Annotated in this window: 48 protein-coding genes and 5 tRNA genes (1 of these 53 only partly in view); 32 read left to right on the forward strand and 21 right to left on the reverse strand. The window is 62.6% G+C overall.

What is annotated here, in order from left to right; all coding sequences use genetic code 11:
• Positions 1-21 precede the first annotated feature (21 nt).
• From VXM67_RS10240 to VXM67_RS10250, 3 genes are all read right to left on the reverse strand, one after another.
• Positions 22-783: a carbon-nitrogen hydrolase family protein gene (locus tag VXM67_RS10240; protein WP_186598783.1), complete on the reverse strand. Its 762-nt coding sequence runs from the start codon at positions 781-783 to the stop codon at positions 22-24.
• A 211-nt stretch (positions 784-994) separates the two neighbouring features.
• Positions 995-1951 (reverse strand): DMT family transporter, encoded by a 957-nt coding sequence (locus VXM67_RS10245; RefSeq protein ID WP_027906777.1) that lies wholly within the window; start codon positions 1949-1951, stop codon positions 995-997.
• Positions 1948-2520, reverse strand: a complete 573-nt coding sequence (locus tag VXM67_RS10250) for a TetR/AcrR family transcriptional regulator (RefSeq protein ID WP_023379605.1) — start codon at positions 2518-2520, stop codon at positions 1948-1950. The genes VXM67_RS10245 and VXM67_RS10250 overlap by 4 nt, the downstream gene beginning before the upstream one ends.
• 561 nt (positions 2521-3081) lie before the next feature.
• Between VXM67_RS10250 and VXM67_RS10255 the strand changes: the two genes are divergently transcribed.
• The 5 genes from VXM67_RS10255 to VXM67_RS10275 all read left to right on the forward strand — a co-directional run bounded on the left by VXM67_RS10255 (position 3082) and on the right by VXM67_RS10275 (position 10168).
• Positions 3082-3564 carry a formate dehydrogenase subunit gamma gene (locus VXM67_RS10255; protein ID WP_023379606.1) on the forward strand — a complete coding sequence of 161 codons (483 nt, stop codon included), beginning with the start codon at positions 3082-3084 and terminating at the stop codon, positions 3562-3564.
• Positions 3558-5117 (forward strand): formate dehydrogenase beta subunit, encoded by a 1560-nt coding sequence (locus VXM67_RS10260; RefSeq protein ID WP_367237653.1) that lies wholly within the window; start codon positions 3558-3560, stop codon positions 5115-5117. Before VXM67_RS10255 ends, VXM67_RS10260 begins: the two co-directional genes overlap by 7 nt.
• Positions 5114-7993, forward strand: a complete 2880-nt coding sequence (gene fdhF, locus VXM67_RS10265) for a formate dehydrogenase subunit alpha (RefSeq protein ID WP_023379608.1) — start codon at positions 5114-5116, stop codon at positions 7991-7993. The genes VXM67_RS10260 and fdhF overlap by 4 nt, the downstream gene beginning before the upstream one ends.
• Positions 7990-8193: a formate dehydrogenase subunit delta gene (locus VXM67_RS10270; protein ID WP_023379609.1), complete on the forward strand. Its 204-nt coding sequence runs from the start codon at positions 7990-7992 to the stop codon at positions 8191-8193. Before fdhF ends, VXM67_RS10270 begins: the two co-directional genes overlap by 4 nt.
• 163 nt (positions 8194-8356) lie before the next feature.
• Complete coding sequence (locus VXM67_RS10275) at positions 8357-10168, forward strand: ABC transporter ATP-binding protein/permease (protein WP_367237655.1); 1812 nt, start codon at positions 8357-8359, stop codon at positions 10166-10168.
• Positions 10169-10201: 33 nt separating this feature from the next.
• Here the strand turns inward: VXM67_RS10275 and VXM67_RS10280 are convergent, their stop codons facing one another.
• The gene (locus VXM67_RS10280; protein WP_023379611.1) at positions 10202-10831 is read right to left on the reverse strand and encodes an SOS response-associated peptidase family protein; all 630 of its coding nucleotides are present in this window, start codon (positions 10829-10831) and stop codon (positions 10202-10204) included.
• Positions 10832-10933: 102 nt separating this feature from the next.
• Positions 10934-12163: an MFS transporter gene (locus tag VXM67_RS10285; RefSeq protein WP_104882700.1), complete on the reverse strand. Its 1230-nt coding sequence runs from the start codon at positions 12161-12163 to the stop codon at positions 10934-10936.
• A 364-nt stretch (positions 12164-12527) separates the two neighbouring features.
• Here VXM67_RS10285 and VXM67_RS10290 point away from each other — a divergent pair, with 364 nt between their 5' ends.
• From VXM67_RS10290 to VXM67_RS10310, 5 genes are all read left to right on the forward strand, one after another.
• Entirely contained in the window at positions 12528-14768 is a 2241-nt protein-coding gene (locus VXM67_RS10290; RefSeq protein WP_023379613.1) for a TonB-dependent siderophore receptor, read from the forward strand.
• A gap of 115 nt (positions 14769-14883) precedes the next feature.
• Entirely contained in the window at positions 14884-15171 is a 288-nt protein-coding gene (locus VXM67_RS10295; protein ID WP_023379614.1) for a hypothetical protein, read from the forward strand.
• Complete coding sequence (locus VXM67_RS10300; RefSeq protein WP_367237656.1) at positions 15168-16688, forward strand: PepSY-associated TM helix domain-containing protein; 1521 nt, start codon at positions 15168-15170, stop codon at positions 16686-16688. Before VXM67_RS10295 ends, VXM67_RS10300 begins: the two co-directional genes overlap by 4 nt.
• Entirely contained in the window at positions 16685-17017 is a 333-nt protein-coding gene (locus tag VXM67_RS10305; RefSeq protein ID WP_023379616.1) for a DUF3325 domain-containing protein, read from the forward strand. The genes VXM67_RS10300 and VXM67_RS10305 overlap by 4 nt, the downstream gene beginning before the upstream one ends.
• A 128-nt stretch (positions 17018-17145) precedes the next feature.
• Complete coding sequence (locus VXM67_RS10310) at positions 17146-17685, forward strand: histidine phosphatase family protein (protein WP_027906782.1); 540 nt, start codon at positions 17146-17148, stop codon at positions 17683-17685.
• A 15-nt stretch (positions 17686-17700) separates the two neighbouring features.
• Here the strand turns inward: VXM67_RS10310 and VXM67_RS10315 are convergent, their stop codons facing one another.
• The 3 genes from VXM67_RS10315 to VXM67_RS10325 form a co-directional block, all read right to left on the reverse strand.
• Positions 17701-18486, reverse strand: coding sequence for a sulfite exporter TauE/SafE family protein (locus tag VXM67_RS10315; RefSeq protein WP_023379618.1), 786 nt, complete (start codon positions 18484-18486; stop codon positions 17701-17703).
• A gap of 190 nt (positions 18487-18676) precedes the next feature.
• Positions 18677-20563, reverse strand: a complete 1887-nt coding sequence (mcpA, locus tag VXM67_RS10320) for a methyl-accepting chemotaxis protein McpA (RefSeq protein ID WP_023379619.1) — start codon at positions 20561-20563, stop codon at positions 18677-18679.
• 143 nt (positions 20564-20706) lie between these two features.
• The gene (locus VXM67_RS10325) at positions 20707-21585 is read right to left on the reverse strand and encodes a LysR family transcriptional regulator (protein ID WP_023379620.1); all 879 of its coding nucleotides are present in this window, start codon (positions 21583-21585) and stop codon (positions 20707-20709) included.
• 102 nt (positions 21586-21687) lie between these two features.
• On the opposite strand from VXM67_RS10325, the gene VXM67_RS10330 reads away from it, so the two are divergent.
• Complete coding sequence (locus VXM67_RS10330) at positions 21688-22116, forward strand: PACE efflux transporter (protein WP_023379621.1); 429 nt, start codon at positions 21688-21690, stop codon at positions 22114-22116.
• A gap of 16 nt (positions 22117-22132) precedes the next feature.
• On the opposite strand, the gene VXM67_RS10335 is transcribed toward VXM67_RS10330, so the two are convergent.
• The 5 genes from VXM67_RS10335 to VXM67_RS10355 all read right to left on the reverse strand — a co-directional run bounded on the left by VXM67_RS10335 (position 22133) and on the right by VXM67_RS10355 (position 26630).
• Entirely contained in the window at positions 22133-23182 is a 1050-nt protein-coding gene (locus VXM67_RS10335; protein WP_023379622.1) for a hypothetical protein, read from the reverse strand.
• Between the two features lie 129 nt (positions 23183-23311).
• The gene (locus VXM67_RS10340; RefSeq protein ID WP_023379623.1) at positions 23312-23992 is read right to left on the reverse strand and encodes a GntR family transcriptional regulator; all 681 of its coding nucleotides are present in this window, start codon (positions 23990-23992) and stop codon (positions 23312-23314) included.
• A 16-nt stretch (positions 23993-24008) separates the two neighbouring features.
• On the reverse strand, positions 24009-24713 hold the full coding sequence (locus VXM67_RS10345; protein ID WP_104882697.1) for a FadR/GntR family transcriptional regulator: 705 nt from the start codon (positions 24711-24713) through the stop codon (positions 24009-24011).
• Positions 24714-24757: 44 nt separating this feature from the next.
• Entirely contained in the window at positions 24758-26068 is a 1311-nt protein-coding gene (locus tag VXM67_RS10350) for a C4-dicarboxylate transporter DctA (protein WP_027906784.1), read from the reverse strand.
• A 247-nt stretch (positions 26069-26315) separates the two neighbouring features.
• Positions 26316-26630 (reverse strand): helix-turn-helix domain-containing protein, encoded by a 315-nt coding sequence (locus VXM67_RS10355; RefSeq protein ID WP_027906785.1) that lies wholly within the window; start codon positions 26628-26630, stop codon positions 26316-26318.
• A gap of 265 nt (positions 26631-26895) precedes the next feature.
• Here VXM67_RS10355 and VXM67_RS10360 point away from each other — a divergent pair, with 265 nt between their 5' ends.
• Entirely contained in the window at positions 26896-28461 is a 1566-nt protein-coding gene (locus tag VXM67_RS10360) for a PAS domain-containing methyl-accepting chemotaxis protein (RefSeq protein WP_104882696.1), read from the forward strand.
• Positions 28462-28473: 12 nt separating this feature from the next.
• Entirely contained in the window at positions 28474-30162 is a 1689-nt protein-coding gene (locus VXM67_RS10365; RefSeq protein ID WP_027906787.1) for an EAL domain-containing protein, read from the forward strand.
• Here VXM67_RS10365 and VXM67_RS10370 read toward each other — a convergent pair whose 3' ends face one another.
• From VXM67_RS10370 to folD, 4 genes are all read right to left on the reverse strand, one after another.
• Positions 30163-30648: an Lrp/AsnC family transcriptional regulator gene (locus VXM67_RS10370; RefSeq protein ID WP_027906788.1), complete on the reverse strand. Its 486-nt coding sequence runs from the start codon at positions 30646-30648 to the stop codon at positions 30163-30165.
• 100 nt (positions 30649-30748) lie between these two features.
• The gene (locus VXM67_RS10375; protein ID WP_023379630.1) at positions 30749-31813 is read right to left on the reverse strand and encodes an ornithine cyclodeaminase; all 1065 of its coding nucleotides are present in this window, start codon (positions 31811-31813) and stop codon (positions 30749-30751) included.
• 203 nt (positions 31814-32016) lie between these two features.
• Positions 32017-36849: an NEL-type E3 ubiquitin ligase domain-containing protein gene (locus VXM67_RS10380; RefSeq protein WP_367237658.1), complete on the reverse strand. Its 4833-nt coding sequence runs from the start codon at positions 36847-36849 to the stop codon at positions 32017-32019.
• A gap of 156 nt (positions 36850-37005) precedes the next feature.
• Positions 37006-37860, reverse strand: coding sequence for a bifunctional methylenetetrahydrofolate dehydrogenase/methenyltetrahydrofolate cyclohydrolase FolD (folD, locus tag VXM67_RS10385; RefSeq protein WP_023379632.1), 855 nt, complete (start codon positions 37858-37860; stop codon positions 37006-37008).
• Between the two features lie 256 nt (positions 37861-38116).
• Here folD and VXM67_RS10390 point away from each other — a divergent pair.
• The 12 genes from VXM67_RS10390 to VXM67_RS10445 all read left to right on the forward strand — a co-directional run bounded on the left by VXM67_RS10390 (position 38117) and on the right by VXM67_RS10445 (position 48131).
• Positions 38117-38193, forward strand: a tRNA-Arg gene (locus VXM67_RS10390).
• Positions 38194-38235: 42 nt separating this feature from the next.
• Positions 38236-38311, forward strand: a tRNA-His gene (locus tag VXM67_RS10395).
• 55 nt (positions 38312-38366) lie between these two features.
• Positions 38367-38451 (forward strand) — tRNA-Leu (locus VXM67_RS10400).
• A 55-nt stretch (positions 38452-38506) separates the two neighbouring features.
• Positions 38507-38582, forward strand: a tRNA-His gene (locus tag VXM67_RS10405).
• Positions 38583-38639: 57 nt separating this feature from the next.
• Positions 38640-38724 (forward strand) — tRNA-Leu (locus VXM67_RS10410).
• A 395-nt stretch (positions 38725-39119) separates the two neighbouring features.
• Positions 39120-39419, forward strand: a complete 300-nt coding sequence (locus VXM67_RS10415; protein WP_027906792.1) for a DUF6388 family protein — start codon at positions 39120-39122, stop codon at positions 39417-39419.
• Positions 39420-39666: 247 nt separating this feature from the next.
• Complete coding sequence (tig, locus tag VXM67_RS10420; protein ID WP_023379634.1) at positions 39667-40977, forward strand: trigger factor; 1311 nt, start codon at positions 39667-39669, stop codon at positions 40975-40977.
• Positions 40978-41068: 91 nt separating this feature from the next.
• A complete protein-coding gene (gene clpP / locus VXM67_RS10425) occupies positions 41069-41710 on the forward strand; it encodes an ATP-dependent Clp endopeptidase proteolytic subunit ClpP (protein WP_003259400.1) in 642 nt (213 codons plus the stop codon).
• Positions 41711-41818: 108 nt separating this feature from the next.
• The gene (clpX, locus tag VXM67_RS10430) at positions 41819-43102 is read left to right on the forward strand and encodes an ATP-dependent Clp protease ATP-binding subunit ClpX (protein ID WP_023379635.1); all 1284 of its coding nucleotides are present in this window, start codon (positions 41819-41821) and stop codon (positions 43100-43102) included.
• A 152-nt stretch (positions 43103-43254) separates the two neighbouring features.
• Positions 43255-45651 carry an endopeptidase La gene (lon, locus tag VXM67_RS10435; protein ID WP_023379636.1) on the forward strand — a complete coding sequence of 799 codons (2397 nt, stop codon included), beginning with the start codon at positions 43255-43257 and terminating at the stop codon, positions 45649-45651.
• A gap of 151 nt (positions 45652-45802) precedes the next feature.
• The gene (hupB, locus tag VXM67_RS10440) at positions 45803-46075 is read left to right on the forward strand and encodes a nucleoid-associated protein HU-beta (protein WP_011533117.1); all 273 of its coding nucleotides are present in this window, start codon (positions 45803-45805) and stop codon (positions 46073-46075) included.
• Between the two features lie 184 nt (positions 46076-46259).
• Positions 46260-48131, forward strand: a complete 1872-nt coding sequence (locus tag VXM67_RS10445; protein WP_027906794.1) for a SurA N-terminal domain-containing protein — start codon at positions 46260-46262, stop codon at positions 48129-48131.
• Positions 48132-48240: 109 nt separating this feature from the next.
• On the opposite strand, the gene VXM67_RS10450 is transcribed toward VXM67_RS10445, so the two are convergent.
• Positions 48241-49281 (reverse strand): patatin-like phospholipase family protein, encoded by a 1041-nt coding sequence (locus VXM67_RS10450; RefSeq protein ID WP_023379638.1) that lies wholly within the window; start codon positions 49279-49281, stop codon positions 48241-48243.
• Between the two features lie 166 nt (positions 49282-49447).
• Between VXM67_RS10450 and VXM67_RS10455 the strand changes: the two genes are divergently transcribed.
• From VXM67_RS10455 to VXM67_RS10465, 3 genes are all read left to right on the forward strand, one after another.
• On the forward strand, positions 49448-49726 hold the full coding sequence (locus VXM67_RS10455) for a hypothetical protein (protein WP_023379639.1): 279 nt from the start codon (positions 49448-49450) through the stop codon (positions 49724-49726).
• A 14-nt stretch (positions 49727-49740) separates the two neighbouring features.
• Positions 49741-50511, forward strand: a complete 771-nt coding sequence (locus tag VXM67_RS10460; protein WP_023379640.1) for a CHAD domain-containing protein — start codon at positions 49741-49743, stop codon at positions 50509-50511.
• 86 nt (positions 50512-50597) lie between these two features.
• The gene (locus tag VXM67_RS10465; protein ID WP_023379642.1) at positions 50598-51395 is read left to right on the forward strand and encodes a thioesterase family protein; all 798 of its coding nucleotides are present in this window, start codon (positions 50598-50600) and stop codon (positions 51393-51395) included.
• 37 nt (positions 51396-51432) lie between these two features.
• On the opposite strand, the gene VXM67_RS10470 is transcribed toward VXM67_RS10465, so the two are convergent.
• The 3 genes from VXM67_RS10470 to VXM67_RS10480 form a co-directional block, all read right to left on the reverse strand.
• Positions 51433-51801 (reverse strand): Mpo1-like protein, encoded by a 369-nt coding sequence (locus tag VXM67_RS10470; RefSeq protein WP_023379643.1) that lies wholly within the window; start codon positions 51799-51801, stop codon positions 51433-51435.
• A gap of 75 nt (positions 51802-51876) precedes the next feature.
• Complete coding sequence (locus VXM67_RS10475; RefSeq protein ID WP_367237662.1) at positions 51877-53355, reverse strand: methyl-accepting chemotaxis protein; 1479 nt, start codon at positions 53353-53355, stop codon at positions 51877-51879.
• Between the two features lie 88 nt (positions 53356-53443).
• The gene (locus VXM67_RS10480) at positions 53444-54241 is read right to left on the reverse strand and encodes a TatD family hydrolase (protein ID WP_023379645.1); all 798 of its coding nucleotides are present in this window, start codon (positions 54239-54241) and stop codon (positions 53444-53446) included.
• Between the two features lie 159 nt (positions 54242-54400).
• Here VXM67_RS10480 and VXM67_RS10485 point away from each other — a divergent pair, with 159 nt between their 5' ends.
• From VXM67_RS10485 to greB, 4 genes are all read left to right on the forward strand, one after another.
• Positions 54401-55807, forward strand: coding sequence for a transglycosylase SLT domain-containing protein (locus VXM67_RS10485; protein WP_023379646.1), 1407 nt, complete (start codon positions 54401-54403; stop codon positions 55805-55807).
• A gap of 112 nt (positions 55808-55919) precedes the next feature.
• Positions 55920-56357, forward strand: coding sequence for a DoxX family protein (locus tag VXM67_RS10490; protein WP_023379647.1), 438 nt, complete (start codon positions 55920-55922; stop codon positions 56355-56357).
• Between the two features lie 203 nt (positions 56358-56560).
• A complete protein-coding gene (locus VXM67_RS10495) occupies positions 56561-56869 on the forward strand; it encodes a hypothetical protein (RefSeq protein ID WP_023379649.1) in 309 nt (102 codons plus the stop codon).
• A 78-nt stretch (positions 56870-56947) separates the two neighbouring features.
• Positions 56948-57070: the 5' portion of a transcription elongation factor GreB gene (greB, locus tag VXM67_RS10500; protein ID WP_023379651.1), read on the forward strand. 354 nt of this gene lie beyond the right edge of the window; 123 of the gene's 477 nt are visible here — the first part of the coding sequence; the start codon lies at positions 56948-56950; its stop codon lies off the right edge, out of view.

A 57070-nucleotide genomic window follows, 5' to 3' on the forward strand; every position in this document is an offset into this window, starting at 1 on the left:
TGGCAAAACGCATTAACGAATTTAGCGTGTAAAGGATACTTGCGTTTCAAAACCCTGCCAGCGATCGAGACATTTCGAGACGACCAGTAAGCGATTCCCTGTACCACCGGTGGACGCAACGCAGTGACCCTGCTCATCCCAAAACGCGCTCAGGCCCGCGGCGGCCCACCCGCCAGTCGGGCCGCCATGATTGGCCATCAGTACCGCCATGCCGTGTTGCTCGGCGTATGCCTGCAGAAGCGAGCTATCGTGCGGATAGCCAGCTTCCCCGATGAGTACGCTTGTGGCATACAGGTGTGCGCCCTGCTTCGCTGCATGTGATGGGTGTTCCGCTCGGCTGAAGTCAGCACACACTGACAAGGCTATGGATACGTCCGCGATAGACAACAATTCACCGCCATTACCCGCACTGAAATATTGCTCTTCGCCAACGTGTAAATGCTGCTTGGTATAGGCAGTCACTGAACCGTCTCTGTGCAGTACGAAGGACGCAATTAAAGGCTTTTCATGGCCCGCTAGGCGTAACGGCAAACCGACTACAGTGGTCATGCAGGTTTCCCGTGCAACGTTTCGCAAGGGAGAAATTAGCGGGGTATCGATATTTTGCGCCAAGCCATCAGCCAAGGAGGGTTCGTATCCCGTAAGCGATAACTCGGGGAACAGTAGAAACCTCACCCCATGCTCGTGTGCTTGTCGCATGAACGCCATGTGCATGGCTAGGTTGCCATTGAGATCGCCAGCTTGAACGGCGCACTGAGCTGCTGCAAAGATTGGCGACGACATAGATATCTCCCAGACGAGCAAAACCCTAATTGGCCGCCGTTCAGGCGCCATAAGCTTCTTTAAAGTGTATTAGCCACACGGTACGGTGATGCAATCGAGCCCAGTTTTCCTCAACTTGCGTCGCTTTCCAGTCCGGGTCATTCAATCTTAGGAAGAGGAAAGGGCAATCGGTAAGGTCCGCTTCCGACTCTTACCGCGAGATCCTGAAGGTTTACCTGCTGCCTTGGCGATGACGTTGATCAGCACGATAGAACTGCCCGATCGCCACGGTAACCCCGAGGAATAGGGTTGCCGTCCCCAGCGCTTCCAATGGCGATGGCCAACGCTGCTGGATGAGAAGACCGAACGTAGTGGCGTAAAGCGTTTCGCTGGCAATCAATTGCCCGCCTAACGCCAGAGGAATGCTTCGCGTTGCGATGGACCAAGCCCAGGCACCGCCGAGGGTTGCTGCCAACCCCTGTACCAGTCCGCAGAGAAGCACCGCCGAGGTTCCGTCGAGAGCGCCGCCGTGGCTTACGAAACTGGACAGTTTCAGGTAGAGCCCCACGGGTAGGAATGCGACCATTTCGATGCTGCACGTCAGGATAAGCAGTGCCGACCAGAACAGCGGATCCATGCCCGGTCTTGTCCGGAGCGCGCGCTCGTTCAGCAAGCCGAAGGCAGTCCAGAATCCAATCGCCAGCAGGGAAAGCAAGATGCCCGCCAGCACCATGACAGCGGGCTGCGAGGCTTGCCCATTGGCGCGCTCGAAACTGCTGGCATTGACCATGATGATACCCAACGCGCCCAGCAGCAGTGGGGCGGCGATGCTACGCCAAGGAATCACTTGGCTGTGCAGGTTTCCGGCGATGGCCAGGACGATGGGCACGCAACCTAGCATCACCGGTGGAATCACCGGCCCAGCTGCGATAACGGCACTGGTGATCAGGAAGAAATAGCCGATGTAGCCCAGAAAGCCGAGCAGGCCGACCGTCAGCCAATCGCCAAGTGTCAGCGTCGTCACTTGTCGACGGAACCGAACCAGCACAATGAGCGCCCCCAGGCCGGCAAACGCGTAACTCACCACCGCTAGGTCAAAGGTGCTGTACTCCCCGATCAGGCTCGGCAACAAATAGAGCAACGACCAGGAAAAAGTGGCTGCGATGGCCGCGATCAATCCAACTTTCATGTGCACTGCTCTGTGTGAGGTTGGCAATGCAGCCATTGTCTGGCCATTTGTCGTGCCGTATTGAAAACCGCCGCGCAATTGCCGTGCGCGGCACTCACAAAGCTGCCCTCCAGCAGCAGAAACAGGCTATCGGCGATTTGCTGTGGGGCGTTGAACTTCGCCAGCCTGGCCAGCGAAACCAATTGCTCGCGCACCCCCGCTTTGTGCCGCTCCGCAGCAAGGAATACCGGGTGACTGAATGAGGAAAACTCGGCAGCACTGTTGACGAACAGGCAGCCGCGATGACTGTCGCGCTCGACGTAGCCCTGATAGAGATCGAAGAACGCCAGAAGCGCCTCCAGGGGATCGGGCAAGTCGTTGCGCAGTTGCTCGACTCTCGCTCGCCAGATGCGATCACGCTCCTCCAGGCATGCAACGATCAGCGAATCCTTGGATGGAAAGTGGCCGTAAAGCGTCATCTTGGTGACACCGGCCCGCGCAGCGATGGCCGCTACGCCGGTGACATGTAGTCCTTGGCTCAGAAATAGCTCCAGGGCGGCGTGGATAAGTCGCTGGCGAGTTTCTTCCATGGCGGTTGGCCTTCGCATATGGGGCGGTGATTCGACTATACCGACCGGTAAGGATTGATTGGGCGCAGAAGCGACCACTCTCGATGTACCAGCGACACCGGCCTGCGAACTGATCTTGATGAGGCTGTCACCTGCGCCCGCGTCTGCAGGAAGCGCTAGCTTCGCCGACTGAATCGCGCACTGAAGACAGCCCACCGAGGCGGACAAGGCGCTTCGCGACCCTGGCACGGTTGTGGTGCTGACGCAATAACTTGCGCCGGGGTTTATCGTTGAGCGATGGGCATCCCGGTGGGCGTGTATGGCCACTGCGACAAGCGCACGCAGCTGCCAACCCTTCACGTCGGTTTCAGGATGCGCCTGGTCGCTCCCACGCACCTTCTTGGCCCTACAAGTGCCATGCTTGTTGGATGCCCCGGAGTCCAGTGCGCGCAGACGCACGGCCTTGGGCAAGGAGGCTGCCGACAACCACGCAACCGTGACGTGGTCGGTACGCCGCAGCAGAACACGCCGGGCACTTGCCACTACAACAAAAGGCGGGCCCGTGATGCAGAGGTCCGCTGTATGCCTGATGAACTGCTTGACCTGCCGTTGATCCACAGCATTCTGGCGCGCGAAAAGGAAAACCCTGGCGCGCTGTTACCGATTCTCCATGCCATCCAGGACAGCATCGGCTACGTACCCGATGCCGCCGTCCCCGAGATTGCCCATGCCCTCAACCTCAGCCTGGCCGAGGTGCGTGGGGTCATCAGCTTCTATCACGATTTCCGCACCGCGCCGCCAGCCCGGCACACCCTACGCCTGTGCCGCGCCGAGTCGTGTCAGAGCCGTGGAGCCGAAGCCCTGGCCGCGCAACTGCGCGAGCAGCTGGCGCTGGACGATCATGGCACCAGCGCCGATGGGGCTATCGGTTTGCGACCTGTGTATTGCCTGGGAGCCTGTGCCTGTTCGCCAGCCCTGGAGCTGGACGGTCAACTGCACGCAAGGCTCACCCCTGAGCGGTTGCGGGCCTTGGTCAAGGGTTGCCTGGAGGACGCAGCATGCTGAAGCTGTTCATCCCCTGCGACTCCGTGGCCCGTGCCGTCGGTGCCGATCAGGTCGCCGATGCCCTGTTGCGCGAGGCCGAGCGTCGGCAATTGCCGCTGCAGATCCAGCGCACCAGCTCACGTGGTCTCTACTGGCTCGAACCCTTGGTGGAGTGCGACTTCGGCCGGGGGCGTCAAGGCTTCGGGCCGGTTACCCCGGAGGACGCGCCAGCCTTGCTCGATGCGCTGGTGGGCGAGCCGGGTGGCCATTCGCTGGCCTTGGGTGCCGTTGAAGACATTCCGTATCTGAAAAGCCAGCAGCGCCTGCTGTTCGCCCGCGCCGGCATCACCCGGCCCTTGTCGCTGGAGGACTACCGCGCCCATGGCGGCTTCGAAGGCTTGCGCAGCGCCGTGACGATCGGCGGTGCCGATGTGGTCGCCCAGGTGCTCGAATCCGGCCTGCGCGGCCGTGGTGGCGCAGCCTTCCCGGCGGGCATCAAGTGGCGCACCGTGCGTGAAGCCGGCGCTGGACAGAAGTACGTGGTGTGCAATGCCGACGAAGGCGACTCCGGCACCTTCGCCGACCGCATGCTGATGGAGGGCGATCCGTTCCTGCTGATCGAAGGCATGGCCATTGCCGGTCTCGCGGTGGGCGCAACCAAGGGGTACATCTATGTGCGCTCGGAGTACCCGGATGCGATCCGCGTGCTCGACCAGGCACTGCTCATCGCCCGTAACGCGGGTTATCTGGGCGACGACATAGTCGGCAGCGGCCAGGCCTTCGACCTGGAGGTGCGAGTAGGGGCGGGTGCTTATATCTGCGGCGAGGAAACCGCGTTGCTGGAGTCCATCGAGGGCAAGCGCGGAATCGTCCGTGCCAAGCCACCGCTGCCTGCCCTGCAAGGCTTGTTCGGCCTGCCGACCCTGGTGCACAACGTGCTCACCCTGGCCTCGGTGCCGACGATCCTGGCCAAGGGCGCGGCGTTCTATCGCGACTTCGGCATGGGGCGCTCGCTGGGCACCATGCCGTTCCAGCTGGCGGGCAATGTCCGCTACGGCGGCCTGGTGGAACGCGCCTTCGGTTTGACCCTGCGGGACCTGGTGGACGGCTATGGCGGCGGCACCGCCAGCGGCCGGCCGTTGAAGGCCGCGCAGGTGGGGGGGCCACTCGGCGCCTGGGTGCCTCCCAGCCACTTCGACACCCCGCTGGATTACGAAGCGTTCGCCGCCATGGGCGCGATGCTCGGCCACGGCGGCGTGGTGGTGGCCGACGACACCCTGAACATGGCCAGCATGGCGCGCTTCGCCTTGCAGTTCTGTGCCGAGGAGTCCTGCGGCAAATGCACCCCGTGCCGAATCGGCTCTACCCGTGGCATGGAGGTGGTGGACCGGCTGATCGCCACCCGTGACCTCACCGAACGCCACGACCAGGCCCTGTTGCTGCGTGACCTGTGCGACACGATGCAGTACGGCTCGCTGTGCGCCATGGGCGGGATGACCTCCTACCCGGTGGCCAGTGCACTCAAATACTTCCCCGCCGACTTCGGGTTGACCACCACGGAGGCCGCCCAATGATCAATTTCTTCGACCCCCAGACCGACCTCGGAACCCCAGCGCGCGAAAGCGACGTGCAGGTCAGCCTGACCATCGACGGGCGCGCGATCAGCGTTCCTTCGGGCACGTCCGTCATGCGTGCCGCCGCGTTGCTGGGCACCAGCATCCCCAAACTTTGCGCCACCGACAGCCTGGAAGCCTTTGGCTCGTGCCGGCTGTGCATGGTGGAAATCGAAGGCATGCGCGGCTACCCGGCTTCGTGCACCACGCCGGTCAGCGAAGGCATGGTGGTGCGCACCCAGACCCCGCGCCTGGCCGGCCTGCGCCGCAACGTGATGGAGCTGTACATCTCCGACCACCCGCTGGACTGCCTGACCTGCTCGGCCAACGGCAATTGCGAACTGCAGACCGTCGCCGGACAGGTTGGCCTGCGCGAGGTGCGCTACGGCTATGATGGCGCCAACCACCTGGCGGAACAGAAAGACCAGTCCAACCCGTATTTCGATTACGAGCCCAGCAAGTGCATCGTCTGCAGCCGCTGTGTGCGCGCCTGCGAGGATATCCAGGGGACCTTCGCCCTTACCATCACCGGACGCGGTTTCGACTCGCGGGTCGCGCCAGCCGGTGGCGACAACTTCCTCAGCTCCGAGTGCGTATCCTGCGGTGCCTGCGTGCAAGCCTGCCCGACCGCCACCCTCAGCGAGAAAAGCGTGATCGAGCTTGGCCAGCCCGAGCGAGCGGTCATCACCACGTGTGCCTACTGCGGCGTGGGCTGTTCGTTCCGCGCCGAAATGAAAGGCGACCAGTTGGTACGCATGGTCCCGGACAAGAATGGCGGCGCCAACCACGGCCATGCCTGCGTCAAGGGCCGGTTCGCCTGGGGTTATGCGACCCACCCCGACCGCATCACCAAACCGATGATCCGCAAGCGCCTGGAAGACCCTTGGCAGGAAGTCAGCTGGGACGAGGCGGTGACCTATGCGGCCAGTGAGTTCCGGCGCATCCAGCTCAAATACGGGCGCGACTCGATTGGCGGTATCACCTCCAGCCGCTGCACCAACGAGGAAGCCTACCTGGTACAGAAACTGGTGCGCACCGCGTTCGGCAACAACAACGTCGACACCTGTGCCCGGGTCTGCCACTCACCGACTGGCTATGGCCTCAAGCAAACCCTGGGGGAGTCGGCAGGCACCCAGAGCTTCGACTCGGTGATGCAGGCCGATGTGGTGCTGGTGATCGGCGCCAACCCCACCGACGCCCATCCGGTGTTCGGCTCGCAGCTCAAACGGCGCCTGCGCCAGGGCGCGCGTCTGATCGTCATCGACCCTAGGCGCATCGACCTGGTCGACTCGCCCCATGCCCGCGCCGACCTGCACCTGCAACTGCGGCCCGGCACCAACGTGGCCATGCTCAATGCCTTGGCTCATGTGATCGTCACGGAAGGGCTGCTGGCGCAGCGCTTCATCGACGCCCGCTGCGAGACCGTGGACTTCGCCCACTGGCGCGATTTCGTCAGTCAGCCGGAGAACGCCCCCGAGGTACTTGGCCCTGTGTGCGGTGTACCCGCCGAGCAGATCCGTGCCGCGGCGCGCCTGTATGCAACCGGTGGCAACGCGGCGATCTACTACGGGCTTGGCGTTACCGAGCACAGCCAAGGCAGTACGGCGGTAATGGGCATCGCCAACCTGGCCATGGCCACCGGCAACATTGGCCGGGAAGGGGTCGGGGTGAACCCATTGCGCGGGCAGAACAATGTGCAGGGCTCGTGCGACATGGGTTCGTTCCCCCACGAGTTGCCCGGTTACCGGCACATTTCCAACGAAACCGTACGTGCCGAATTCGAGCAAGCCTGGGGCGTGACCTTGCAACCCGACCCCGGGCTGCGCATTCCCAACATGTTCGAGGCCGCGCTCGACGGCAGCTTCAAGGCGCTGTACTGCCAGGGCGAGGACATTGCCCAAAGCGACCCAAACACTCAGCACGTCACCGCAGCGCTGCTTGCCATGGAGTGCGTGGTGGTGCAGGACATCTTCCTCAACGAGACGGCCAAGTTCGCCCATGTGTTCCTGCCGGGCAGTTCGTTCCTCGAGAAGGACGGTACCTTCACCAATGCCGAGCGGCGTATCTCGCGGGTGCGCAAGGTGATGGAGCCGCTGGCCGGCAAAGCCGACTGGGAGGCTACCGTGGCCCTGGCCAATGCCCTGGGCTACCCGATGAACTACCGCCACCCGTCCGAGATCATGGACGAGATCGCCCGCCTCACGCCGACCTTCCACCGCGTCAGCTACACCGAGCTCGACCGCCACGGCAGCCTGCAGTGGCCGTGCAACGAGGCAGCGCCCGACGGCACGCCGACCATGCACATCGACCAGTTCGTGCGGGGCAAGGGGCGCTTCATGCTCACTGGGTACGTGCCTACCGACGAGAAGGTCAACAACCGCTATCCGCTGCTGTTGACCACCGGCCGCATCCTCAGCCAGTACAACGTTGGCGCCCAGACCCGGCGCACCGCCAACGTCGCCTGGCATGATGCCGACCGTTTGGAAATTCACCCTACCGATGCCGAGAGCCGGGGCATCGTCGAGGGTGACTGGGTTGGCATTGGCAGTCGTGCGGGGCAGACGGTGCTGCGTGCCAAGGTCAGCACACGGGTAGCGCCCGGGGTGGTCTACACCACCTTCCACTTCCCCGAGTCTGGCGCCAACGTGATCACCACCGACAACTCCGACTGGGCCACCAACTGCCCGGAATACAAGGTTACGGCGGTGGAGGTGGTGAAGGTGTTCCAGCCGTCGCAATGGCAGAAACGCTACCAGGACTTCAGCGAGGAGCAGCGTCGTCTGCTCAAGGAGCGCCGCGCCGCGGAACAACCGGAGAAAGCCGAGGTACGTCGATGAGTAGTGAAAACCTGGTGAAGATGGCCAACCAGATTGCCCATTACTTCGACAGCGAACCGGATCACGCCCTGGCGGTACAGGGCGTGAGGCAGCATCTGAAAAGCTTCTGGACACCGGCCATGCGTCGGCAACTGAGCGAGTGGAACCAAGCCCATGGGGGAGAGGGCTTGGACCCGAAAGTGCGGGAGGCTCTGGCCTAGGGGAGGGAGTGCTGGTCCTGTCGCCGGCAACCCGGCTACTACAGAGGGTTTGCCGGGGTGGGGGTGGTGCGAAGATGAAATGTCCGTAATGTTTTTCTGTCGAGTCCTGGGGTAATGCTACGCTCGCGAAAACAACCCCATGCACTCGTTACGGAATTGCACCATGGACATGAACTGGCACCAGGCCTTGCAGGAGAGCCTGAGCTGGCTTGCAATCGCCTCGTTCATCACCCTTGCCTGTTTCACCGCTGCGGCCGCGCTGGCAGTGCGCTATACCCGTTGGGGCAGCCAGTTCTGGCAGTTGGCCGGCCCTTACTTTAGTTTCTGGCGCAGCTGGCGGCCTCTGCTTGGGTTCGCGCTGCTGCTGGTGCTGACCTTGTTCGCGGTGCGCCTGAACGTGCTCTTCTCGTTCTGGTACAACGGCTTCTACAGCGCGTTGCAGGCCCTGGACCAGACAGCGTTCTGGTACTTGCTCGGGGTATTCGCGGTGCTGGCCACCATCCATGTGCTGCGCTCGCTGTTCACTTATTATGTGACTCAGGCTTTCAACATCCATTGGCGAGTCTGGCTGACCGAGCGCCTGACCGGTGATTGGATGCATGGCGACGCCTACTACCGTGGGCAGTTCCTCGCCGAGCCGGTGGACAACCCCGACCAGCGTATCGAGTTGGACGTCAACGCCTTCGTGACCAATTCGGTGTCTCTGGCATTGGGTGCGGTCAGCGCGCTGGTTTCGCTGGTCGCCTTCACGGGCATTCTCTGGGGGCTGTCGGCGCCGCTGTCGGTGGCTGGGTACGAAATCCCGCGGGCGATGGTATTCGCCGTCTACGTGTATGTGATCGTCGCCACCTGGATCGCCTTTCGCCTCGGGCGTCCGCTGATTCGCCTCAACTTCCTCAACGAAAAACTCACGGCCAACTTCCGTTATGCATTGATGCGTCTGCGCGAAAACGCGGAGAACATCGCGTTCTACCAGGGCGCTCAGGTGGAGCGAGGCACGTTGCTCGGCCGCTTCACCGCGCTGATCGGCAACGTCTGGGCGTTGGTGTTCCGAACCTTGAAGTTCAGCGGCTTCAACCTGGGTATCAGTCAGGTGGCCGTGGTGTTTCCGTTCATCCTGCAGGCGCCGCGGTTCTTCAGCGGTGCAATCAAGCTTGGCGATGTGATGCAGACCTCCCAGGCCTTTGGCCAGGTGCAGGATTCGCTGTCGTTCTTCCGCGAGTCCTACGATACCTTCGCTCAGTACCGCGCCACCCTCGACCGTCTGACCGGTTTTCTCGATGCCAACCAGCAGGCCAGCGAACTGCCGCAGGTCACCACGCAGGACCAGGCACACGCGCTGGACATCAGCCGGCTGCAAGTGCTGCGCCCCGACGGCCACCCCTTGATCGCCGACTTGAATCTGAACCTTCAGGCCGGCCAGGCGCTGTTGATCAAGGGGCCGTCCGGCAGCGGCAAGACCACCTTGCTGCGCGCGCTGGCAGGGCTATGGCCCTATGCCGAAGGCTTGGTCCGCAGACCCCTGGGCAATCAGGCGCTGTTCCTTTCGCAGCGCCCATACCTGCCACTGGGCGACCTGCGAACCGCCATCGCCTACCCGGCGAGCAGCGCTGCGGCGGACGATGCGCGCATGCAGCAGGCGTTGCGTCAAGTCAACCTGCCCCACCTGGCCGAGCGGCTGGACGTCAGTTGCGACTGGTCGCACATACTCTCGGTTGGCGAGCAGCAGCGCCTGGCGTTCGCCCGGGTGCTGTTCAACCGGCCCCAAGTGGTGTTTCTCGACGAGTCCACTTCAGCCATGGACGAGGGGCTGGAGCATGCGCTGTATTCATTGTTGCGCAATGAGATGCCTGACACCTTGCTGGTCAGTGTCGGCCACCGCAGTACCTTGGCCAGCTTCCACTCCCACCGCCTGGAAGTGGATGGCCATGGCGGTTGGTCGTTGATCGAACAGGAGTTGCTACCCGTCGGCTAGGGCGTGCACCTGTGGGAGGCGCCTGCCTGTAGTTCAGCGCCGCACTTGCGCTGGGTCGGTTACGGCGGACCACTCGAACTGGTCTGGCGCCAGGTACTGCACCTGCTCCGCCGGCAGCTGCGAATCGAGCCACGACCGCGCGTGTTCCGGCGCCAGCACCAGGGGCAGGGCGGTGCCGGCTCGTGGATCATGGTCCTGCGTCAGGATCACGAAACCATCGTCCTCTTCTGGCGCCAGCCCTATACGAATCTGCGTCAGCGCGGCGACGAAGATCGGAGCCCCGCTTTTCAGGCGAACGAAGTGGCACCGTCGCCCGTTAGGTGCCTGTGCATCGTCCGACCAGGCGTACCATCCGTCCGCCATCACCAGCGCTCGGGTCTGTGGCCACAAGGCATGGAAGGGCAGGCAGGCGCTGATGATCTGCAGTGGCGCGCTGATCGACGCAGGCTGGCGCTTCCCCGCCCACAGCGGTGTCCACCCCCACGGACGTGGCGTCAAGCGCAGGCCGGTGTCGCTGTCGTGCAGGATCAGCATGCGAGTGCCCGGCTCGATGGTGGGGTGGCCAGGGGGCTCGTTGCTGGCGCTGTCGAGCACAGGCTGTTCGGCGCCCAGCACTCGCAGGTAGTCGGCAGGGCCCTGGTATTGGGCGAAGCACTCACACATGGGCGTTACTCCCTGAGGCGGGTGGAGCGAAGCTGGAAGGCTCCGGGGTCTGTGGCACGTTACCTCGCCGACAGTGAAGCGTTGATGATCTATGCAGCGTTTTCACTGTGAGCGCACCTGGCTGCTGAAGTGGGGCAACAGGGCCAAGCCGACCAGCGTGGCGCCGGCGAATGCGGCGCCGACCAGGAATGTGGCCCGAAAACCTGCGCCGTCCCATAACAGGCCAGCGACCACGCTGGCACCCAGCAGCGCCGCGCCGGTGAGCAGGTGGAACAGGCCAAAGGCCGTCCCACGCAGTCTGGCCGGGGCACTGTCAGCGATCAACGCACTGAATATGCCCTGCGTGAAGCCCAGGTGCAGCCCCCAGGCCACCACGCCGAGTGCCAGCCCGATCCAGCCCGGACACAGCGCCAGCAGCAGGTCGGCGATCAGCAGCAATGCCAGCCCCAGCATCAGCACCACGCGGCGGCCGCGCCGGTCGGACAGCGTACCTGCAGGGTAGGCCGAGATCGAATAGGCCAGGGCCAGGAGCACCAGCACCGCCGGTGCCCACTGCGCGGCCAGGCCCATGTCCTGAGCGCGCAGCAACAGGAAGGCTTCGCTGAAGCGGGCCAGGGTGAACAGCGTGGCCAGGATGATCAGCCGCCAGTAAGCAGACCCTAGCCGCACCAACTGGCGCAGGGCAAGCGGTGAGCGTACGGGACGCGTCTTGGGCAGGGTGTCCGGCTCGCGGACGAAGGCTATGAGGATGAACACTGCCAGGAACGCAGGCACCACCGCCACCCAGAACACCGTCTGGAAGTGACTGGAAGTCAGCCACATCACCCCGATCGCCAGCAGTGGCCCGAGCAAGGCGCCGACCGTATCCAGCGCCTGACGCAAGCCGAATGCTGCACCGCGAAGCTCTGGAGGGGTCACATCCGCCACCAGCGCGTCCCTGGGCGCCCCGCGAATACCCTTGCCGATGCGGTCGACAAAGCGCGCACCGGTCAGCCACTCAAGGCCGGTCGCCAGCGGGAATACTGGTTTGGTCAGGGCCGCGAGGGCATAGCCCAGCACCGTGAGCAGCTTGCGTTTGCCCAGCCGGTCGCTCAAGGCACCGGAGAACACCTTGGTGATCGATGCGGTGGCCTCGGCGATACCCTCGATGAAACCCACCGCAACGACCGAGGTACCAAGCACGGTCACCATGTACAGCGGCAAAAGGGCGTGGATCATCTCCGAGGAAATGTCCATGAACATCGACACGAAGCCCAGCGCCCAGACACTGCGGGGAATTTTCGGCAGTACCCGGGTGGGTCCTGAGCGTTCGGATTTTTCGGCGGCGCGCATGGTTGGCCTCGGCTTCCTACCTTCGAAACTGTAGGAGTCATTGGGCAGGTTGCAACATTGCTGGTGTGCCGGGTTGTTCATGCCAGCCGACCCGCTTTGCCGGCGCTGCGACAGTGCCCGAAAAACGTCTGGGGGCGACGCGGCGACCGTGCTCCCACTCCTGAAGCGAACATACCGAACCCCCGCTTGGCGAAGTTCCGTCACAAACATGTAAATTTCGTAAATAAGATTTAAACACATTTGAGAATCATTATATTCACCATCCCTGTTGGCCCCACACAATACTTGCCGGGCCGAAGGGCGAGGGGCCCGTCGGCGCGCAGGCCGGGCCGTGCCTTTGCCCATGACCGCAGGAGAAGTGTCGATGCAATCCAGAACCTCACCCAACAGCCTGGCCCTGGCGTTTGTCGCGCTGGCGTCGCCGGCCATGGTGGCGACTGCGGCCGAGGCCGAACAGCAACACACCGGTGAGGTGGTGGAGGTTCCGATGGCCGACCCTGCGCTGGTGATCCAGGACACCTTGGTGACCGCCGAGCGTGAGGCACGCCAGGCGCTGGGTTCGTCGATCATCACTGCTGAAGATATCCAGCGTCACCCACCAGCCAATGACCTGTCCGACATCATTCGCCGCGAGCCGGGGGTCAACCTCACCGGCAACAGTGCCAGTGGCGCGCGGGGCAACAACCGCCAGATCGACCTGCGGGGCATGGGGCCGGAAAACACCCTGATCCTCATCGATGGCAAGCCCTCCAGTGCACGCAATGCGGTGCGTTATGGCTGGAACGGCGACCGCGACACCCGTGGCGAAACCAACTGGGTGCCGGCCGAGGCTGTCGAGCGCATCGAGATTCTTCGCGGTCCGGCTGCAGCGCGCTACGGCTCCGGCGCCATGGGCGGGGTGGTCAATATCATCACCAAACGCCCCACCGAAGCGTTCAAAGGCAACGTCAACCTGTACACCCAACTGCCCCAGGACAGCGCCGAAGGGGCTAGCCAACGGACCAACTTCAACCTCAGCGGCGGGCTGACCGAAAACCTGGGGGGGCGGTTGTACGGAGGCCTGGCCAAGACCGATGCCGACGACCTGGACATCAACGCCAGCCATGCCAACAGCGCTTTGGTCGCTGGCCGTGAAGGGGTGCGCAACAAAGACATCAATGGTCTGCTGAGCTGGAAACTCAATGATGAGCATCGCCTCGAAGCCAGCGCAGGTTACAGCCGCCAGGGCAACATCTACGCTGGCGATACCATGAACAGCAACGGTGGCAGCAATGTCGAGCTGATCTCCAGCCTGTATGGCCACGAGACCAATGTCATGCAACGGAGCACCTACGACCTGACCCACCTGGGTGATTTCACCTGGGGCACCAGCAAGACCTCCCTGGCCTACGAGTACGTGCGCAACTGGCGTCTTAACGAAGGCCTGGCCGGTGGGCCTGAAGGGGCGATCAACGACACCGGGGCGGCTATGTCGCGCCTGCGCAACACCCGCCTGAGCAGCGAAGTGAACCTGCCGTTCGCCACGGGCAGCACCGAGCACGTGCTGACCCTGGGCGGTGAGTACCTCTACGAGTCGCTCAACGACCAGGGCTCGTTCCGCCCGCAGAGCTTCGACCCCAGTGGCGCGGGCAACAACGTCATCAGCGGTTTCGACCGCAGCGACTCGAAGATGACCGCCAAGAGCTATGCGCTGTTCGTCGAGGACAACATCGTTATCGGTGACACCACCGTCACCCCTGGCCTGCGTTTCGACCATCACGAGACCTTTGGCGACAACTTCAGCCCGAGCCTGAATGTGGCGCACAAGTTGACTGAGTCGTTGTCGCTCAAAGGGGGGATTGCCCGCGCCTACAAGACGCCGAACCTGTACCAGTCCAACCCTAATTACCTGCTCTACAGCCGTGGCAACGGCTGCAGCGTGCAGCAGACCAACGCCGGTGGCTGCTACCTGCAAGGCAACGCCGACCTGAAGCCGGAAATCAGCGTCAACAAGGAAGTCGGCCTGCTGTACGACCGTGGCACCTGGCGCACCAGCGCGACCTACTTTCGCAACGACTACAAGAACAAGATCATCGGCGATACCGATGTGCTCTACACCATCAACAGTGGCCGTCGTGTGACCCAATGGGAAAACGCCGGCAAGGCGCGGGTCGAGGGTATCGAGGGCAACCTGTTCGTCGAGCTGAGCCCGACGGTGGACTGGAACACCAACCTGACCTGGATGCTCGACAACGACAACCGCGAAACCGGCGAGCCGCTGTCGGTGATCCCCGAGTACACGGTCAACACCACGCTGGACTGGCGTGCCACCGACAAGCTGTCGTTCCAGGTCGCCGGCACTTACTACGGCAAGCAGAAATCGCCGACCTACAACTTCCGCACCCAGGAAGACTACGACGAACAGGCGCAGCAGGATGTCGAAGCCTACGGGTTGGTGGATGTCAGTGCCGGGTACACGTTCAACGCCAACTACAACGTGCGGGTAGGGGTGAACAACGTGTTCGACAAGCAGATCCTGCGCGGCGGCAATGCCAGCAGCTCGGGCGCCAACACCTACAACCAGCCAGGGCGCGCGTTATTCGCTTCGTTGAACATCTCGTTCTGATCATCGCCAGCAAGCCGGCCCCACACGACCCTTGTGGGAGTCGGCTTGTGGTGGTGACGAACCGCAGCGATGGGGCTGCACGCAGCCCCCTAGGAAAAACACCAAGGACCACTCGATGATCAGAGTCCCCGCCTGGCTGCAGATCCTCTCCCGCAGCTGCGCCGCGTTACTCGGCGGCTACGCCTTCAGTTACTCGGCCACCGCTTGCCTTGCCCGTCTGCTGCCGCTATCGCCCGCCGACGCGGTGATCGTCTCGACCCTGCTGGCATTCGTCCTCTACACCGGCGCCATCCTCTGGGCCTTCGCCAGCCGTGACGCCTTGCGCGCCTGGGCGCCGCTCGTCCTGGCAGCGCCGCTGGCGCTCATCGGGTTCTGGCCCCAGACACTGGAGTGGCTGGCATGAAAAACACGTTCACTCAATCCATGGCCTGGCTGCACACCTGGGCCGGGCTGATCTTCGGTTGGTTGCTGTTCGCCATTTTCGTCACCGGCACGTTGGCGGTGTTCGACGAGGAACTCAATCACTGGATGAAGCCTGAGATCCCGACCCGTAGCGTTTCCCAGGCCGATGCTGCCCGACAAGCGGTGGCCTTTTTGCAGGCGCATGAGCCGACAGCGAGCCACTGGGGTATCAGCTTGCCCACCGAGCGGGCGCCGGGGCTGCGGGTGTCCACGGGGGAGCGCCGCCATGGCGGTGGGGTGCAACTGGACCCGGCAACCGGCGAAGTCATCGAGGTCCGTGACAGCGTCGGCGGCAACTTTTTCTTCCGTTTCCACTTCACCCTCGACCTGCCGCGCAATTGGGGCATCTTCGTGGTCGGAGCCCTGGCCCTGGTGATGCTCGCCGCGCTGGTGACCGGCATCGTCATTCACAAGAAAATCTTCAAGGAGTTCTTCACCTTCAGACCGAACAAAGGCCAGCGCTCCTGGCTGGATTTTCACAACGCCAGTGCAGTGCTGTTGCTGCCGTTTCACCTGATGATCACCTACACCGGGCTGGTGATCTTCATGCTGATCTACATTCCCGCGGGCGTCGATGCGCTGTTCGATGGCAACCACCGCGCTTACTTCCAGGCCCAGGGCAATGCGCGGCTCGAACAACCCCGTGGGTTGACCAGGCAACCCGGCGAGCTGGTGGACATCGCACCCTTGCTGGCCCAGGCCGAGGCCCAGCTCGGCCCGATTGCTGGCTTGAGCATCCGTAACCCCAACACGGCCGGCGCACGTATCGAGATCCGCCCGGAGCTGGGCAACCGCATCGCCCTCAGCAAGGGCCAGGCGATGGTGTTCGATGGCGTCAGCGGCAAGCTGCTCAGCGATGTGCCTGAGCTGCGCCCTGCGCCGTTGACCCAGCGGGTGATGGTCGGCCTGCATTTCGCTCAATTCGGGGGCTACCCGATGCGCTGGCTGTACTTCGCCTGCGGGCTGGTCAGCTGCGCGATGATCGCCAGCGGCCTGGTGCTGTTCTGCGTCAAGCGCGGGCGCCAATACGCCAACAGCGGTGCCGAAGCACGCGGGCTTGGTGGGTACCGGGTTGCCGAGGTGTGCAACATCGGCTTCATCACCGGCCTGCTGCTGGCCTGCGTCGGCTTGCTGTGGGCCAGCCGCTTGCTGCCAGTCGAACTGGCACTGCGGGAGCAGTGGGAAGTACGGGCGTTCTTTGGCGTGTGGTTGCTGGCGCTGCTGCATGCGGGTGTGCGCCCGGCCAAGCGCGCTTGGGTCGAGCAACTTGGCCTGGCCGCGCTGCTGTGCGCAGGCTTGGCCTCGCTCGGGGGAGTCGGCGATGCCATCCGTCTTGGCGTGGTGGTCACGGCGCTGGTGCTGGGCGGGCTTCTGGGGGCGGCGGCGTGGCGGGTGCAGCGTAAGCCGTCGGCGCCCAGGCAGGCAAGGGCAGGGCGCCTGAGGGAGATGCAAGCATGATCATGCTGGTCACAGGCGGCGTGCTGTGCGCCTACGCTGGAATGCTCGGGCTGTGCCAGGGCCTGGAGCGCCACTACAAGCAGGTCTGGCAGCGCACCTGCCCCCGGTCGCTTCGTCTGACCCTGCGCAGCGCAGGTTGGCTGGCCTTGCTGGCGAGCCTGTGGCTCTGTGCCCAGGCCTGGGGTTGGGCCATGGGACCGGTGGCTTGGTTCGGTGCGATGTCGCTGGCCGGGATGGCACTGCTGATGCTGCTGCCATACTGGCCACGGCTGGCGGTTGCGTTGGTTGCGCTGGTGCCGGTCTGGGGGCTGCTGCAGCTGTGCTTTTGAGCCGGACGCGAGGCTGCAAGCCAGTCCCTGGCGCGCTGACGCTGCCTTCCGTCACCCTGGCGGTTGCGGTAAAACATCCACAGACGTGCTAAACCAGTCTGCTCAACTCGACCCTCAAGAGATTCCCGGTGAAAGCTGTACGCCTCACACTCATTTGTCATGCCCAGACCGCGGCTCAGCGAGCGGGGCGTTTGCATCGTGCGCAGGATGGCATTCTGGACCACGCCGATCGGCCATTGACCCCTATGCCCGATGTGCGCGTGTTGACGGCACCAGAGGCACGTACCAGGGAAACGGCGGCCTGGTTGTCGGGCGCGCCTCAGGTCGAGGTCGGCCTGGCCGATTGCGACCTGGGTCGCTGGCAGGGCATGACGCTGAAGCAGTTGCAGGCCGAGCAGCCCGAGGCGCTGGCGCAGTGGCTGGAGGACCCTCGCAGCGCACCCCATGGGGGCGAATCCTTTGCCGAGGTGTGCCAGCGGGTGGGCGGTTGGCTGGAGGCGTTCGAGGGGAAGGGGGACTGGTTGGCAGTGACGCACCCTATGGTGATCCGGGCAGTGATCGTTCACCTACTGGGGTGTCCGCTGACAGCGTACCAACGCATCGATGTGTTGCCGCTGTCGCGTCTGGCGTTGAGTTACACCGGGCAATGGCGCCTGCGTCTGGCGTGACGCAGGCGCGTCAGCTCAGAACGCCAGCTTGTAGCCGATCAACAGCAGCATGCCGGCCAGGCAAGGCCGCAGCACGCGGTCGGAGATACGCCCGGTGAGGTGGCTACCCAGGTAGATGCCTGGCAGCGAGCCGAGCAGCAGGTAACCCAGCAGCGACCAGTCCATGTTGCCCATGCCCGCATGGCCTAGGCCGGCAACCAGGGTCAGCGGCACGGCGTGGGCGATCTCGGTCCCCACCAGACGGCGGGTAACCAGGAACGGGTAGAGCAGGAACAACGCCACCGTGCCCAGGGCCCCTGCACCGATGGAAGTGAGCGTGACCATCACGCCCAGCACCACGCCGGTGAGCACGGTGAGGATATTCAGGCTGCGATCGCTCAGATGGTAGTGGTCACCGGCATGGCGATTGGCGAAAGCCTGCAGGCGCGACTTGAACAGGATCGCCAGCGCGGTCAGGATCAGCACCACCGCCAGGCCTTGTTTGATCACCGCATTGAGTGCCGAGGTGTCGGTGTGCAGGGTGCTGAGAAACCACAGCGTCAGCGCGGCGGCAGGCACGCTGCCCAGGCTGAGCAGGCCGGTGATCTTCCAGTCGATGTTCCTGTTGCGGCCATGCACCCAGACACCACTGGCCTTGGTGATGGCGGCGTACAGCAGGTCGGTACCCACGGCGGTGGCCGGATTGATGCCGAACCAAAGAAGAATGGGCGTCATCAGCGAACCGCCACCGACGCCGGTCATGCCGACGATGAAACCTACAACCAGTCCGGCAATGGTGAAACCAAAAGAACCTACATCCATACGCTACTCGACTGCCCAGCTTGCCCGTTTTCGGATGCTGCCCAGCATATAGATTTTTTTATAGCCAAATAGACTTGTTCGTTATTAGGTTATAACTGCGCTGATGCAGCGGCATCCCGATGATGCAGCAAACGCCGGCAAGCCGGACCCTCGTCGAAGGGGGAGCCGCCTTGCCAGCGATGGGGCCGAATCAGATTCGGAAGCTACCCACCAGTTGCTTCAACCGCCCGGCCTGCTGGGCCAGCGCATCGCAGTGACGCAGGGTTTCATTGAGGTTTTCCACCCCTTGCTGGTTCAGTGCGTTGATCTGGGTGATGTCCAGGTTGAGGCTCTCGACCACGGCGGTCTGTTCCTCGGTGGCGGTGGCGACGGATTGGTTCATGCCGTCGATCTCGCCGATACGCTGGGTCACGCTGGCCAGCCGCTCGCCCGCCTGGTTGGCCACCTGCACGGTCTGCTCGCTGGACACCTGGCTGGTGTTCATGGTGTGGACCGCCTCGCGGGAACCGACCTGCAGGCTGGTGATCATGCGGTGGATCTCTTCGGCCGACTCCTGGGTGCGGTGCGCAAGGTTACGCACTTCATCGGCCACCACCGCGAACCCACGTCCGGCCTCACCGGCGCGGGCGGCTTCGATGGCGGCGTTGAGTGCCAGCAGGTTGGTCTGCTGGGAGATGCCTTTGATCACATCGAGGATCTTGCCGATGTCGTCGGTACTGGCGTTGAGCGCTTCGATCTGCTCGCAGGATTCGCTGATCCGTTGCGACAGAGCGGTCATGGCGTTGATCGCTTCTTCGACCACTTCGCGACCGCCATGGGCCTGTTCGCTGGCACCGCTGGCATGCTGCGAGGCATCGGCGGCGTTGCGGGCGATTTCCTGGGTGGCGGCACCGAGCTGGTTGATCGCGGCGGCAACGCTGTTGGTGCGCATGCTTTGTTCTTCAGAACCGATGATCGAGGCGTTGGAGGCGTTGACCACCTTTTCCGACAAATCGTGTACCAGGCGAGTTGCCGAAGACACTTCGCTCATGGACGCGTGGATACGCTCGACGAAGCGGTTGAACGAGGTCGCCAATTCGCCGAATTCGTCCTTGTGTTGCACGGTCAGGCGGCGGGTCAGGTCACCTTCGCCCTCGGCGATGTCACGCATGGCGCGGCCCATGGTGGTCAGCGGGCGCATCAGCACCGGGATCAGCAGGCCCAACAGGCCGGCGATGGCCGCTACCGCGATGATCATGGCGATGACCGCCGAAGTGCGGAACTGGCCAAGCGCGGCATAGGCCTTGTCCTTGTCGATCGACAGGCCGATGTACCACTTCGCCGAGGGCAGGCCGCTGACCGGGGCGAAGGAAATCAGTCGTTGCTGACCATTGAGCGTGACATCCTGCATACCGGTGGTGACCCGCAGGCCGCTGCCGGGATAGATGTCTTTGAGGTTCTTCATCGCCTGGTCTTTGTCCGGGCTGACGATCACCTGGCCTTCGCTGTCGACGAGGAAGGCATGACCGATACCGCCGAAGTCGACCGAGTTGATGATCTGCACCAGGGTATCGAGGGTCAGGTCGCCGCCAACCACGCCCATCAGCTCGCCGTTGCCCTTGCGCTTGACCGGGGTGGCGATGGTGACCATCAGGCCACCTACGGCGCCCTGGTAGGGGGCGGTGAGGACGGTTTGCCCGGCGCTGACCGCCGCGCCGTACCAGGGGCGCTGGCGTGGGTCGTAGCCGGCAGGCATCTGTGCGTTGGGACGCTGGGTGAACGCGCCGGTAGCCTGGCCCAGGTAGGTGAAGAGGAAATTGCTCGTGTAGGACGGTTGCTCGATCAGCCCGGCCAGGTTGTCGCCAGCGCCTTGCTCGGCGATGTCCTGGGCCAGGTTCTCCAGCACCAGGATGCGCCCGCTCATCCAGTTCTGCACGCTGCTGGCAGTCAGCGCACCGGACTGTTGCACGGACGATTCGATGTTTTGGGCAATGGTGTTGCGTTGCAGGTAATCGTTGTAAAGCGTGAACAGAGCGAAGGCCAGCACCACGACGGCGCAGGCGCTGAGCAGGATCTTATGGCGGAATTTCAGGTTCATGTTTCGAGACCTTGAGCCAGTGATGGGAGGGCGCTGCGCGCTTGTGACGGGCGTGCGGACCTTTCACCTTTCATATCGGCGTGCTGGGTAAAAAATTGAAACAGTAACAGTGACTTATTGATCCTCTGTCGACGGACGGCAGGTCAGCGTGTGGCCAAGTGTTCGATCAGCATGCGAGCAGCCTGGCGCAGCGGCTGTTGCTTGCGCCAGAAGGCATGGATCGGCAGCTGCAGCTCATTGTGCGTGTTGCGAAAATTCAGGCGCACCAGGCGTCCGGCTTCGATCAGCGGGGCGACCCGGCTGAGCGGCAGATCACCCCAGCCATGGCCGGCTTCGACCATCTGCAGGGCGAGGTCGAAACTGTCGGTGTACCAATGGGTGGCACCGATCGAGGCACGCGGGTCGGCCAGCGGCAGGTCGCGGCTGCGCACCAGGATCTGGCGTACGGCAACCAGGTCCTCAAGATAATGGATGCGCTCGTCGAGCATGGCTCGATGGTTGGGAGACAGGGTCGCCACCAGTGTCTCTGTGCCGATGTGCTGGAATCCTCGTTGGGGGTCTACGTGCAGACCGGCGAAGGCCAGGCAAAGGTCCGCCCGCCCATTGTCGAGCAGCTGCAGGGCATCCTCTTGAGGGGCGCTGAGCAGGGCGATGTCCAGCAGCGGATAGCGCTCGCCCAGGTGGGCGATGGCGGCCAGCAAGGGACGGTGGTCGATGTCCGGGACCACGGCGATGCACAGGCTGCTTTCAAGCCCTTGGGACAGCTCAAGTGCATGCACCTGCAGAAGGCCTAGCTGCTCGGCAATCAGCCGGGCGTGGGGCTCGAGGGCCAAGGCACGGGGGCTGGGCCGCACTTCGCGCGGGCCGCGCTCGAACAGGGTATAGCCCAGTTCGGCTTCGAGGTTGCCGATGGCCATGCTCACCGCCGAGGGTACCCTGCCCAAGGCGCGCGCAGCGGCAGAAAACGAGCCATGGTCGAGCACGGCGAGGAACAACTGGATGTTATCGCTGGAAAAGTTCATGGGCAGCCTCCTGTCAGTCAATCTGAAAGCTGTTGACTTTGCCTGTCAATAAAAATGAATCATCCTTGCGCCCATCGCTTTTGTCATTTGAGGTAACCCCTGGTGCAGGGACTGAAACGCAAACTGGTCTATGTGACCTTCTATGAACTGATCGGCCTGTGCATGTCGACCGTGGGGCTGGCCTACCTGTCGGACACTCAGGCATCGCACACCGGGCCACTGGCGGTGATGATCACCACCATCGCCATGCTCTGGAACCTGATCTACAACAGCCTGTTCGAGTACTGGGAGAGCCGCCAGGCCAAGCGCGGTCGCAGCGTGGCGCGGCGGGTGGCGCATGCCGTGGGTTTCCAGCTGACCTTGGTGGTGTACCTGATACCGCTGATTGCCTGGTGGCTGGACATGAGCCTGGTCGAGGCGTTCCTGGTGGACCTGGCGTTCATCGTTCTGGTGCCTTGCTACACCTTCGTCTACAACTGGGCGTTCGACCGGATCTTCGGCCTGCCGACCTCGGCGATGGCCGTGGCCTGACGCCGCCCAGCCAGCCTCAGGGCGGCAGGCGTATCAATAATGGCTCCTGGCGCTGCTGCACTTCTTGCTCCCTCAGCTGTGGTGCGCTGGCCAGCAAGCTGTCCTCGACCTGGCCGGACAAGTAGTACACCCCCGCCATGGCGCCACTCTGGCGGTTCTCCATCAGCGCCTGCCATTCCTGGTTGAGCGCCACGTTCAGGATCACCCGCAACTGCTCGACCATCTGCGGATGCTCGCGGTCGTGGGTGATCATCCCGTAGCCGGCCGAGACGATCGAAATCATCGCCCCGGCCACCTTGCCCACGGCACTGGCCACGGCACTGGCTATGCCGCGTGGCGCCAGGGTGGCCCCGAGCTTCTCGCTGGCGCGGTCGGCAACCGTTGACAAGCCAATATCGGTTTGCCCAGGGCCTTTTGCTGCTTGCAGGTGCAGGTGCTGGCGCAGGGCCTGCCAGGCGGGCTGCTGTTCCAGTGGCTTGGCGCGCAGCAACTGATAGAGGCTGGCATTGCGTGCCTCGGGCGGGCCCAGGGCGATGGCCGGGATGCGATTGAGGCGCTGGCTGAACTGCTCAGGCGGCGCACGATAGCGGGCGATGATGGCTGGCAGTTGCTGGCCGAGCAGTTGCACGTACAACTCGCAAGCCCGATCACGGATGCCTTCGGGGTTGATCTGTTCGGCCACTGGTTCGATCACCCGTTCGTGATACTGCTCCTGCAGGTACAGGGCCAGGCGCTTTTCCGCAGGCTCCCGGCCTTCGCCACTGTCGAGCTTGTACCAGGCGACCTTCAGGGTCAGCCATTGCTGGGTCCAATAGCCGGTGAACCAAGGGATGAAGTCGCTCTCGGTACGCTGCTGCACTTGCTCTTTCCATACCCGCATCGACCGCCGGGCATAGTCATTGGCCGAACCGGCGGCGCCTACCGAAGCCTCGATCAGTTCCTGGTCGATGCGTTGCCAGATGGCGGGCGTGAGCGCCACGGGCGGCGGTGGCGGCGCTGGCTTGCTGGCGCAACCGCCGAGGGCCACCAGCAGGCAGATCAGCAGTGAGGGAATGCGCAGCGTCATGCGAGCGCCTCCCTGATAAGTGAAGGGGGTTCAACGAGTATAGGGGGCGCATTCGGTGCCTGCCTTGCAGCCCATCGCGACGGCGCGTCGCCGCGACGAGCAGCGGCGATGGCGCAAAGGCGGTGTGGATCACTCGAGTTCGAGCTTGTCTTCCAAACGGTCGAGGTGCTGGTGCATCAGGGTCAGCGCTGTTTCCTCGTTGCCGGCTTCCACGGCGTCGATGATCGCGGCATGTTCCTCCCAGGCGCAGTGTTCGCAGCACGGTGATTCGTAGCGCGCGATGATCAGCGAGGTCATCGGTACCAGGCCGTTGAGAAAGCGCGCCAAGGGGGCGTTGGCGGCCACTTGCGCGAGTTTAAGGTGGAACTCGCCCCCCAGTCGAATCGCCGCACAGCGCTCGCCACGCTCGTGGTGCAGGCGTTCGCGCTCCACCAGCGAGCGCAATTGGCGAATGTGCGAGGGCTTGGCGCGCTGGGTGGCCAGGGTGATCAACGTCGTCTCCGCCAGGCGTCGGGCGCTGAGCACCTGGCGTGCTTGCTCAGGGCCAGGTGCGGCCAGGTGGGCGGTGTGGCTTGGGCGCTGAACCACCACTTGCTGATCCGACAGGCGCCCCAGCACCCGGCGAATCACCGTGCGGCTGACGCCGAAGGCATTGCCCAGCGCTTGCTCGGGCAGCAGGCTGCCCGGTGGCAGGCGCTGCTCGAGAATGGCGTCGAACAGCCGGGGGTAGATCTGATCGGCCGACAGGCGCGTCTCGCCAGCGGCGAGCAGGGCAGGCAACTGAGGGGCGGCTTGGGCGCAGGCGGTCATGGTCGCTCTCCTGGGGTCATTGGCTGTGATGTTCGTCCGGGATGTTCAGCTCGATTCCCATGCGCTGGCCTTCGGCCAGGATGTGCCGGCGCATCTGGGCGCTGGCCTGGGCGCTGTTGCGATCACGGATGGCCCGCACCACGGCTTCGTTCTCCTTGAGTCGGGCGGCCAGGTGCTCGGGGGAATTGCGTAGCATGTCGGCACTTTGCTTGAGGGCATTGCTGGTCTGCTGTACCACGCTTTGGAAGATCGGGTTGGTGGTCAGGGCGAACAGCGCCTCGTGGAAGGCAATGTAGGCTTTGACACCGGCTTCGCTGTCATCGGCCTCGAGGGCTTCGCGCATGTCCATCAGGGTCAGGCGCAATTGGCCAATGTCCTGGCTGTTGGCCGATTGCGCCACCAGGCCGACGATGAAAGGTTCGAGGGTGTAGCGCAGCTCCAGCACGTCGGCCAGGCTGGCCGGTGCCGTGGAATCGGCACCGGGCTCGGTCACCATCGCCTCGGCATCGAGTACCAGAACCCCCTTGCCCGGCATGGCGCGCACAAGGCCCAGGGTTTCCAGCACGGTGACGGCTTCGCGCAGGCTAGGGCGGCTGATGCCCAGTTGCTCGGCCAGCTCGCGTTGGCCAGGCAACATGTCGCCGGAGCGCCACTGGCCCCGTGCAAGCGCCTGGCGCAGTTTTTCCACCACTGAGTTGACGACGGTCGATGAGCTGATCACGGTTCGCTCCTGGAGGGGCCGGCATCATTGCCGGCCACACTCGGTCAAAATTCCTGTTGATGGGCGTTGGGCTGCTTGCGTGGGGTGTGGGCGAAACCCGGCTTGCCATCGAGCACATTCTGCGCACGTTGCATGTCGATGTCCTTTTCCCATCGGGCGATGGCCACGGTAGCCACGCAGTTGCCGATCAGGTTGGTCAGCGCCCGGCCGATGCCCATGAACCAGTCCACCGCCAGCACCAACACCAAGCCCACTACTGGAATCGCCGGTACGGCGGTCAGGGTGGCAGCGAGGATGACCAGCGCCGAACCTGGGATGCCGTGGGCTCCCTTGGAGGTCACCAGCGACACCAACAGAATGGTCAGCAGGTCGGTCATCGCCAGCGGTGTGCCGGTAGCATTGGCAATGAACACGATGGCCAGGGTCAGGTAGATGGAGAAGCCGTCGAGGTTGAACGAGTAGCCCGTCGGAATCACCAGGCCGACGGTGGAACTGCCGATGCCCAGGTGTTCGAGCTTACGCATGATCTGTGGCAGCACGGCGTCGGAGGAGGCGGTGCCGAGTACGATGGTCAGCTCTTCGCGCAGGTACTTGATGAACGGCAGCAGCTTGAGGCCCGACAGGCGCATCACGGTGCCGAGGATGATCAGCACGAAGCCCGCGCAGGTCAGGTAGAACAAGGCGACCAGCCCGCCCAGGTGCTGCAGGGATTCCAGGCCGTACTTGCTGGTGGTGAAGGCAATGGCGCCGAACACACCGATGGGGGCCAGGCGCACGATCATGCCCATGATGCGGAACACCACATGGCTCAGCTCATTGATCAGCCGCGAGATACCCGCCGCCGAGTCGCCCACCAGGTTCAGGGCACTGCCGAACAGCACCGAGAACAGCAGCACCTGGAGGATGTTGTTATCGGCGAAGGCACCGACCACCGACGTCGGGATGAGGTCCATGAAGAACGCCGTGGCGCCATGGATGTGCTGGCCACGTTCGGCCAGGCTGCTGGCGTCGGCGCTGGACAGCTGCTCGAGGTGAATGTTGGCGCCGCTGCCGATGCCGCTGGTGAAGGCGAAGACCAGGCCGATGACCAGGGCGATGGTGGTCAGGATCTCAAAATAGATGACGGACTTCAGGCCGATTCGCCCGACTTTCTTCAGGTCGCCGGCGCCGGAGATTCCACTGACCACCACGCAGAACACGATGATGCCGATGAGCATCTTGATCAGCTTGATGAAGCCGTCGCCGAGGGGTTTGAGTTGCAGGGACAGGTCGGGGAAGCTGAGGCCGCAGGCAATGCCGAGGGCAAGGCCCAGCACCACTTGCAGAAAGATCGAACGCGAGCACCATTTGAGCATGGGAGGGGTCTCTGATCGGTGTCCTTGCTTCGATGCCGCGAGGGCGAAAGAGCGCAGGACTTAATTATTGTGGTCTTACCGGTTTGTTCAGTGCAGGGTCATAAAAGCGCGAAAAATCCGACTTTGCAAGGAAATTCGGCCTTACCGGTCTGACCAGTTATGGGGCGTTGTGGCCTCACTGGCTCTAGTTCGGTGCACATAGCGTTGCGGGCCTGGTGGGGCGCCCGCGCGGATGAGGCGAAAGAGTTCAGGATTTGGCCAATGCCTGATCCACTGCTGCAATCAGCTTGCCAAGCGCCTTGGGCGGGGCCTTGTGAATCACATCGAACAGGTACGCTCGCTGCTCGTCTTCATCGTCAGGCTCGCAGAAGAAGACCTTGGGCTTGATGCCCAGAACGTCGGCGAAGGTTAGCAGGGCGTCGATGCTGGGGGTGTAGGTGCCGGTCTCGAAGCGGCTGATGGTCTTGGGGTCGAAGCCGGTCTGCTCGCCGAATTGTGCCTGCGTCAAGCCTGCCAGCTTACGGTAGCGGCGCAGGGCAAATCCCAGAGCTGATCTCTTCATCAATTAATTCCCATTTAGAATCAGGAACTTACCGGTATAGTTTGGTGTAAGGCAACGCTGCTTTGGATCACATTTGCTTGATTTATGTGATGGTATTCGTAGAATTCGCACTTTGACCGGCCAGTCATTATCGGCTCTCGCTCTATGCTCGACCCGAGGCTGCAAGGGGCTCAGGTGCTCTGGAGCGTTGGAGCCCCACGATGTGAAGCGGTTCCGGTGTGTCCGATGAGCGCGGCGCCGGTTTTCTTGTGAATGGAGTCCCATCGTGCGTGTCAACCTGCCGGTTACACCGGTCGAGCAGCGTTTCCCCGAAGATCAGCGACTGATATCGGCCACCGATACGGCCAGCCTGATCACCTACTGCAACCCAGAATTCGCTGCCATAAGCGGCTACAGCGAAGCCGAGCTGATCGGCAGCCCGCATAACCTTGTGCGGCACCCGGACATGCCTGAGGCGGTGTACGCATTGATGTGGCGTTACCTCAAGGCTGGTAAAAGCTGGATGGGGATCGTCAAGAACCGCTGTCGCAACGGCGATTTCTACTGGGTCAATGCCTATGTCACGCCGATCCTGGAAGATGGGCGGGTGGTCGGTTACGAGTCGGTACGGGTCTGTCCGACCCGCGATCAAGTGCGTAGGGCCGAGGCGTTGTATGCGCGCTTGCGCCAAGGCAAGTCGGCGTTGTCGACCGGCCGTCGCCTGGCATTGCTGGGGCAGGCGCTGGCACTGCCGATGCTCGGTGGTGCCCTGGCAGTGGCGGCCAACCAGTGCTTGCCTGGTGCGCTGGGCAAGGGCGTGACCTTCGCGCTGTTCGTGGCCTACGGCCTATGGGGACGCAACGATTTGCGCCGGCAGTTGCAGCGTGTGATCCAGGGCGCAGACGGTACCTTCGCGGACCCGATCGCAGCCTTGACCTACAGCGACCTGCCGGGCGCTGCCGGGCAGTTGCAGTTGATCCTGGTCGGTGAGCATGCGCGACTCAAGACAGCGCTGACCCGCCTGAGCGATCTTGCCGCGCAGATGGCCGTGGCCGCCGCGCAGGCGGGGCAGTTGTCCCGTGGCACTGAAACCGCCCTGCTCAAGCAGCGCGCCGAAACCGACCTGACCGCCACCGCCATGACCGAGATGGCCGCCTCGATCGGTGAGGTTGCCAGCCATGTGCAGTTAACGGCCAGTGAAGCCCATACCGCCCATGGGCTCGCCGAGCAGGGGAACCGGGTCGCCGACTCGACCGGTACGGCTATTCGCAACCTCGCGGCCACCGTTGGGCAGATCAACCGGGCGGTCACTGACCTTGCGGACCAGACCGACGCCATCTCCGAGGCGGCCGGGATGATCCGCGCCATCGCCGAGCAGACCAACCTGCTGGCACTGAACGCGGCCATCGAAGCGGCCCGTGCCGGTGAGCAAGGGCGTGGGTTCGCGGTGGTGGCCGATGAGGTTCGGGCGTTGGCCGACAAGACCCGCCAGTCGACCCTGCACATCCAGGGCGTCATCGACACGTTGCGCGAGGGCGCCGAGCAGGCCGTGGCCATCGCCAGCCAGGGCATCGAAGGGGCCGAGCACGGTGTAGCCCAGGTGCAGGAGGCGCAACAAGCGTTGCAAGGTATACGCGAGGCGGTGCAGCGAATCAGCGACATGAGCCAGCAGATGGCGACGGCCTCGCAGCAGCAGTCTTCGGTAGCCGAAGAGGTGTCCCGGCAAATCAACGGGGTCGCTGGCATCGCGCAGCAAAGTGCCCATAGCGCCAATGCCGCCGCCTCGCGCGGCGCCGAGCTGGAACAGGTGTGCGCCGGATTGCGCGCCCTGGTGGAGCGCTTCAACCGTTAAAGGCAGGATGCTATGGACGATATCTATCGCGCGGCCGTGGACGCGGCCGCGATCTTTTCCGAGACCGACCTGCGCGGGCGAATCACCTACGTCAACCAGCAGTTCTGCAGTATCTCTGGCTATAGCCGTGAAGAACTGCTCGGTGCCAATCACCGTATTCTCAATTCAGGCCTGCACGAGCCGGAGTTTTTCCTAGGCATGTGGCGGGCCCTGGTCGCAGGGCGGGTGTGGAAAGGCGAGATCTGTAACCGGGCCAAGGATGGCTCGCTGTACTGGGTGGACAGTACCATGGTGCCGCTGATCGACCCCAAGACTGGCAAGGTGCACAGGTACGTCTCGATCCGCTTCGATGTCACTGAAAAACGCCAGTTGCTGCACACCCTGCAATGGCGTGTCGGACACGATGTGCTCACTGGGTTGCCCAACCGCGCGTACTTGTCCGAGTTGCTCAACCAGGCCCTGGCGTTTTCCCGTCGCGAGGACATTCCGTTGGCGGTGTGCATGCTCGACCTCGACGGTTTCAAGGCGGTCAACGATGGCTACGGACATGCCGCGGGCGACTTGCTTCTGGTCGAGGTGGCCCAGCGGTTGAGGAGCATCCTGCGCGGCGGTGATGCAGTGGCAAGGCTGTCGGGCGATGAATTCGTGCTGATCCTGCGTCATGTCGATGGCAGTCAACAGTTGCATGCCGCCTTGCATCGGATACTGCACGCCCTGGCTGCGCCTTATGTCATTCGCGAGCAGCGCCTGGCGCTCAGTGCCAGCGTTGGCGTGACGTTGTTCCCACAGGATGACGAAGATGCCGATACGTTGGTACGCCATGCCGATCAGGCCATGTACGTGGCCAAGCAGCGCGGGCGCAACCGGTATCACATTTTCGATGTTTCCCAGGAACTGGAACTCAAGGCGACGCACCAGACGGTCGCGCAGGTGCGCCGTGCGCTGCGCCAGGGCGAGCTGTGTCTGTATTACCAGCCCAAGGTCAACCTGCACAGCGGCCAGGTGCTGGGTTTCGAGGCCCTGCTGCGCTGGCAGTGCCCAGGCCGTGGACTGGTATTGCCAGGCGAGTTTCTGCCCTTGGTCGAACAGACCGACCTGATCGTGGAGATTGGCGAGTGGGTGATCGAGCAGGCGCTGCACCAACTGCGTCGATGGCAACGCGAAGGGCGTAACTGGTCGCTGAGTGTGAACATCGCCGCCCGACATCTGCAGCGCAATGACTTTGCCGCGCGGCTGGCGCAGTTGCTGGCCGAGCACCCAGGCATTGACCCCACTCGTTTGGACCTGGAGATCGTCGAGTCGGTGGCGCTGGATAATCTCCAGCACGTCAGCCGTTGCTTGGACGCGTGCCTGGCGCTGGGGGTACGTTTTTCGCTGGATGACTTCGGCACCGGCTATTCGTCCTTGAGCTACCTGAAGCGCCTGCCGACTCAGACCATCAAGATCGACAAGTCGTTCGTGCGCGACATCCTCCATGACCAGGATGACCTGGCGCTCACCGGGGCGGTGATCGGCCTGGCACGGGCCTTTGGCCGCGAGGTCATCGCGGAGGGGGTGGAAAGCGTCGAGCATGGGCGGGTGCTGATGGAGCTTGGTTGCGCACTGGCGCAGGGGTATGGCATCGCTGCCCCGATGCCAGTGGGCGAGGTGGCGGCATGGGCGCAGGCCTATCGACAACCGGAGCCATGGCGCTCGGCCTGATCACGGCAGTGGGGCCATGCTCTTGACCGCCGCCAGCTCCGGGTGCGCCACCAGTTTGTCGATATGCAGGGCGTCATCGTTCATCCAGTGTTCGGTAAGGACCCGGTAGTGCTCCATATCCCGACAGCGCATGCGCAGGCTGTAGTCGAAATGGCCGCTGATCAAATGACACTCGTACACTTCGGGGCAACTGCGCATGGTGGCCTCGAAGGCCTTTTGTGCAGCGCGGCCGCTCTGGTTGGAGAGTGCCACCAGTACCAGCAACGAGAGCCCAGGCGATACTTTCTGCAAGTCGATGATCGCTCCGTATCCACGTATCACCCCACGTCGCTCCAGTTTGCGCACACGCTCCAGGCAGGGGCGTGGGGTGAGGTGAACAAGGGTGGACAGCTTCTCGAAAGTGATGCGGCCATCGTGCCGTAGCACGTCGATGATCGCCTCGTCGATGCGGTCCAGGGGGTGGTGGGAATCGGCCTTGGTGTCCATGCGCAATGGCTTCATTCAGCGGGAGGCATGGACAGGTTAGGCGGTAATTCCGCAACTGTCGCTGCAGGGAAAAGAGGGGCCGTCGTACGGCCCCGCAATATCAGGCGATTGCGCAGCTGGCTGGGTGTGCCGCTCGAATGCCCACCCTGCGCGGTTGCAGCAGTGCGTATAGATCTTTTGGGTTCTCCAGGGTCGGTACCAGCTCGATGTCCTGCCCGATGTCCAGAGCTTGGGCGCAATCCAGTACGTAACGCAGGGCCGCGTAATCCTCCAGGGCAAAGCCGACCGAGTCGAACAGTGTCACCTGGCGGTCATGTTCGCGGCCAGGCACCTGGCCCGTCACCACTTTCCAGAATTCGGTGACGGGCAGGTCTGCCGCCGCCTGCTGGATCTCGCCTTCGATCCGGCTCTGTGGCTCGTACTCGACAATCACCCGCGCCGCTTCGACGATGGCCCGGTGCAACTCAGTCTTGCCCGGGCAGTCACCGCCCACCGCGTTGAGGTGCATGCCCGGTTCGATCATTTCCGGGGTAAGGATGGTGGCGTAGGCTTTGTCGGCAGTCACCGTGGTCACGATGTCGGCGCCGCGCACGGCCTCGGCGACCGAGCCTGCCACGGTCAGCTTCAGGCCGGGACGATCTGCCAGGTTGGCCACCAGCTTGGCGGTGGCGGTCGGGTCGATGTCGTACAGGCGAATCTCGTCGATACCCAACAGTGTTTTGAAGGCAATGGCCTGGAACTCGCTCTGTGCGCCGTTGCCGATCAAGGCCATGCTGCGGCTGTCCTCGCGGGCCAGGTAGCGGGCGGCCAGGGCCGAGGTGGCTGCGGTGCGCAGTGCGGTGGTCAGGGTCATTTCGCTGAGCAGCACCGGGGCGCCAGTGTCGACGCGGCTCAGGGCGCCGAACGCCATCACCGTCAGCAGGCCGTCGCGGGTGTTCTTCGGGTGGCCGTTGACGTGTTTGAAGGCATACAGGTTGTGATCGGAAACCGGCATCAGCTCGATCACTCCGTCCGGCGAGTGATTGGCCAGGCGCGCGCATTTTTCGAAGTCCTGCCAGCGCAGATAGTCCTGGCGAATGTACTCGGCCATTTCCACCAGGCAGGTCGACAGACCTTTGCGATTGACCAGGCGGGCGAGGTCTTGCACATCGATATAGCGGGTCATGGGGTTCTCCGTACAGCGGCGCACCTGAGCGTCGGGTGGGCTCTCAGGGTGGGCTGTAGGTATATTTTCCGACAGGCACTGTGCAAAAGCTGGCTGTGCGCAGGGCGGGGCTCAGCCGCAACAGCTGAAATCAAGCGCCAGGCAGCCGAATCGGCTGTGGGCGGCCCTGGCGCGAAGCTCGCCCAAGGCCTGTGCAGGGAACCTCACTGCGTGTTGAACATTGTCATCGCCAGCTGTCGATACAGGGCGTCTTGGGCGTCGCGACGGGTGCTGAGCAGCAATCGGCCAGCCCGTTCGTACAGCTCGCTTTCGCCGCTGTACCGTCCTGATACCAGGTCGATACGTTGCAAGATGCCTTCAATCCGCCACCTTAAGCCCTGTACTGCGGAGGTCTCCCGCTCCAGGGCTTCGATGAATCTCGGTGGCACGGCCGGTCCGGTGTAGGGCGCGATTGCCGAGGTCGGCTCGGTCAAGTCGGTGTAGTACTCCGAAGCCGCCTGCCACTCCCGGGCCAGTGCCTGGAAGGCCTCAGGGTAAAGCCGTTGCACCCAGGCGCGCCAAAAGGGTTGCTCGCTTGCCCAGCGCGCCAGGAAAGCCCCATCCACCTCGGCCAGTACCGCCTGGGCAAGGTGCTCCAATGTGCCCTCGCTCAGTTGCGCCAGGTAGCCGAAAGCGATCTGCGCCGGTTGATCGGGTAGGCTCAGACGTTCACGCAAAGCGATGCGTGCGACCAGGGCTATTTCGATTTCGTCGGGAGGGAGTTGAGGGTCGGTCAGTCGCTCATCGCTCATGTCATCGTCGGCCAACAGCGCTGGAGCGGCCTGGCGCGCGGCCTCGTCCTCGGCTGCGCTCAAGGCTTGGCGTCGCGCCCGGCGGGCGTTGTACAGGGCGCCGACCCGTTCATCGAGACATGCTTGGCGTGCCAGGCTGGTGACCACGGAGACAGCGACAGCCTCGTCCGATGCTCCGGTGTGGGAAGTGGCTACGCAGCGCCACACCGCGACTTGCGTTTCCACTCGCTGGAACAGCAGGCTGGCCTGATCCACGCAGGCCTCGGCGGCATCGTTGATCTCGGCGGTGACTTGTTCGAGCAATTGCGCGCGTCCCCAGCCAGTTTCCCCATCGACAAGATCTTCGGCGGTCAGGGTGCTCAGCACATGGACGATTCGCTCGCGGGTGAGGGTTGGGTTTGACTGATAGTCCGGTGTTTGGACCATGCGCTCGACCAGGCGATACAGCGCGGACCAGGCGGGGTCTTCGGCATGGGCTTGACGGTGCGCGTCGAGTTCGGCGGGAAGCTCGAGGGCCCAGGGTTCTTCTTCCAGGACGTCGAGGTCAGGGATGGCTTGGAGCCCGGCATTGACCAGCCTGAGCTGGGTCTGTTCGTCGAAGGGGTTGTCGTCGAAGTCATAGTAGGTGCCTTCCTCGCCACTGCGAATGGCTTCGGCGAAGGCTGTGTCGCGCAGTTCGGGCGCGTCAACCAGGCGGTTGCCGCTAAGGTCTAGCGAACGCAGCACCAGGGGGCGCTGATCCATCAAGCCGACGAGTCCCACGGGCCACTGCGTGATCTCGACGCGGTCGAGGTCGAGGGTGTGCAGTCGCTGCCACCCGGTCACGTCAGGCGCGAGGCGCAGCGGGTTCTCGCCCAGGCGCAACGACTGCAGGTGATTCAGGCGTGCCAGCGCGGTGCGGCTTTCCGGGGTCAGGGTGATTTCGTTCGACCCCAGGCTCAGCTCGGTCAATGCAGGCCAACCTTGCAGGGCATCGAAGTGTTCGGCCTGCAGCACCAGATTGTTGAGGTCTGCCTGTAACGAGTACAGGTGCTGCAACTGACCGAGCCGTTCCAGGGCCTGGGTGGGCAAGTCTTCTAGCGCGTCGGTGAGGTTCAGGCGTTGCAGGCGAGGAAGGTGCGCCAGAACGTCGAGGTTGCGAGGCGTGTCCAGAAGCAGGAAGTTTTCCGACAGGTCCAGGGACTCCAGCTGGGTCATCTGGGTCAAGGGTTCAGGCAGCCAGCGCAGCAGATTGCTGGAAAGATCCAGATGGCGTACGCCAGGAAACGCCTGCAGGAATCCATCCAGATTGGCAGCTTCACCGGCGCGTGAACCGACCACGATCAGCCAATTCACGTGCGTCAGGCGTACCGGCAAGGTTGGCAGAGAGCCCAGGTGTTGCGCCTCGAGCACCAATTCGACCTGATCGACTTGCGGGCTTTCCCGTCGCCATGCCTGGCGTATGCGACAGGCCGCCTCGGTGCGAGCGATGCGGCGCTGTTCGATGGCGCCCACCATAAGCCCTTCTGCGTCATTGACCCAGGTGTCGAGCGTAGTGCCAAGGCGTTGGTACTCTGTTCGCAAGCCTTCGAGCAGCCTGGTGAACGCGCCGGGTGCGTCTCCGGCCGCCTGGCGCAGGCGATAACGCAACCATTCGCGATCGCCTGGCTCGCGGCTGGGAAACAGCATGTCGAACAACGCGTCGTCATTCGCCCAGCCTTGGCCGCGGCCGCTGAGTGGATAGCCTATGCGTCCTGTTTCCAGAAGGCGCGTGGGTAATTGGTAGAGCTTGCGTACCGGAGCCATGCCCAGCAGGCGGGCAGCATTGTCGCGGTCGGCGGCGGCTTTTTCGAACAATGCATCGCGTAATGGCAGGGGGTCGTGTATCTGCAGGCTCAGCGCTGTCCGCTCGCTGTCCGGCAAGGCATCGAGCAGGGCTTGGTAAAGGGTCCTGTGACCGGACAATGATTCTGCGTGCTCGTCATAGGGTTGGTAGCTTTGTTCATGGCGCACCAGGGTCTTGACCGGTCGACCGCGCGGGCCGGCAGCGTTGATAAGCCGGCCGTGCAGACTGCCTTCGCGCAACTCGATACGTACCGCGTTGCTCCAGCCAGGTAACTGCTCCAGGCAACCCAAGGCCAGGGCATCGCGATCCTGCCAGGGGCCGCTGTCCTGGTAAAAACGCAGCAAGGCCCGGTTGATGCGAGCTTCGCGCAGGTACAGGCGAGCTGTCTGTGCAATGGCGATAGGCAGGCGGCCACTGCGTTGCAGATGGTCCAGGTCGCGGTTGCTGGCTTTGGCAAGGATCTCGGACTTGGCCCTGAGACTCAGGGAAGGAAAATCGCGTCCGAGGACGACCATGCCGGTGTTTGTCGGCCCAGGTGTTGCGGCATCCGTTGCGCCAAGTGCCTGCAGGTTGTCGAGCAGCAGGGCTGGGGCGGCTTCCTGATCGACCACCACGCGGCGCACGGCTGCATCGCTGAAACTGCTGCTGCGCAGGGCCCGTAGCAGGGTTTCGTCACTCACCGCGACGCCACTGTTGCCGATTCGGCGCATGAGCCTGGCGGTGGTCCAAGCCAGAGGTTGCTCGTGTTCGAGCAGCCAAGGACTGTGGCCGTTGCCCAGCAGGCGAGGCTGATACTGGTGGCCTCTGGCGGTTGCGAGACGCCAGCCATGGGCTGCTGTTTTTTCGAGCGGAAGGTGGTTGCCTTCCAGGGTGAGCCAGGGACGGCCCTGATGATGATGCAAGCCTTTGGTTGCCGGAGCGCCTGGTGGCCAGGGCGCTTCTCGGCTGAAAGGCAGCAGGTCTGCATGCCAGAGGCGTTGGCCAGAGGGGCCTGGAATGCGTGTCCAGTTCTCCAGCGGGCCAGTCAGACCGATTGCCGCATGAGCGGCGCCCAGTACGGCAATCTGCACCAGATTGTCGAACACATCGAACAGATGGCCGATGGCCGCATCGGTTTCTCCCTCGTTGAGTGCATGCACGCCTTCGAGAAACGCGTTCACGATCTGCGCGCCGCCGACCACCAGCATCAACTCGCCCAGCGCCGGCACGAACAAGCTCGCCACATTCAGTGCGGTCAGGCCCACGCCCAGCCAGCCCAGCAGGCGTGCCTGCCCGATCGCAGCGTCGAAACGCGCCGTGGGTACGACCAGCGTCACGGCATCGGTCAAGGCGACCTGCACCTGGCTGCTGGCTCGCTGTTCGAAACAGTCACCTGTCCAGGGCGTGAAGGTCAGCGTCAGGCGGGCATTCTTGTCGAGGGTCTCCTGCCATACGTCGTGGGGGGAGGGGAACAGCCGTTTGATCCAACTTACCGACTCGCCTTTTTCCAGCACAGGTGGCGTTGGGTAGAGCAGTGCGTAGGGGTAACGAGGGTAGAGTCTTTGCCGCAGTCGGGCAGCGAAGGCGGGTTGTTGCGCGTGGCTGACGAAGCGGTTGAAGAACAGTCGGAAGTCCTCCTGCCATAAACGGTGGGTAAGCGCTGTGCCGGCAGCCTGCAGGGAGGGGTACTGGCGTACTGCGCCCGAGGGGTCTGCGGGCAAGTAGAGCAGGCAGGGCTCTTGCTCGTCGCGTGGCTCCAGTCGCACCAGCAAAGGCCCGCTCAGGGGGACGCCGAGAACGCTCAGGTAGCCACATTGAAGGCGTCTTGTACCGGTCAGTGAGCGCACTTCGTGCGAGCCTGCGAGCGCGGCTTCGCCCAAGGATTCTCCGCGGCTGTCGATCCGTCCTTGCAGGCGAGCGTAGGTCAGTTCCGCCGCGAAGGCTGCGTGGTCCTGCCCGCGAAGCAGGGCGCGAAAGTCATCCGTGTCGATGTGTTGCTGCAGGTGGTTCAGGTAGCGTTGGCCAAGGTCAAGATTGCGCACGCCTTTGACGAACAGCGTGGTGTCTACGGCCATGGGCTCGAGGGCGTCTTCGGAGGCATAAAGGCGGATGGGCGTGTCGTCGGCCATGTTCTGCATGGCGGCTTCCAGCCAGGACATCATGCGTCGATGAGCGGGCGTGCGGTCGGTCAGCACGGCCGTATCGGGTGAAGGGAGCGGTATGTCCGGATACCAGCGGGCGAGGGCTTCGTTGAGCAAGGGGCGACAGAAGGCTTCCACCGATTCGAGGGGAGTCATGGCCTCGTGCAGTTTTCTCGTGGCCTTGTGGCTGTGCTGCACGCGCTTGCGCAGGATCTGGCGTTGCTGTTTGGTGGCCTCGGTCAGCCAGTCGGGCAGGCGCTGCTGAATCAGCGCCAGGTGGTGAGGTTGCAAGGTGTGCATGGGCTGCTCCTGAAGGGGGGGAGCAGTGAGGCTAATGGCGATGCGGCGAATGCCTTGCGTACAGTGTTAGCACCAGGGGCCAGGTTTGGCGCGGTAGGGCTCGCCAACGAAAACGGCACCCTCTGGGTGCCGTTTCACGTCGTGCGCCACGTGTGCTTACTTGTGCAGTTCTTCCGCTGCGTACAGCGTGTTCTCCAGCAGGCACGCCCGGGTCATCGGCCCGACACCGCCTGGTACCGGGGTGATCCAGCCTGCGCGGGGCAGGGCGGTCTCGTAGACCACGTCGCCGACCAGCTTGCCGTCGTCCTGGCGGTTGATGCCGACGTCGATGACGATGGCGCCTTCCTTGATCCACTCGCCCTTGACCAGGCCCGGCTTACCGGCGGCCACTACCACCAGGTCGGCACGGCCAACGTGGCCGGCGAGGTCCTTGGTGAAGCGGTGGCAGACGGTGACGGTGCAACCGGCCAGCAGCAGTTCCATGGCCATGGGGCGGCCGACGATGTTGGAGGCGCCGACGATCACTGCGTTCATGCCGTAAAGGTCCTGGCCGGTGCTGTGCAGCAAGGTCATGATGCCTTTGGGCGTGCATGGGCGCAGCAGCGGGATACGCTGGGCCAGGCGGCCGATATTGTAGGGGTGGAAACCATCGACATCCTTGTCCGGGCGGATCCGCTCAAGCAGCAAGGAGGCGTCAAGGTGTGCGGGCAGCGGCAGTTGCAACAGGATGCCGTCGACGGCCGGGTCGTCATTGAGGCGGTCGATCAGGTCGGTCAGGGCTTGCTGCGTGGTTTCGCTGGGCAAGTCGAAGGCCTGCGAAATGAAGCCGACCTCTTCGCAGTCCTTGCGCTTGTGCGAGACATAGACTTGGGAAGCGGGGTCGGTGCCGACCAGGATCACCGCCAGGCCTGGAGTGCGCAGGCCTTGCTGGCGACGCTCCACGACACGTTGAGCGATCTGCTGGCGCAGGTTGGCGGCGATCGCCTTGCCGTCGATTAGGTGTGCAGTCATAGACGCGTGATTAACCATCGAGAAAGGAACATTAAAGAGGGCGCATTCTCGCACGACATGGCCAAAGGGCAAAGGCGGGTGGTCGGGCAAATCCCCTAACCCCTTAAATAATTTAAATTTTTTAGAAAAAGGTGTTGACGGTATTCCCGCTCGTCTATAAGATTCGCCGCACTTGTCGGGTACGACCTAGCACGGGTTGGCAAGGTCGGGCAGAATGAGTGGTTTGTTGGCTCGTTCGGTCAGGCACACTGCTTATGCGCCCGTAGCTCAGCTGGATAGAGCATCCGCCTTCTAAGCGGATGGTCGCAGGTTCGAGTCCTGCCGGGTGCGCCATTAGGCTGCTTGGGCGAGCAAGTAAGGCTGTATAGCGATATGGTGGGCGTAGCTCAGTTGGTAGAGCGCTGGATTGTGATTCCAGTTGTCGTGGGTTCGATTCCCATCGTCCACCCCATATTCTTCAGAGGCGCCTTGATTGCATGATCTGGCGCCTTTGTTTTAAGCGCTACGCGGACGTGGTGAAATTGGTAGACACACTGGATTTAGGTTCCAGCGGCGCAAGCTGTAAGAGTTCGAGTCTCTTCGTCCGCACCATGCTTCTGTAAGGTTGTAACACGGTTGTAATGTAGTACCGCAAGACCGCAATATGGTGGGCGTAGCTCAGTTGGTAGAGCGCTGGATTGTGATTCCAGTTGTCGTGGGTTCGATTCCCATCGTCCACCCCATATTCTTTAAGGGCGCCTTGATCGAATGGTCGGGCGCCTTTATGTTATCTGCTGTATGCGGACGTGGTGAAATTGGTAGACACACTGGATTTAGGTTCCAGCGGCGCAAGCTGTAAGAGTTCGAGTCTCTTCGTCCGCACCATCTTTTGCATTGAAAAGCCGCTTATTGCGGCTTTTGTGCCTTTTGGGGCGTGTCTTGAGTTGTTGGCTGGTGCGGGTATCGAGCGCCGCCCACGCGGCGCATCGCGAGCAAGGCTCGCTCCTGCGTCTGTTTCGGGCCGGTACCGCCAGTGACAGACGCGCGCGACCGCCTTGTTTGACGACGCGATATCGCGTCGAGTGCCGAAGCGTTTGAGCGCAAATCTCGCAGGAATGATTGGCCCGAAACGAACGTAGGAGCGAGCCTTGCTCGCGATGCGCCGTGCGAATTGCTGGATTCCCTCCCCCCTTGCAATCCTCTGGTGGCGCCCCAATAAAAGCTGTTAGATTTCAGCCGGTTGAAACACCGGACCATCTGGCCGGCAGAGGAACAACCCAATGATTGCAAAAGAAGCCCGTCAGGCCCTGGCGCTGCAGCGCTTCGCCGAAGCCAATCCGCAGCTGCTCGAAGAGATTTGCGAGCTCGATGCCCGTGAGCAAGCCCAGCAGATCGAATGGGCCTTCGAGGATGCCGCCGAGGAGCAGGGTATCGAGCCCTGGGAGCTGGCGCTGCAGTTGATCGCCGAAAGCCCTGAGCAACTGCAGGCGATGCGCCTGGAGACCCATCGCGAAGTGGCCGAGGCGCTGGGGATGGAGTGGGAAGAGTACTGCCAGTTCAACGAGATCGACCCTGAGTAAACAGTGTCGCTTGCCCTGGCAGTTGTTTGACAAGGTATTTCGGTTGTGTGCCGCCCAAGGCGTCGCGCAGCCTCCTTATATAGAAGGGCCCGGCGGTGCGCCGTGCGGGCCTTGCAAGTTAATCGACCGGCGTGGTTTTCCGTCGTCCCGGGTGGGGTGACTTCTGGTGCGCGACTCACTAGAATGTTTGCCCTTGATTCTGGAGTCGGGCTATCGCCGGCTAACGTCTGTGCAACGAGGAATATCCATGCAAGTTTCTGTTGAAAACACTTCCGCTCTCGAGCGCCGCATGACCATCGCCGTTCCGGCCGAGCGCGTCGAGAACGAAGTCAACAAGCGTCTGCAGCAGACTGCCAAGCGCGCCAAGGTCGCGGGCTTCCGTCCGGGCAAGGTGCCAATGAGCGTGATCCGCCAGCGCTTCGAGGGCGATGCCCGTCAGGAAGTCTTCGGTGACCTGGTCCAGGCTTCCTTCTACGAGGCGGTTGTCGAGCAGAAGCTGAACCCGGCTGGTGCTCCGTCCGTTGAGCCGAAGTCCTTCGAGAAGGGCAAGGACCTGGAATTCGTCGCTGTCTTCGAAGTCTTCCCAGAGTTCACCGTTGCGGGCCTGGAGTCGATCAAGGTCGAGCGCCTGAGCGCCGAAGTGGCTGACGCTGACCTGGACAACATGCTGGAAGTGCTGCGCAAGCAGAACGTGCGCTTCGAAACCGTCGAGCGCGCCGCCGAGAAAGACGATCAGGTCAACATCGACTTCGTCGGCAAGATCGACGGTGAAGCCTTCGCCGGTGGTTCGGCCAAGGGCACTCAGCTGGTGCTGGGCTCCGGCCGCATGATCCCAGGCTTCGAAGATGGCCTGGTAGGCGCCAAGGCTGGCGAAGAGCGCGTTGTCAACGTGACCTTCCCAGAGGACTACCAGAACCTGGACCTGGCTGGCAAAGCCGCCGAGTTCACCATTACCGTCAACGCCGTTGCCGCGCCTCAGCTGCCAGAGCTGAACGAAGAGTTCTTCGCCCAGTTCGGTATCAAGGAATCGACCCTGGAAGGCTTCCGCGCCGAAGTTCGCAAGAACATGGAGCGTGAGCTGCGTCAGGCGATCAAGAGCAAGGTCAAGAACCAGGTCATGGACGGTCTGCTGGCCGCCAACCCGATCGAAGTGCCGAAAGCCCTTCTGGAAAACGAAGTCAACCGCCTGCGCGTCCAGGCTGTTCAGCAGTTCGGTGGCAACATCAAGCCTGAGCAGCTGCCAGCCGAGCTGTTCGAAGAGCAAGCCAAGCGCCGCGTTGTGCTGGGCCTGATCGTCGCCGAAGTGGTCAAGCAGTTCGAGCTGAAGCCGGACGACGTCAAGGTTCGCGAGATGATCGAAGAAATGGCTTCGGCTTACCAAGAGCCTGAGCAGGTCATCGCCTGGTACTACAAAAACGACCAGCAACTGAACGAAGTCCGTTCGGTTGTGCTGGAAGAACAAGTTGTAGATACTGTTCTGCAGAAAGCGACTGTGACCGACAAATCGGTCTCGTACGAAGAAGCAGTAAAACCAGCACAGGCTCCAGCCGCTGAGTAATACGTTTCTCTCGTAGGAAACCCCCACAAGCCAGCCTTCGCGCTGGCTTGTGCGTATTCAAGCCATGACTATTTGGGAGTGAGCGCAGGACATGTCCCGCAATTCTTATATTCAGCAGAGCTCTGACATCCAGGCCGCAGGCGGTCTGGTCCCGATGGTTATCGAGCAGTCCGCCCGTGGCGAACGTGCCTATGACATTTACTCGCGCCTGTTGAAGGAGCGAGTGATCTTCCTGGTTGGCCCTGTAGAGGACTACATGGCGAACCTGGTGGTGGCGCAACTGCTGTTCCTTGAAGCGGAAAACCCGGACAAGGATATCCATCTGTACATCAACTCTCCGGGCGGCTCCGTGACTGCTGGCATGTCGATCTACGACACCATGCAGTTCATCAAGCCGGACGTCTCGACCATTTGCATCGGCCAGGCCTGCAGCATGGGCGCCTTCCTTCTGGCGGCCGGTGCCAAGGGCAAGCGTCACTGCCTGCCGAACTCGCGTGTGATGATCCACCAGCCGCTGGGCGGCTTCCAGGGTCAGGCCACCGATATCGAGATCCACGCCCAGGAAATCCTCAACATCAAGGCGCGCCTGAACGAGCTGCTGGCCTACCACACTGGCCAGGACCTGGAGACCATCAAGCGCGACACCGAGCGTGACAACTTCATGAGCGCCTCGCGCGCGGCCGAGTACGGCCTGATCGACTCGGTATACGACAAGCGGCAACTGGCCTCCTGAACCCAGGTGCCAGAGCAGGTAGGTGCCGAAAGCGCCTACCTGCGGACTTGAAAAAGCCCGCAATTGCCTTCATCTTGTGTTGCAAGCCTACCGGATTGGATCGATCGAATGACTGACACCCGTAACGGCGAGGACAGCGGCAAATTGCTCTATTGCTCCTTCTGCGGCAAAAGCCAGCACGAAGTGCGCAAATTGATTGCCGGGCCCTCGGTATTTATCTGCGACGAGTGCGTCGACCTGTGCAACGACATCATCCGTGAGGAGGTGCAGGAAGCCCAGGCCGAAAGCAGCGCGCACAAATTGCCTTCGCCGAAAGAAATCAGCGGCATCCTGGACCAGTACGTAATTGGTCAGGAGCGCGCCAAGAAGGTGCTGTCCGTAGCGGTGTACAACCACTACAAGCGCCTGAACCAACGTGACAAGAAGGGTGACGAGGTCGAACTCGGCAAGAGCAACATCCTGCTCATCGGGCCAACCGGCTCGGGCAAGACCCTGCTCGCCGAAACCTTGGCACGTCTGTTGAACGTACCGTTCACCATCGCTGACGCCACGACCCTGACCGAAGCCGGTTATGTGGGCGAGGACGTCGAGAACATCATTCAGAAGCTGTTGCAAAAGTGCGACTACGACGTGGAGAAGGCCCAGATGGGTATTGTCTACATCGACGAAATCGACAAGATTTCACGTAAGTCGGACAACCCGTCGATTACCCGCGATGTATCGGGTGAGGGCGTGCAGCAAGCGCTGTTGAAACTGATCGAAGGCACCGTCGCCTCCGTACCGCCGCAAGGGGGCCGCAAGCACCCGCAACAGGAATTCCTGCAGGTTGATACCCGCAACATCCTGTTCATTTGTGGTGGCGCCTTCTCGGGCCTGGAAAAGGTCATCCAGAACCGCTCCACCAAAGGTGGCATCGGTTTCGGCGCGGAAGTGCGCAGCAAGGAAGAAGGCAAGAAGGTCGGTGAGTCGCTGCGTGAGGTCGAGCCGGACGATCTGGTGAAGTTTGGCCTGATCCCCGAGTTCGTTGGCCGTCTGCCAGTGCTGGCGACGCTCGACGAGTTGGACGAGGCTGCACTGATGCAGATCCTCACCGAGCCGAAGAACGCCCTCACCAAGCAATATGCCAAGCTGTTCGAGATGGAAAGCGTGGACCTCGAGTTCCGCAGCGACGCCCTCAAGGCCGTCGCCCGCAAGGCCCTGGAGCGCAAGACTGGCGCCCGTGGCCTGCGTTCGATCCTCGAAGGCGTGCTGCTCGACACCATGTACGAGATTCCTTCGCAGAAGGATGTCAGCAAGGTGGTGATCGACGAGAGCGTCATCGAAGGCACTTCGCAGCCGCTGCTGATCTACGAAAACAGTGAGCCGCAAGCCAAGGCCGCACCTGACCTCTGAGTCGGGCGATGGCAACAAGCAAGAAGGGGCCTACGGGCCCCTTTCTGCTTTTCCTTCTCCAGCGCTTGTAATTTGCCAAGCCTGCCCCCACATTAGGTCCAAGCATAATTTCCACCGGTTTCCGGCCATAAGGCCGCTGTAGAGGCGAAATCATGAAGACCACCCTCGACTTGCCTCTTTTGCCATTGCGCGATGTCGTTGTTTACCCGCACATGGTTATCCCGCTGTTCGTGGGGCGCGAAAAGTCTATCGAAGCCCTCGAGGCCGCGATGACGGGCGAAAAGCAGATTCTCCTGCTTGCCCAGAAGAACCCAGCCGATGACGATCCGGGCGAAGACGCCCTGTATCGTGTCGGTACCGTTGCCACCGTGCTGCAACTGCTGAAATTGCCTGATGGCACCGTGAAGGTGTTGGTCGAGGGCGAACAGCGCGGCGCGGTCGAGCGTTTCACCGAAGTTGAAGGGCACATCCGTGCCGAAGTGTCCCTGATCGACGAAGTCGACGCCGCCGAGCGCGAGTCGGAAGTCTTCGTGCGTACCCTGCTGTCGCAGTTCGAGCAGTACGTCCAACTGGGTAAGAAAGTCCCCGCCGAGGTGCTGTCGTCGCTCAACAGCATCGAAGAGCCGGGCCGCCTGGTCGATACCATGGCTGCCCACATGGCGCTGAAGATCGAGCAGAAGCAGGAAATCCTTGAGATCGTCGACCTGCCGGCCCGTGTCGAGCATGTGTTGGCGCTACTGGATGCGGAAATCGACCTGCTGCAGGTGGAAAAACGCATCCGCGGTCGGGTCAAAAAGCAAATGGAGCGCAGCCAGCGCGAGTACTACCTGAATGAGCAGATGAAGGCCATTCAGAAGGAGCTCGGTGACGGCGACGAAGGCCACAATGAAGTCGAAGAGCTGAAGAAGCGCATCGAAGCCGCCGGCCTGCCCAAGGACGCACTGGCCAAGGCCCAGGCCGAGTTGAACAAGCTCAAGCAGATGTCGCCGATGTCGGCCGAGGCCACGGTGGTCCGCTCCTACCTCGACTGGCTGGTGCAGGTGCCGTGGAAGGCCCAGAGCAAAGTGCGCCTGGACCTGGCCAAGGCCGAGGAAATTCTCGATGCCGACCACTATGGCCTGGAAGAGGTCAAGGAGCGCATTCTCGAGTACCTCGCCGTACAGAAGCGCGTAAAGAAAATTCGCGGCCCGGTGCTGTGCCTGGTCGGTCCGCCTGGCGTCGGCAAGACCTCGCTGGCCGAGTCGATCGCTGCCGCCACCAACCGCAAGTTCGTGCGCATGGCCCTCGGTGGCGTGCGTGACGAAGCCGAGATCCGGGGTCACCGTCGTACCTACATCGGTTCGATGCCGGGTCGTCTGATCCAGAAAATGACCAAGGTGGGTGTGCGCAACCCGCTGTTCCTGCTCGACGAAATCGACAAGATGGGCAGCGACATGCGTGGCGACCCGGCTTCGGCGCTGCTGGAAGTGCTGGATCCGGAGCAGAACCACAACTTCAACGACCACTACCTGGAGGTCGATTACGACCTCTCGGACGTGATGTTCCTCTGCACCTCGAACTCGATGAACATCCCGCCGGCGCTGCTCGACCGCATGGAAGTCATCCGTCTGCCGGGCTACACCGAGGACGAGAAGATCAACATCGCGGTCAAGTACCTGACCCCGAAGCAGGTCAAGGCCAACGGTTTGAAGAAGGAAGAGCTCGAGATCGACGTCTCGGCCATCCGCGACATCATTCGCTACTACACCCGCGAAGCCGGTGTGCGTGGCCTTGAGCGGCAGATCGCCAAGGTATGCCGCAAGGTGGTCAAGGAACATACCGGGCAGAAGCAGGTCAAGGTCAAGGTTACCAGCGAGCAGCTCGAGCACCTGCTTGGCGTGCGCAAGTTCCGCTATGGCCTGGCCGAGCAGCAAGACCAGATCGGCCAGGTTACCGGCCTTGCCTGGACCCAAGTGGGCGGCGAATTGCTGACCATCGAGGCCGTGGTGATTCCGGGCAAGGGCCAGTTGATCAAGACCGGCTCGCTGGGCGATGTCATGGTCGAGTCGATCACGGCCGCGCAGACCGTGGTTCGCAGCCGTGCCCGAAGCCTGGGCATTGCCGCCGATTTCCACGAGAAGCACGACGTGCACATCCACATGCCAGAGGGGGCAACGCCCAAAGACGGGCCGAGCGCGGGTATCGGCATGTGCACTGCGCTGGTGTCGGCACTGACCCAGATTCCGGTGCGCGCCGATGTTGCCATGACCGGTGAGATCACCCTGCGTGGCCAGGTTCTGGCTATCGGCGGCTTGAAGGAAAAACTGCTGGCGGCACACCGTGGCGGGATCAAGACGGTGATCATTCCCGAGGAGAATGTTCGCGATCTGAAGGAGATTCCGGAAAATATCAAACAGGATCTTCAGATCAAACCCGTCAAATGGATTGACGAAGTCCTGCAAATTGCGCTGCAATACGCCCCGGAGCCCTTGCCAGATGTGGCTCCGGAGATAGTCGCGAAAGATGAAAAGCGCGACGGCGATGCTAAGGAAAGAATCAGCACGCACTAGTAGTTTTTAGCTGGGGGGCTTTCCTTGACAGTTTTTTCGGGGCCTTGCTATAAAGCGGCACGCTATTGTCAACAAGCCGCCCAGCGCACGTTTCATAAGCTTTTCATTACATACTTAGAAACAAACTCAATAGAGAATAAGGGGACTTAGAGTGAACAAGTCGGAACTGATTGACGCTATCGCCGCATCTGCTGACATCCCGAAAGCTGTAGCCGGCCGTGCGCTGGACGCAGTCATCGAATCCGTCACCGGCGCCCTGAAGCAAGGTGACGATGTGGTACTGGTTGGCTTCGGTACCTTCTCGGTCAAGGAGCGCGCCGAGCGCACCGGCCGCAACCCACAGACCGGCAAGGCTATCAAGATCGCTGCCGCCAAGGTTCCAGGCTTCAAGGCTGGTAAAGGCCTGAAAGACGCCGTCAACTAAGTCGTCTCTTTCAGCCGGTCCTGGCTTGGCCAGGTCCGACCGCGTGGCGGTGGGGCGCAAACGTTCCCGCCGAGCACGCCCGCTTTGAGAAGGCGCATCCACCGGATGCGCCTTTCTTCATATCAGGACTCTACCCACGCTCCGCGGTTGTCGACGCAGTGGTACAACCGTTTCTGGGGGACGCATGCTGCAAAATATCAGGGACAATTCACAAGGTTGGATTGCCAAGACCATCATCGGCCTCATCGTCGTGCTGATGGCGTTGACCGGGTTCGAGGCCATTTTTCAGGCCGCCACTCATTCGCAGGACGCCGCCAAGGTGAACGGCCAGACCATCAGCCAGAACGAGCTGAGCCAGGCCGCGGACATGCAGCGTCGTCAGCTGATGCAACAGCTGGGCAAGGATTTCGACCCTGCGCTGCTGGATGACAAGATGCTGCGCGACGCCGCGCTCAACGGGCTCATCGAACGCAAACTGCTGCTGCAGGGAGCCGAGGACGCCAAGTTTGCCTTATCCGAGGCAGCGCTGGATCAAGTGATCCTGCAAAGACCGGAATTCCAGGTCGACGGCAAGTTCAATGCCGACCGTTTCGACCAGGTCATCCGCCAGATGGGCTATGGCCGCATGCAGTTCCGCGACATGCTCGCCGAAGAAATGCTCATCGGCCAACTGCGTACCGGCCTTGCCGGCAGCAGCTTCGTCACTGACAAGCAGGTGGAGGCATTCGCTCGCCTGGAAAACCAGACCCGTGACTTCGCTTCCCTGACCTTCAAGGCCAACCCGGCTGTGGTCAAGGTCAGCGACGAAGAGGTCAAGGCGCATTATGACGAGCATGCCAAGGAGTTCATGTCGCCGGACCAGGTGGTCATCGACTACATCGAGTTGAAGAAGTCGGTGTTCTTCGACCAGGTCAAAGTGACCGATGACGAGCTCAAGGCCCAGTACGAGAAAGAAATCGCCAACCTGGCCGAACAGCGCCATGCCGCTCACATCCTGATCGAAGTCAACGACAAGGTCAGCGATGCCCAGGCCAAGGCCCGCATCGAGGAAGTCGAGCAGCGTCTGGCCAAGGGTGAGGATTTCGCCGCCCTGGCCAAGGAGTTCTCCCAGGACCCTGGCTCGGCCAACAGCGGTGGTGATCTCGGTTTCGCTGGCCCGGGCGTCTATGACCCCGCCTTCGAGGATGCGCTGTACAAGCTCAAGGACGGTCAGGTATCGGCTCCGGTGCGCACCGAGTTCGGCTACCACCTGATCAAGCTGCTGGGCGTGCAGGCGCCGGAAGTACCGAGCTTTGCCAGCCTCAAGGACAAGTTGACTCGCGACCTGAAGCTGCCGCTGGTCGAGCAGCGTTACGTCGATGCCGCCAAGCAGTTGCAGGATGCCGCTTACGAGGCGTCCGACCTGGTTCAGCCGGCCCAGGACCTGAACCTGAAGGTGCAGACTTCGGCACCGTTCGGTCGTGAAGGCGGCGAAGGTATCACTGCCAACCGTGCGGTGATCCAGGCGGCATTCTCCGAAGAAGTGCTGGAGGAGGCTGCCAACAGCACCGCCATCGAGCTCGACCCGGAGACCACCGTGGTGCTGCGCGTCAAGGAGCACCGCAAGCCTGAGCAACTGCCGCTGGAGGCCGTGGCCAAGAACATCAGGGAGCACCTGGCCAAAGAGAAGGCTACCGCCGAGCTCAAGGCCAAAGCCGACAAGCTGATTGCAGGTCTGCGCGATGGTTCCATCGCCGCGGGTGCTGCATACGAAGGGCAGGGGTGGACTGCACATGAAGCCGTTACCCGTGGCCAGGACGGTATCGACCCGGCCGAGTTGCAGGCGCTGTTCCGTCTGGCCAAGCCGCAAGCCAAGGACAAACCGGTGTTCGGCAGTGTGGTGCTCAATGACGGCAGCCTGGTAGTGCTGCAACTCAAGGGCGTGAACGAAGGCGCCGCCGCTAGCGACGAGGAGAAGCTGCAGATCCGCAGCTACCTCGCTTCGCGGGCCGGTCAGCAGGACTTCGCGGCCTACCGCAAGCAGCTGGAAGCCAAAGCGGACATCACTCGTTACTGAGTGGTTGCTGCAAACCGAAACAGGCCGCTCATGCGGCCTGTTTCGTTTCTGCGGCTTGGGTTGGCCTCATCACCGGCAAGCCGCTACCGCGGGGTAAGGGGGCGGAGGTCTAACGCTTCTCACCCTCGTAGTTATCGAGGGTATCCCGGGCAATCTCACGCCCCAGTGCGATCAGCTCAGGCGCCTTGTAGAACTCAAAGAACCGGCATACACGTTTGGGCACGTTGATCAGCACATCCGGCGGGTACCCTGCGATCTTGTACTGCGCCAGCGAGGTTTGCATCACTTCGAAGCTCTGGTTGATCAGGTCCAGCAGTGACGCCGGACCGACGTTGTCGATGATGAACGAGCCGGTGGCTGACTTGGGGGCACCTTCGCGCTCCGGAGCTGCCGCAGGCTGCTGAGCTTCGGGGTCGGCGACGTCGGCGAGCCAGGGGTTGGGGGGCGCGAGCCCCTCGGCGACGATCTCCTGTTCGATACGTATCAACTCTTCTGCGGGCTTGCGCCGGAACGGCAAGCGCGACCCCAGCGAGGTCAGCAGCGCGTCGAAGCGCATCTTGAAGGCTGCCGGGCGCTCGATGACAGGCAACTGATACTGTTTCTGGTTGGTGGCGTTGAGATTGACCGCGATGATCAGATCGCAGTGGCTGGATACCACCGGCACGATTGGCAGCGGGTTGAGGATGCCGCCGTCGACCAGCATGCGATTGCCCTGCATCACGGGCGTGAACAGGCTCGGAATGGCCGCCGAAGCACGCATGGCCTGGTGCAGGCAGCCCTCCTGGAACCAGATTTCCTGCTGGTTGGTGAGGTCGGTGGCTACCGCCGTGTAGGGTATGCGCAACTGTTCGATGTTGATTTCGCCGACGATCTTGCGAATCTGGCCAAACACCTTGTCGCCGCGAATGGCGCCAAGGCGGAAGCTGACATCCACCAGGCGCAGCACATCCAGGTAATCGAGGCTTTCGATCCAGTTGCGGTAGTCGTCGAGCTTGCCGGCGGCGTAGATGCCACCAATCACCGCGCCCATGGAGCAACCGGCAATGCAGGCGATATCATAACCGCGCCGTTCGATTTCCTCGATCACGCCAATGTGGGCGTAGCCCCGAGCCCCACCCGATCCCAACACCAGCGCTACACGTTTGTTCATGATCGTTCCCCGGCTTGTGCAACCATTGTCCAACAATGCACGCTTTGATGCCTGTGCTTCAATGTAGACCGCGCTGGACTACTCTAAGCAAGGCATATCGAGCAGGGCACTTTTCAGCGGACCGTGCGTCGAACAGCCACACTTATTTTCTTTTGAGGTAACACTGATGAAAGCCTGGATCTGCCTTCCTCTGATTGCCCTGGCCCTTGCTGGCTGTGCGGGCAAGACGGCCTACCGTGACAGCTGTGCGACCCAGTTGGATGCCGCCTGGAAGGAGCTCGACCTGGCCAAGGCCGAAGGCTTTGCCGGTACCGTCAGTTACTCCAAGGCACTGTCGCTGTTGACCGGGGCCAAGACCCAGCAACAGTTCGAAGGCTTCGAAGGGTGTACCCGCAAAGCCGAGAAGGCACGCTTCTATATCCGTGAGTCCCGCGCCGGGCGCTGACCGGGGAGCGTCATATGCCCACCACCATGCTCGATCATGTCGTTGCCCAGATCCTGAACCTGCAGGTGCGACTGTTGGCGAGTCGCGAGCGTCTGGCTGCCGATACCGACAGCGAGGCGCTGCATGATCTGCGCACCAGCCTACGGCGCTTGCGTAGCCTGTTGCGGCCGTTGCGCGGGTTGCCTGGGGTGGAGCAACTGGAAGATGCCGCCAGGGCGTTGGGTAGCCTGACCACGCCATTGCGAGACCGTGAGGTGCTGGGTGCAGAGCTGGTTCGCCGTGGCATCGTCCAGGCGGGGAAGCGGCGTCTGGAAGGGCGGGGCAATACCTTCGCCAGCGTGGCGAACAGCGCGCAACTAGGCCGGGTGCTGGCCATTCTCGATGCGTTTCCCTTGTTCCTGCGTGCGGCTGATCGCGAGGGGCTGACCAAGTCGCTCGACAGGCGCATCGACAAGCGTCTGGACAAGCAATGGCGCAAATTGCGCAAGGCGCTGGCCGACCCTGCCCATGACCGGCATCGCTTGCGTTTGCTGATCAAGCGAGCCCGTTATGGTGATGAAGCCTATCCGCAACTGGGGCATACGGGGAAGAAACTGCGGCGTCTGCTCAAGCGTGCGCAGGGTGACCTGGGCGACTGGCATGATCGGCTGCAATGGCTGATACAGGCTCGCGAGCAGGCGGACCTAGCCTCCTGCGGTGCGGACTGGGAGCAGGAGTTGCATGAGGCCGAGCGTCAGTCCGATGTCACCTTGGATGCCCTGCAGGCGGCGCTTGAGCACAGATAGCCCTGCAAATGACCGAAATGCGGGCTGATGGCTCGTGGCAGGGCCTTTAGTATGGCCTCATATGCCTGCCCGAGGAGCCTTGCCCCGTGAACTTCGATCAATTGCTCAATGCTGTAGGAGCGCAATCCGACCCCATCAGCATCCCACCTGAGTGGGCCCAGGGCCGCGCTGTGTTCGGTGGCCTCATGGCGGCCATGGTCTACAAGGCCATGAGCTTGAAACTGCCTGACGATCGGCCGGTGCGTTCGCTGGCCATCAGCTTCGTTGCCCCGGCTGCCCCCGATGTACCGATACGCTTCGAGGCCGAGGTGCTGCGCGAGGGCAAGGCGGTTAGCACGCTGCTGGGCCGAGCCGTGCAAGGTGGTCAGGTCGTCACCCTGATCCAAGGCAATTTTGGTGCGGGGCGGCCTTCGGTGGTCGACGTGCCAGCACAGCCTGCGATCCCCATGAAGGCGCTCGAAGCGTCTGCCCCGGAGCTTCCCTATATCAAAGGAGTCACCCCGGAGTTCATGCGCCATGTGGCCCTGCGCTGGGCGATCGGTGGTCTACCGTTCAGCGGCAATGCATCACGGCAGATGGGGGGCTGGGTGCGACTGCGCGATGTTGCACAGGCGCAGGTCAACGTAGCTCACCTGCTCGCCCTGGTCGATGCCTGGCCGCCCAGCCTGATGCCCTTCCTGAAACAGCCGGCGGCGGGCAGTACCCTGACCTGGACCATCGAGTTCATCCAGCCGACGCCGAAACTGTCGACCTTGGACTGGTGCCGCTATTGCGTCGAAACCGAACATGCCCGCGATGGCTACGGACACGCGGCGGCAGCCCTGTGGACGGCCGACGGTGAGTTGCTGGCGCTGAGCCGGCAAACGGTCACGGTATTCGCCTAGCGGGTGCGAAGCAGGACGCCCACAGGAGGGAGGAGCTTCAACGCCGATGTTTGTGTCGCTCTCGCCAGGCACGCCACCAGGCGCCGCTGAGCACGAACCGCGGAAAGGTGATGAACTGCTCGGTCAGCAGGCGTTTTACGGCATCCTTGCGGTTGGCGAAGGGTTCCGGTTGCTCGGCTTCCAGGCGATGGCCTTGGCGCTGCATGCCAAGGCCTGCGATCAGGGCGATGACACCGACTGCGATCTGGCCCAAGTCCAGCGCGACGATACCCGATAGCACCAGTAGCGCGCCCAGGATGAACAGCGGCACCGCGATCAGGTGGAGCACCAGGTTGGTGGGGTGGCGGTGGTTGTGATGGTAGCCGCGCCATTGCCAGGCGGGCAGATTGGGCAGACGTTTGCTCATGGGCATTTCCTCTCGGTCATGCCCAAAGCTTAGTGCCGCCGAGGATCGGCAGCCAATCGACGCTGGCTATGGTGACTATAGCTTGAGTTGGCCAATAGCCTTGTTCAGTTCCCCGGCCAAGGTCGCCAGTTCGCTGCTGGTGGTGGCCGAGCCGACGGTCTGCTGCACGGTTTCTTCGGTCACGTCGCGAATGCTCACCACCGCGCGATTCATCTCTTCGGCGACTTGGCTTTGCTGCTCCGCGGCCACGGCGATCTGGGTATTGCTCTCGCGCATCTGCGCCACGGCGTCAGTGATCTCTGCCAGGGCGATGCCGGCTTCCTGCGCTTGCTTGACGCAGTCGTCAGCCTTGTACGAGCTCTCTTGCATGAACTCGACGGCATCGCGGGTGCCGGACTGCAGCGCCGCGACCATGGTGGTGATTTCGTCGGTGGAGGTTTGTACGCGCTTGGCCAGGTTGCGCACCTCGTCGGCGACCACGGCGAAACCGCGGCCCAGGTCGCCGGCGCGGGCGGCCTCGATAGCGGCGTTGAGTGCCAGCAGGTTGGTCTGTTCGGCAATGCTGTGAATGACGCTGACCACACCGTTGATCTTCTGGCTGTCATCAGCGAGCTGGCGGATCATTTCGGCGGTTTGTTGCACGCCGCTGGACAGCCCGGAGATCGAATCCTGAACCCGGTTGACGACATCCTTGCCGCTCCCGGCCAAGGTATCAGCGGTCTGCGAAAGGTCGCGGGTGGCGCCGGCGTGCTGGGCGATGTGATGCACGGTGGCCGACATCTCGTTGATGGCCGTGGCGGCCTGGTCGGTTTCGCTCTGTTGGCCAAGCATGCCGTGGCGCACCTCGTTCATGCTCGCTGCCAGGCGCGCAGCGCCGGAGTCCAGTTGCGCGGCGGTACGTGCCACGGTGCTGACCACGCGGTGATAGGTCGACTGCATGGCATTGAAGGCACCGGCCATCTGGCCGACTTCATCGCCACAGGCCAAGGGGACCCGCGCCGACAAGTCGCCGCTTTTCTCCACGTGCAGCATGACGTCCTTGAGGGTGTTGAGTTGGCTCAGCAGGAAGCGAATCAACAGTTGCGACGCGCAGAGCATCGCCAGCATCAGGATCAGCACGCACACTGCATAGTTGGTGAAACGGTCAAGGAACACCTGGCGCAGGCTCGGCGAAGCGGCCAGCACCGCAACCTGCTGGTTGCCATGGCGCAGTACTTGGGCGCCACGTAGCGGGTTGTCGCCGAGGATCCAGGCGGCGGGTAACTCGACCCAGCCCTGGGCATCGCGCAGGCCTTCCACGGGTTCGCCGGCATAGGTTGGAGTTTGCCCGGACTGCCAGGTGATGACATTGGCCTGCACGGGCAGGGCTTGCCCGGTTGGCCAGGCAGCCAGTAGCGCTGCCTGGGCGGATGCCTGGCCCTGCGCGGCTTCCGCCCGGGCGCGTTGCTCCAGGTGCACGGCGTACAGCACCAGTAGCAGGGTCGTGACGAAGGCCACCGCGTTGACGGCCCAGAACTTGTACTTCAGGGAAACATTGCTAATCCAGGCACCCATGGGCAGGTCTTCTCTGAGTTGAGCGGGAACATTGTTGGCAAGGTGCCATCATTGTGCCCGGGCAAGCCAGCGCCTGTGTTGATATGCGTCAACGGAGCCCGAAGAAGGCCCGTGCCGTTGCCGTGGTGTGGGCGGCGGTGTGCTCCAGCGATTCGCCACGATGCAAGGCCACCTCGCGCAATACTTCGGGCAGGAACGCTGGCTCGTTGCGTCCATTCTTCGGTTTTGGCCGTAGGCTGCGCGGCAGCAGATAGGGCGCATCGCTCTCCAGCATCAGCCGGCCTTCGGGGATGTTCCCAACCAGAGGGTGCAGGTGGGTTCCCCGGCGTTCATCGCAGATCCAGCCGGTCATTCCGATATGCAGGTCGAGGTCCAGGTAGCTGAACAGCGCCGCGCGCTCGCCTGTGAAGCAGTGCACCACAGCGGCAGGCAGGTGGTCGCGGAAGTCCTTGAGCACCGCCAGCAGGCGTTCGCTGGCGTCGCGCTCGTGCAGGAACACCGGCAGGCGCAATTCGGCGGCGAGCGCCAGCTGGGCTTCCAGGGCTTTTTCCTGCAGCGGGCGAGGGGAGAAGTCGCGGTTGAAATCCAGCCCGCATTCGCCGACTGCACGCACCCTTGGTTCGTTCAGCAGTTGGCGCAACTGGCGTTCGCTGTCGGCATCCCAGGATGTGGCGTCATGGGGGTGCACACCGGCGGTGGCGAACAGGTGGCGGGCGTCTGCATCGAGCTGCTGACACAGGGCCAGGGCCTGTTCGCTGATTTCCAGGCTGGTGCCCGTCAGGACCATCTGCGCCACACCGGCCTCGATGGCGCGTTCGACAATGGCCGCCTGTTGATCATGAAAGCTGCTGTTGGTCAGGTTGACGCCGATATCGATCAGTTGCATGGTGCTACCTCGTGCCGCGGGGCGGCCAGCATAGCAAAAAGCGCGATATTCGGAAAAAAGCCAAGAACTTCAGGCTGTTGCCGTGGTCTTCTGCCGCCGTTTATTACGAGCTGCCTGTGCCACATGGATGCCGCCTCCCGACCTCGGACACGTTCTAGCATGCTGCGATACCTGCTCATCTTGCTGCTGACGCTTGGGCTGCTCACGACCGGCCAGGCCCAGCCGCGTCTGCCTGGCCCTCAGCAGAGCGTGCCGCCTGCCAATGTCCGTGATCTGGAACACGTCCGCGCCAGTAAAGTGTTGCGGGTCTTGGTCAACCAGAGTCGCAACAGCTCGGGCGAGGTCAAGGGCGAGCCGGTTGGCCTGGAGTATTATCGCCTGCGTGCGCTCGAGCATTACCTCAACGCCCGCGCGGGTGACGGCCAGCAGGTTCAGCTCAAGCTGATCCCCAGGGCCAAGGAGCAATTGCTGGGTGCACTGCAGCGTGGCGAAGGAGACCTGGCCGCGCCGGGCGAGTTGCTCGACCCCTCCATGGTGCGCGGCGTCGACACCAGCGCTCCGGTGCTGGACCTGGTGCCGCTGGTGCTGGTGGGGCGCAAGGGCGAACGCAGCTTCAGCCGGGTCGAGCAACTGTCGGGTCGCACCGTGGCATTGACCAGTGCCAGCGCCGCCGGCCCGGTGATCGAACAGCTCAACCAGCAGTTGGCGTTGCGCAAGCGGCCGCCGATCAAGGTGGAGTGGGTCGATGCGACCCTGGCGATCGAAGACGTGCTGGAGATGGTCCAGGCCGGCATCTACCACCTGACCCTGGTCGAGCGGCCCATTGCGCAGCGCTGGGCCAAGGTGATGCCGCGGCTTCGTCTCGACACCCGGGTGCAAGTGGGCAGGCCGCAGGCCATACGGTGGTATGTCCGGCGCGATGCACCGCAGCTGTTGGCCACCGTCGACCGTTTCCTGCAGGTCTACCGTGCACCGGACAACCAGGATGCGGCATTCGAACGCATCTATCGACGCCAGTACCGTGTGCACGACCCGTTGGCCAAGAAGGACCGCCAGCGGTTGGCCTCGCTGCGCCCGGTGTTGCAGAAGCACGGCCAGGCCCAGCAGATCGACTGGTTGAACCTGGCCGCGCTGGCGTTCAAGGAGTCCACTCTGAACCCAAGTGCCCGTGGCAGTGGAGGGGCCCACGGGCTGATGCAGATCACACCCTCGGCGGCGCAGCGGGTGGGGGTGAGCAATACCGCGACCGTCGATGGCAACGTCCAGGCCAGTGCCCGCTACCTGGCGATGATTCGCCGCAAGTTTTTCGCCAGTGCGCAGATCAACGAGCGTGAACGCATGGCCTTCGTACTGGCAGCCTACAACCTCGGGCCAGAGCGCGTCCAAGCCATGCGTGCCGAGGCTCGGCGCCGAGGCCTCAACGGTAACCAATGGTTCTTCCAAACCGAGCGCATCGCCATGGAGCAGGTGGGGATGGGGCCGGTCAACTTCGTCAACAGCGTCAATAAATACTTCCTGGCGTTCAATCGCGAGCGTGCGGTGTTGGAGCGAGTGGCCAAGCGTTAAAGTATCGAATATATCGATAGTGATTAGCGTTATTTTGCGATTTTACTATCCGTTAATTTGATTAAGATGGCGCCCATCCCAACACACACCGCTTACTCAAGGAAGTCTCGAAATGAACACCACCACTCTCAACGCCCTGTTCTCCACCCGTGCCGGCGCAGGTCTTAGCGTCATTCGCATTCTGGTCGGCATCATCTTCATGGCCCACGGCGCGCAGAAACTGTTCGGCCTGTTTGGCGGCTACGGCCTGGAAGGCACTGGCCAATGGATGGAAAGCATCGGTCTGGCACCTGGCTACCTGATGGCCCTGCTCTCGGGGAGCGCAGAGTTCTTCGGCGGCCTGGCATTGGTGATCGGCTTGTTGGCCCGTCCTGCTGCACTGGCACTGACCGTGACCCTGATCGTGGCGATCTTCTCGGTGCACATCGGCAACGGCTTGTTCATGTCCAACAACGGCTACGAGTTCGCCCTGGCGCTGCTGGCCGGTACCGTGGCGGTGCTCATCGAGGGCGCGGGTCGCTTCTCGCTGGACCGTTTGATCGCCCGCTGAAATCGGTCTGCGGCAAGCTGCGATGAAGGTCTACTTGCAGCTTGCCGCTTCTCGCTCTAGGATACCGCCTGCGCCGATTTAAACAGCTACTTGCGGGGCGCGGGATAAGCCCCCTCCGGGTCATCCGAAATACCGCTAAAGCGCTGGTTCGGTGACGCCTCCCACCGCTGCCCAGCGGGATTCGCGAGGCGGAGAGATGCTCCATGAGTTGTCCACGTACCAGTGTCTGCTTGACCCCACTGCCTGCCAACCAGGCGTCCCGTACCCCGCGCATCCTGCTCGGCGGCCAGCATCAGCCCACGCTTTTGCGTCATCTCGAAGGCTTGTCGCGCCGTAAAGGCCAGGCCCGTGCGTTTCTCATCCAGTTCGCCGAATCCTGCTTCGACCTCGAACAGTACGGCAACGACCGCTTCGACCTTGCCGTGATCCAGGCACCCACAGCCCAGGATGCCGGCCAGGTCATCGGCCACCTCACCCGCATTGCGCGCCAGGGCCTGATCACCCGCCGCTGACAGCGGTTCAGGCACTGATGGATTGTTGTATGCTTGGCCCCGGACTGTTCGTTGATCAGACGTTGTCGGGGGTCAGAGTTGCCAACAAACATCATCACCCGCCATGGGTTCGAGTCCTTGAAAGGTGAACTCGACCATTTGTGGCGAGTGTATCGGCCGGAAATTACCCAGAAAGTGGCATGGGCAGCGTCGCTGGGTGAC

Origin of the sequence: Pseudomonas sp. Rh2 (genome assembly GCF_040762985.1) — a bacterium.
Classification (GTDB): domain Bacteria; phylum Pseudomonadota; class Gammaproteobacteria; order Pseudomonadales; family Pseudomonadaceae; genus Aquipseudomonas; species Aquipseudomonas taiwanensis.

Coding starts and splice junctions, on each gene's coding strand:
- VXM67_RS10335 (WP_023379622.1), bottom strand. CDS start 23,182: ATGACGCTGCGCATTCCCTCACTGCTGATCTGCCTGCTGGTGGCCCTC.
- VXM67_RS10285 (WP_104882700.1), bottom strand. CDS start 12,163: ATGCGCGCCGCCGAAAAATCCGAACGCTCAGGACCCACCCGGGTACTG.
- VXM67_RS10325 (WP_023379620.1), bottom strand. CDS start 21,585: ATGAACTTTTCCAGCGATAACATCCAGTTGTTCCTCGCCGTGCTCGAC.
- VXM67_RS10450 (WP_023379638.1), bottom strand. CDS start 49,281: ATGAACAAACGTGTAGCGCTGGTGTTGGGATCGGGTGGGGCTCGGGGC.
- VXM67_RS10300 (WP_367237656.1), top strand. CDS start 15,168: ATGAAAAACACGTTCACTCAATCCATGGCCTGGCTGCACACCTGGGCC.
- lon (WP_023379636.1), top strand. CDS start 43,255: ATGAAGACCACCCTCGACTTGCCTCTTTTGCCATTGCGCGATGTCGTT.
- VXM67_RS10445 (WP_027906794.1), top strand. CDS start 46,260: ATGCTGCAAAATATCAGGGACAATTCACAAGGTTGGATTGCCAAGACC.
- folD (WP_023379632.1), bottom strand. CDS start 37,860: ATGACTGCACACCTAATCGACGGCAAGGCGATCGCCGCCAACCTGCGC.
- VXM67_RS10365 (WP_027906787.1), top strand. CDS start 28,474: ATGGACGATATCTATCGCGCGGCCGTGGACGCGGCCGCGATCTTTTCC.
- VXM67_RS10475 (WP_367237662.1), bottom strand. CDS start 53,355: ATGGGTGCCTGGATTAGCAATGTTTCCCTGAAGTACAAGTTCTGGGCC.
- VXM67_RS10290 (WP_023379613.1), top strand. CDS start 12,528: ATGCAATCCAGAACCTCACCCAACAGCCTGGCCCTGGCGTTTGTCGCG.
- VXM67_RS10485 (WP_023379646.1), top strand. CDS start 54,401: ATGCTGCGATACCTGCTCATCTTGCTGCTGACGCTTGGGCTGCTCACG.
- VXM67_RS10275 (WP_367237655.1), top strand. CDS start 8,357: ATGGACATGAACTGGCACCAGGCCTTGCAGGAGAGCCTGAGCTGGCTT.
- VXM67_RS10270 (WP_023379609.1), top strand. CDS start 7,990: ATGAGTAGTGAAAACCTGGTGAAGATGGCCAACCAGATTGCCCATTAC.
- VXM67_RS10250 (WP_023379605.1), bottom strand. CDS start 2,520: ATGGAAGAAACTCGCCAGCGACTTATCCACGCCGCCCTGGAGCTATTT.
- VXM67_RS10370 (WP_027906788.1), bottom strand. CDS start 30,648: ATGGACACCAAGGCCGATTCCCACCACCCCCTGGACCGCATCGACGAG.
- clpX (WP_023379635.1), top strand. CDS start 41,819: ATGACTGACACCCGTAACGGCGAGGACAGCGGCAAATTGCTCTATTGC.
- VXM67_RS10355 (WP_027906785.1), bottom strand. CDS start 26,630: ATGAAGAGATCAGCTCTGGGATTTGCCCTGCGCCGCTACCGTAAGCTG.
- VXM67_RS10245 (WP_027906777.1), bottom strand. CDS start 1,951: ATGAAAGTTGGATTGATCGCGGCCATCGCAGCCACTTTTTCCTGGTCG.
- VXM67_RS10490 (WP_023379647.1), top strand. CDS start 55,920: ATGAACACCACCACTCTCAACGCCCTGTTCTCCACCCGTGCCGGCGCA.
- mcpA (WP_023379619.1), bottom strand. CDS start 20,563: ATGAACCTGAAATTCCGCCATAAGATCCTGCTCAGCGCCTGCGCCGTC.
- VXM67_RS10460 (WP_023379640.1), top strand. CDS start 49,741: ATGCCCACCACCATGCTCGATCATGTCGTTGCCCAGATCCTGAACCTG.
- VXM67_RS10340 (WP_023379623.1), bottom strand. CDS start 23,992: ATGACCGCCTGCGCCCAAGCCGCCCCTCAGTTGCCTGCCCTGCTCGCC.
- VXM67_RS10415 (WP_027906792.1), top strand. CDS start 39,120: ATGATTGCAAAAGAAGCCCGTCAGGCCCTGGCGCTGCAGCGCTTCGCC.
- VXM67_RS10480 (WP_023379645.1), bottom strand. CDS start 54,241: ATGCAACTGATCGATATCGGCGTCAACCTGACCAACAGCAGCTTTCAT.
- VXM67_RS10260 (WP_367237653.1), top strand. CDS start 3,558: ATGCTGAAGCTGTTCATCCCCTGCGACTCCGTGGCCCGTGCCGTCGGT.
- fdhF (WP_023379608.1), top strand. CDS start 5,114: ATGATCAATTTCTTCGACCCCCAGACCGACCTCGGAACCCCAGCGCGC.
- VXM67_RS10455 (WP_023379639.1), top strand. CDS start 49,448: ATGAAAGCCTGGATCTGCCTTCCTCTGATTGCCCTGGCCCTTGCTGGC.
- VXM67_RS10350 (WP_027906784.1), bottom strand. CDS start 26,068: ATGCTCAAATGGTGCTCGCGTTCGATCTTTCTGCAAGTGGTGCTGGGC.
- VXM67_RS10380 (WP_367237658.1), bottom strand. CDS start 36,849: ATGCACACCTTGCAACCTCACCACCTGGCGCTGATTCAGCAGCGCCTG.
- clpP (WP_003259400.1), top strand. CDS start 41,069: ATGTCCCGCAATTCTTATATTCAGCAGAGCTCTGACATCCAGGCCGCA.
- VXM67_RS10240 (WP_186598783.1), bottom strand. CDS start 783: ATGTCGTCGCCAATCTTTGCAGCAGCTCAGTGCGCCGTTCAAGCTGGC.
- VXM67_RS10255 (WP_023379606.1), top strand. CDS start 3,082: ATGCCTGATGAACTGCTTGACCTGCCGTTGATCCACAGCATTCTGGCG.
- VXM67_RS10470 (WP_023379643.1), bottom strand. CDS start 51,801: ATGAGCAAACGTCTGCCCAATCTGCCCGCCTGGCAATGGCGCGGCTAC.
- VXM67_RS10375 (WP_023379630.1), bottom strand. CDS start 31,813: ATGACCCGCTATATCGATGTGCAAGACCTCGCCCGCCTGGTCAATCGC.
- VXM67_RS10305 (WP_023379616.1), top strand. CDS start 16,685: ATGATCATGCTGGTCACAGGCGGCGTGCTGTGCGCCTACGCTGGAATG.
- VXM67_RS10315 (WP_023379618.1), bottom strand. CDS start 18,486: ATGGATGTAGGTTCTTTTGGTTTCACCATTGCCGGACTGGTTGTAGGT.
- VXM67_RS10495 (WP_023379649.1), top strand. CDS start 56,561: ATGAGTTGTCCACGTACCAGTGTCTGCTTGACCCCACTGCCTGCCAAC.
- tig (WP_023379634.1), top strand. CDS start 39,667: ATGCAAGTTTCTGTTGAAAACACTTCCGCTCTCGAGCGCCGCATGACC.
- VXM67_RS10295 (WP_023379614.1), top strand. CDS start 14,884: ATGATCAGAGTCCCCGCCTGGCTGCAGATCCTCTCCCGCAGCTGCGCC.
- VXM67_RS10280 (WP_023379611.1), bottom strand. CDS start 10,831: ATGTGTGAGTGCTTCGCCCAATACCAGGGCCCTGCCGACTACCTGCGA.